We start from the raw sequence: 57,671 nt of genomic DNA on the forward strand, positions 1-57,671 counted from the left end.
ATTTCGGTATTATCTTGCTTTGTTTTCCTTATTTTATCCAGATTTCTAGGTCATATCGGAAGTTGAAACCGTTTACATTCCTAAAATTTCAATTAGAAATCGATTCGCTTTTGCTTTACCGCGCGAAAGCGATTGATATTTATTTAACATTTATTTGTCTCGAAAACTGCTCCATGGGGCTAATGGGTTGGGATAATGGCGCTGCTGAGAGCAATGTCGAAAGTTGTTGAATGGAAAAAGGGGTGTATTGGGAGAAAGGTTGCGTAAAGAGGAATGAGGCTTTCGGGGAAAAAAGTGAATTTTTTTTGCAAAGTTTACGCAGTTTCCAACGGCTGCGGCCTCTCGAATTGAACTTTCAGCAGCCAGCCCGGCCGCTTCTCATTCTCAGGCCCCGCAAACCCACTACTTTGCGTAAATAATGCGAAGTTTCGCAGAAATTTTCCCCGATCTGCTGCCTGGTCGGTTTAAAGCCCCCTACAAAAACCGCCTGCACCTGAGAGGAGTCAGCCGCCGCCTGCGCCTTGCCGCCTTACCTGCAATTGGCGCCGCAGGCAGGGCAGGCAAGTTGTCCGCCTTTTCCTCCTGCTTCGAGGCCCCAAGCCCGGAGCCTGCCGTTTTTCTACGGATAAAGCAAAGTGCAATCAAAATGCCGATACCGCACAAGCTGAGCAGAATCCCAGGGATCAACCCGTCGGGCAGGTAGGTCATACGAATTTGATGATGTCCCGCCTCCAGGGGAATGGCTAAGAACGCACCGCCCAAGGTTTCTGCGGATCGTTCTTCCCCATCCACTTCAATGGTCCAGCCCTTTTCATAGGGAATCGATGTGACAAAATAACCGTTTTCTTTCACATCAATGGTTCCTCCGATCGACGTGTCACTGTGCTCCGAAACATTAAGAATCTCATCATCCAACAGACTGTAAGCCTGTTCCCAAGACTTTGTATCCATTCCATAGACAAATGCGGTAATGGCGCCGCCTGTCTGGTCTTCTTCAAACTGAATGTCAATGTCGACTGTTTCTCCGGCTTGGCACATGCCCACACTTACTACTGCTCCGCAATCTTCCCGCAAATCGATTTGATTACCGCTCTCCCTTTTCGCAGTGATCGTTTCGGCTCCGTCCACTTCGATATAAACATACACCTGCTGTTCCTGAGGTGAGGTAAAGGTCAGCTTGGCGGACGGATTCGTTTCCCCGCTGCCAACCGTACAGCCGATCCGCCCGTTTTCATAGGAGCCCAGCGACACGCCGCTGCCTGTCATTTGGGGTTCGCCGACAGAATGGAAAATGCCGGCGTCCGTTCCTGTCGCGGTTTTTACAAAGTCATTGAGAACGTGGAACGGATTTTCCTGGTTAAAGTCCCAGCTGTAAGCAGCTGCCGAATTAACCATATATCCGACAGAAAGGTCGTACTTATTTTCATAAAGCGTAGTCGTTTCCTTTCCACCAGCCAGCGATAGAGAGCTTTCCCCTTCGATAGGAACACCTCTGCCGATCAAATACTTCACATTGAGCATGGCATTGGCTACCGGAGTCGTCATCACATAGTTATATCGATTCTTCACATCCTTTGCCTCAAGACCAATATGCTCCATCAAATAGGAAACATTCCCATTGACCGTGGAAGAAAACATAGATACCCCGGGATAGCTGTAAAGCATCGGAGAGTTTAGAATGATCGGATTGGCTACCTCCATGCGATAAAACCCATCATCCCTTTCTCTGGTTTCCCTTGTCAGCGTCCGTACGTCACCGCTTTCCGCAAAATATTCGGCCCGGTTGGTATAGCTGACCTTCTCCACTCCAATGGCTGTATGATTCATCAGTTCCCCACCGACGATCACCAGCAATATAAAGCACATCAAAGTATGATCAAACTTCCCCGTTCTGTAAACAGCCAAAAATCCCGCATATACAAAGAGCAGGAACAGGCACACATACACAAATTCCTGCGAAAAATCGTCTTTAAAAATTTTCTGTACCAGAATCACATATCCCAGAAATCCCGCAGTCACCCCCGCGATCTGAACCAGGGAAATCTCCCGAAAATGGATGAATGCCTCATAAGCCAGCGCGATCAGTAAAAAAGATACCACAAACGAGTAACGGAAAGGCAGCTGGTTAGGAAAATGGAATCCATGCCACATGAAATCCAGCTTATTCCAGTTCAGGCTCAAGATCAGAAAAGCCAGGAATAGGCAGTTAAGAAATTTTTTTCGAACAGGAATACCCTTTGCTAAAAGGAAAAAAACAAACATCATCACAGTGATCAGGCCGCAATAGATATTGGGAAGCCCCTCCCGCACCGTAAGCTGGGTATTGGGAAGAAGATTGGTGATCACATCCATCAAGGGGCTGTAAAAGGTGGAATCGGTCGGCATCTGGGAATCGATATAATAGGTGTTCTGCATATTGAGAAAAGTCGGCAGCAGCGTGATCCCGGAGATCATGATACCGACGGCAGAACAAAGAACCGCCTTGCCCGTGATCCGTGCGCAGCCTGCGATCCCCCGCTTCTTGGTCCTGGAAAAATAAAGGATCGGGTAATAAAACAGGATGAAAATACAAACCATGCCGCCTATATAATAATTGGTCAGCATCATAGCCGCCAGCGAAATGGTATACAGCTTGAATTCCCCCCGGTCAATGAGGCGGTTCAGTCCCAGAATGCACAACGGCAGCAGAGCCACCACATCCAGCCACATGAGGCACCAGTAGTACCCTATAACATAGGCGCACAGCGCATACAGCGCCGCAAAGGCTGCAGTGGAAAAATCGCTTCTCTGGTGCATGCCTCTCAGGTAAATTGCCATAAAGGCCCCTGCCAGCCCGACCTTAATGAGAATGATCAGCGTCACCGCTTCCATCATATAGGCGTCAGGAACAAAGACAGTGAGGAAATAAAGAGGGCTTGCAGCATAGTAGGAAAGCAGGGTCAGAAAGTTGGTGCCCAGTCCCCCGTTCCAGCTGTAAAGCAAGCTGCCGCCGCTCTGCAGCTTTTCGTGCAGTTCATAGATAAAGGGAAAATACTGATGATACATGTCGATCACCGCCGACTGGTTCTCTCCGAAAGGAAAAAAATCCATCCCTATGAAGGCCAGCAGCATCAGCAGAAAAGGCACGAAAAATGCCAGGAAAATATAACGGTTTCTGTAGAAAAACCCTTTTATTGTTTGAAACTTGACCATTCTTCCTCCTTATTTTTCAGGCATGACTTTCATACCATTTATCTCCGTCACCTTGTCATTCTTATCGATAAATGCGGCCTGAATTCCATCCATGCCCGCCAGCAATTCCCTGCTTTTTTCCATTCCCAGCATGAGACAGACGGTGCCCAAAATATCGCAGTCCACCGACTGGCCCTTGCCGGCTTTTATGGTCACCGCATCCAGATTGTTTTCAATGGGATAGCCGGTTTTGGGATTGAGCACGTGATGGTACAGCTTGCCCCCGGCCTCAAAATACCGTTCATAGACGCCGGAGGTGACGATCGTTGCATCCACCATTTCTACGGCTCCCAGGATTTCGCTCCGGTCCGAATAAGGCCGCTCGATCCCGATCTTCCACGGCTTGCCTTCTCCCTTTGATCCGATGGTAACGATGTTTCCCCCAAGATCGATGATCGCCTTTTTTACTCCGGCTTTTTCTAAAACCTCCGTAACCCGATCAGCAATATAACCCTTGGCGATACCGCCCAAGTCCAGACGGGCGTCCTTATCTGTCAAGGCTGCCGTATCTCCCTCAACCTTTACCTTTCGATAATCCACCGTTTTCACAGCCTTTTTCAGCTGCTCTTCATCCGGCACCCGCGGGTTGTTTCCTGTAAAGTCCCAAAGGTCGGAAACCGCGCCGATGGTGATATCGAACATGCCTTGGGAAAGCTGTCCGTACTCGATCCCTTTTTGGATTACCTCCATAGTCTCCCCATGGACCGCCACCGGCTTTCCCCCTGCATGGTTAATTTTATATACATCACTGCCCTCTACCGTCTTGCTGAGCATGTTCTCATAATCCTTTATGCAGGCAAAGGCTTTATCCAGCGCATCCTGCGCCTGGGATTTTTTCAGATCGTAAATGGTGATCGTACAAATGGTATCCAGGCGGAACTGATTTTCAGAAACAGGTTCTTCGCTTCCGCAGCCGGTTTGTGTTATAATGATACACATGCAAACAACGAGCAGCAAACTTTTTTTGATAAACTTCATATAGATCAATACCTCCAAGGAGTTAACATGATTCGAAAAGCAGACGTTATCCTGGCCCTCCTTTTGATTGTGTTCGGTCTGGGCTGTTCTTATGCGCTCACCACCGGAGAAGAAACCGGACAAATGGTCCGCATCTCAGTAAACGGCGATGAATATGCCAATTACAGCCTGTCTGAGAACCGAACGATCACCATTGACCAGAATGACCATATTAATAAGATTACCATAAAAGACGGTGCGGTTTCAATGACCTTTTCCGATTGTAAGGGGCAGGACTGCGTCCATCAGGGAAAAATCACCAAAACATCACAAAGCATCGTATGCCTGCCCAACAAAATCGTCATTGAGATAGAAGGCGACAACCAGGAATACGACGCAATTTCACGATAGACAGGAAGATTCATATTATGGCCAAGAAAAACAGACAGACAACTGCATACAAAGTCGCCCTGTCCTCAATGATGGCGGCGCTGGCGCTGATCTTTTCCTACATTGAAGCCCTCATCCCCTTCAGCGTGGGCATTCCAGGCATCAAACTGGGCATCGCCAATCTGGTGATCCTGGTCTCCCTCTATCTGCTGGGAACCGGCTATACGCTGATAATCAATGTGCTGCGCATTCTCATGGCGGGCCTCTTGTTCAACGGGCTTTTCGGTGCCCTCTACTCCCTGGCCGGGGGACTCTTGAGCCTGGCGGTGATGGTCCTTCTAAAAAAGACCGGCCTCTTTTCCACCATCGGTATCAGCATGGCCGGGGGCGTTGCCCACAACTTAGGCCAGCTCTTAACTGCAGCTTTTCTCGTTTCCACGATTAAGCTCTTTGTTTATTTTCCGGTGCTGCTTTTTTCCGGGATGGCCAGCGGCGTGTTGATCGGAATCCTCACCCATTTGATTTTAAAAAAGCTTTCCCATTCCGGCCTTCCCATCAAAAATCTTCATTGACGGCGAACCCGCCATTTGGTAAAATGGTTATGTTGATGGATGCAGCGGTCCAACCCGCCGGCACCACATTTACGGGGGCGTAGCTCAGCTGGTTAGAGCGCCTGCTCGACAAGCAGGAGGTCACTGATTCGAGTTCAGTCGTCCCCACCATAAAGCAAAAGCAAACGACGCCCAGCCGCTCTCGATCCGGCACGTCGTTTTTCTTTGCCCACAATCCCGTCAGACCTCTAAATCAGGCTGCAGGGTATGAAACAGTTTTTATCGTCTATGGGTATGACCTCCTGGCACATGCAGATAATGCCGCCGCATCCCCTCTCCAGGCTGGTCTTATCCACCAGCGCATACTTTTTCACTTCCCGCCGGTCCGGATTTGCCGACTTCTTGATCTCAAGGGGATGAATCAAATTGTTTTCCTCAACAAATACATCGATCTCTTTGGCGTTGGAATCCCGGTAGTAGTTCAGATTTGCCTTGGATTTGGCATAGGCATAGTGTTTGACCAGTTCCATCACCACATAATTTTCAAAGTAGTGTCCGCTGACTGCGCCGGTCATTAAAGTATCCCGCGTGAGCCACATGGATAGCCAGGCGCAAAGACCGGTATCACAGAAATACAGCTTAGGCGCTTTGGTGAGCCGCTTCAGCTGGTTATTGGAAAAAGGCTGTAAAAGATAAATGACACCCAGTCCATGGAGCACCCGCACCCATTCCCTTGCCGTGGGCTGGGATATTTCGGCGGCTTCAGCCAGCGTCTTGTAGTTAATCTGCTCAGCAGTCAGTGCGGCGCAGGCGGTCAAAAACTTGCCAAAACGCACAGTATCAGTGATACCGCCCGCCTCTGCGACATCCCGCATCAGGTAGGTATCCACATAAGAATTATAGTATTCCTGCCTCTGCTCCGCGTCCGCATCAACCACTTGCGGCATGCCGCCGCGCCAAATATGCTCAAACACGTCGACGATATCGTTTTTCTTAACCTGCTTTTGCCTCTCCAGCAGGCAAGGCAGCGAGAAGTCCAAATCGTCCGAAAACTTAATCCCCTCGATCTCGTTCTTGGACAGACCATAAAGCTCCAGAATGCCGATTCTCCCGGCCAACGTTTCCCTGACATTTCTCATCATGTTAAACTGCTGGGAACCGGTCAGCCAAAAGAGACCCTTCTCCTCGCTCTCATCGCATATGATTTTGATTTGCTCAAAGAGCTGAGGCGCCTTCTGTACCTCGTCGATGATAATGGGCGGCTTGTAAGTTTGGAAAAACAGCACCGGATCCGTTTGGGCCAGGGTCCGGGCCATTGCGTTATCCATTGAAACATAAGTTCTGCTCTGCCCTTCAGCCAGATGCTTTAACATCGTCGTCTTGCCGACCTGCCGGGCGCCCGTCACCAGCACGGCCTTGAAAAAGGAACTCATGTGCAAAAATTTTCTTTCCAATGTGCGTTCAATATAGTTCATCGCGCGCCCTCCTTTTAGGATAAAATAAAGTATATCTTATTTTATCCTAATTTACTCATTTTATCAACCTTCATGAAAAAAGGGGCTGCTCGCATCGAATCCTCATCCAATGCGGCGCCCCTTCTTCTTCAAGTCTATTTACTTTCTCGTGAACCTCGCCTGGCGGCAAAAGTCCTGATTGTTAAAAACGGTCTTCTACAGATCAGCTGTTGGCTGCTTCTGCTTTTTCTTCCGCCTTCTTCGGCGCAGCCTTTTTCTTGGGTCTTAAATTAATAATGGCGCCGGTCGGACATTCTTTCTCGCAAAGTCCGCAGTTCTTACATTTATCAAAGTCTACCCTTGCCAGGTTGTTTTCCACGTATATGGCGTCGAACTTACATGCCTTCTGGCACTTCATACAGCCGATACATCCAACCATGCAGCGTTTTCTGGTCTGTGCTCCCGGACTGTTGGAATGACAGGCCACATACACCAGATTCTTTTTGTTGCGAATCTGGATAATATGCTTTGGACACACCTTTTCGCACTTTCCGCAGCCGACACATTTATTTCGATCAACATGAGCGAGTCCATCGACTACATGAATGGCGTCAAAGTCGCAGACAACGGAACAGTCTCCCAGGCCCAGGCACCCGGAGGTACAGGCCCACTGTCCGCCGTAAAGCTGATTTGCACCCTTGCAGGTATAAATATTTTCCTGCTTCATGATGGTCTTGGCGACTTCCGCGTTTCCGCCGCACATAACGACAGCCACCTGCGGTTCAGCAGTTCCTGCTTCTACACCCAGTACCGATGCCAGTTTTTGAGCCAAATCCGAACCGCCTACCGGACAGGCCGATGTACTTATCGTTTCGCCTTTGTCCTCTGCCAGCGCAGCCGCATAGTCATCACATCCGTTGAATCCGCAGGCACCGCAGTTAGCGCCCGGCAGCTGATCACGGACCTGGATAACCAATTGATCTACTGGTACATACATGACCTTTGATGCAATGGTAAGAATGATACCGGCGATAAGTCCAATGACTACTACGATACCTACAGGTATTAATATACTCATCTCTCACCCCTCCTTACGCAAACAGGCCTTCTACTACGCCCGAAAATCCCATAAAGGACAGGGACAGGATGGACGCAGTAATCAGCGTGATCGGAATTCCCTGAAATGAAACAGGGACCAATTTGCAATCTTCCAGTTTTCCCCGCAGACCAGCGAACAGAACCATTGCCAGCAGGAAGCCGATTCCGGCACCCGCTGCGTTGAACAGGGACTGTACATAAGTAAGCTCATCATCGATATTCATGATGGTAACGCCCAGCACTGCGCAGTTGGTGGTGATCAGGGGAAGAAATACGCCCAGCGACTTGTAAAGAGGCGGCATATATTTCTTCAGCGTCATTTCTACCAGCTGTACCAGCGAGGCAATGACCAGAATGAATACGACTGTCTGCAGGTATCCGATATTATAAGTGTCCAAAAGGAATCTCTGGATCGGCCAAGTTGCGGCAGTAGCCAGCACCATTACAAAGGTAACGGCCAGGCCCATACCGGTAGCAGAGTCCATTTTCTTGGAGACTCCCAGGAAGGGGCAGATACCCAGGAACTGGGATAATACGAAGTTATCCACCAAGATAACCGTCATCATAATTACAATTATTTCTTTCATTATGCTCTAGCCTCCTTTTCGTCACAGCTGCCGCCGCACGAGTCAGACATCGGACAGCCGTCGCAGCCAATTTCCTTCTTCTTGATTGCTTTTCCGTTGGAAGCCCAGTTGATCACTGCGACCAGGATCGCAAATACGAAGAAGCCGCCAGGAGCCAGCATAAAAATTCCCATCGGGGTAATCAGATTCGCAGTCAGCGTAATACCAAAAGCCGTACCGCTTCCCAGGATCTCTCTGACAAGACCCATGACACCCAGAGCCAGGGTGAATCCAATACCCATGCCCAGCCCGTCCAGCGCCGAGTCCGCAATGGTATTCTTGCTTGCAAACATTTCTGCTCTTCCCAAGATGATGCAGTTAACTACGATCAGCGGGATGAACAGTCCCAGAGATTTGTCCAGGGCCGGCAGGTACGCCTTAAGCATCAGCTGAACGATGGTTACGAATCCAGCAATTACAACAATGTAACACGGGATACGCACCTTCCCCGGAATAACTTTCTTCAATATGGAAATTACGATATTGGAGCATATCAGTACCGCCATGGCCGAAACGCCCATGCCCAGGCCATTGATAGCGCTGGTGGTAACAGCCAGTGTGGGGCAGAGGCCCAGCAGCTGTACCAGTACCGGATTTTCTTTGAGAATGCCCTTTGTCAATACACCTAATTTATTCATTATTTCACACCTCCGCATTCTTTAAACTGCTGCAGAGCTTCACTAACGCACTGGTAAACTGCGTTGGAAGAAATCGTAGCGCCTACGATCTGGTCTACACCTTTGTCGTTTTTAATATTGTCCTGGCCAGCCGTATCGAGTCCGCTGTACTGTTCTTTCAGATAATCGGCCTCCATCGCTTTTGTACCCAGACCCGGTGTATCTGCGTGTTCGGTAACGGTCACGCCGGTGACTTTTCCGTCCTTGTCAATGCCTACCATTGAAGTTAATGTTCCGCCAAAACTTTTGTAGGTCGCTGTAACCGCCATACCGGATTTATTATCCGCCATATAGCACTCTGTCACGCCACCAACCAGCTTTCCTTCATATTCGGTAAAGCTGTCACCGTCCGGCAATACCTTGGCGCGAGCCTCGTCGGCAGTCTTCTGTGCATTGGCCTCAATGAGCGGATTGGCAACGCTGTATGTCCCTGCAAGAGCTGCTGTTACCACAAGACAGATAATAATCAGTACCAAAGCAGGGGCTATATTTTCTTTAAAAGTGTTATTTTTCATCTTTTTTGCCGCCTCCTTTTCCGTACGCTCTCTTAGTGCAGAAATTGTCAATATGCGGAGTGAGGATATTCATCAGCAGGATGGCAAAGGAAACGCCCTCCGGATAGGAGCCGTATACACGGATCAAGATGGTGAACACACCGCAGCCGATACCAAAGATCACTTTTCCCATGGGCAGGATCGGCGAAGTAACGTAGTCTGTAGCGCAGAAAAATGCACCCAGCATCAGTCCGCCCGCACACAGATGGAAAATCGGATCCTGTCCCGGGATGATCAGCGCCAGTACAAATACTGTGCCTAAGAAGCATACCGGAATGATCGGGGAAATGACCTTGGTCCAGATAAGGAAAATTCCGCCGATGAGCAGCGCCAGCGCGCTCACCTCACCGATACATCCCCCCACATTGCCCAGGAACAAATCCAGGTTGGACGGCATTTGTCCGCCGCCTTCGGAAAGGATCCCCAAAGGAGTGGGTCCCGTAGTTCCATCAAGGCCGCCTGCACCTCTTGGTATGGGCCAGGTAGTCATTTCTGTGGCAAAGGAAATAAAGAGAACGATTCTGGCCGTAACCGCCGGGTTCACCAGATTCTGTCCGATTCCTCCAAAGAGCTGTTTTACAATCACAACTGCAACAAAGCATCCGATGACAGCCATCCAGTAAGGAAGGGTGGATGGTACATTAAATGCGATCAGCACGCCGGTCAAGGCTGCACTGAGATCGGTTACAGTCTGTCTTCTTTTTAAAATTTTGTTAAACAGCCATTCAAATACAACACAGGCGATGATGCAAACTACTGTCATCACTGCTGCTCTATACCCAAACTGATAAATCCCCACAACAAACGCCGGCGCCAGGGCAATCAGCACCGTTCCCATGATCTTGGTGGTGTCCACCGGTGATACCATATGAGGCGCCGAGGATACGATGAGATTATCATGATATTGTTTTTCCATTATTTGCTCGCCTCCTCTTTTACTAGTGCCTTACCCAGCTTATTGATGAATCCCAGCGGTCTCTTGGCAGGGCATACGTAAGCGCAGCTTCCGCATTCCATACACTGATTGACTTTAAGCGCATCAAGTTTTTCTGCGTCTCTGTTTTCATAGGCCGCTGCAAATGCGGTAGGCAGCAGTTTGAACGGACATGCTTTATGGCACTTGCCGCAGTTGATACAGCCCGTTTCCTCAGGCACCAGAGACTGGGATCCTGCAAACGCCAAAATGGCATTGTTGTTTTTTACAAGAGGTACACGGTCGGAATAGATGGCTCTTCCCATCATCGGTCCGCCCATGAGGATCTTCTTCGGTTCGTCCTTATATCCGCCGCAGAATTCAATGACATCAGCAATCCTTGTGCCAATGGGCGCAAGGATATTCTTCGGCTCGGCCACAGCAGAACCGTCCACTGTAATCCGCTTGGAAATCAGGGGCATACCGGTCCTGAAGTATTGTCCAATAAAAGCGATGGTGGTTATGTTTGAAAGTATCACGCCCAGCTGTGCCGGCAGAACGCCCGCATCCATGGTTTTACCCGTGATTTCATATACCAGCACGCGCTCCGCGCCCTGCGGATAGCGGGCTCTCAGGGTTACAGTTTTAATCTCAGGATGATTCTGCTCCGCCAGCATCTTGTCCAGCAGCGCAATGGCATCCGGTTTATTCTCTTCAATGCCTATGTATCCCTTCGACAGGCCCAGCTGTTCCATGACCAGCACTGCGCCGTCGATGATATCCTGGCTGTTTTCCAGCATCAGTCTATGGTCAGATGTGATAAAAGGCTCGCACTCCGCACCATTGATGATCAGTGTATCCACTTCATCCAAATTCTGTGGATTATACTTAATATGCGTGGGGAAAGCGGCTCCTCCTAATCCGACTGCTCCGCTGGCTCTTACGGCTTTAACAAAGTCCTCTCTGTTTTCAACCGAAGGGGGCTTTATCTCCTCCCAAGCCTCCTGTTTTTTGTCTGTCTCGATTACGATTGCTTGATCCTCTCCACCGGCTACGGAACGAATCGTTTCGACTCCCGTAACGGTTCCCGAAACGCTCGAGTGGATAGGAGCACTTACAAAGGCATCTGTGTCGCCGATTGGCTGCCCGACTTTTACATAGTCGCCTTTTTTCACTAAAGGCTTGCACGGGGCTCCAATATGCTGAGACATGGAAATGCACACAGTATCGGGGATGGGCATTATCTGAGTTTCACACTCTGCAGTATGTTTCTCATGACTCACCTTGATACTTTGCAAATGCTTTTTCTGTTGACTCATTTCTGAAACCTTCCTTTCCAAAGTTTTTTCAGTCGCATACACGACTTATATTACCACAAAACAAATCAAGTTGCCATGCTTTTGTGCGCATTTTGTCGCATTATACGAGATTTTGTATACAGGATACATTTCCCTACATATTATATGGAGCACGTATCAAAATTTTCCTCCTACCTGCATGATACGCGGCGTCCGCACCCGTTATGATATCTTTCCGTTATTTGCCTTTAATCGCCTCTTTCATAGAGTGAATATACTCATAGATTGGCTCAGCGGCATCCTCTCCATACTGCTGGCACAGCTTTACAATCGCGCTGCCTACGATGATCCCGTCCGCCAGCTTGGCGATCTGGCGCGCCTGGTCGGGGGTATTGATGCCAAAGCCCACAGCCGCAGGAACGGCGCTGTACTGGCGCACAGTCTTCATCATGGATTCCAGATCGGTTTTTATCTCGCTGCGCATTCCGGTCACGCCCATGGAGGATACCACGTAAAGAAACCCTTTCGCATCTTCTGCGATCCTCCGGATCCGGTCTTCCGATGTGGGGGCGATCAAAGATATGATGTCAACATCGTATGCTCCCGCATGCTCCGCCACATCATCCTTTTCCTCATAGGGCAGATCAGGGATGATCAGCCCGTCCACTCCGCACTGGCGGCAGCGTTCAAAAAACCGTTGATAACCATACTTGAAAACGGGATTGAGATAGGTGAGAAAGACGATGGGAACCTGGGTCTTTTTCCGCAGAGAAGCGGTCAGCTCAAAGAGGCGGTCCGTCGTGGTGCCGGCTGCCAGCGCTCTCAGGTTTGCCGCCTGGATGACCGGGCCTTCCGCGATGGGATCGGAAAAAGGCACGCCGATTTCAATCAAATCAGCTCCCGCTTCCACCATTTTTAAAATAAACTCTTCCGATTTTTCAATGGAAGGATCGCCTCCTGTCACAAATCCGATAAAGGCTTTTTCCTTCTCAAATGCCGTATGTATTCTACTCATGAAGATCCACCCCCCTGTATCTGGCGATCGCCGCCACGTCTTTATCTCCTCTGCCCGAAAGACAGATCATGATGCTTTCATCCGGGCTCATCCCCGGCGCCAGTTTGCGCACATGGGCCACCGCATGGGCGCTCTCCACCGCGCAGATGATGCCTTCCGTCCTCGCCAGGTATTCAAAGGCATCCACAGCTTCATCGTCGGTAACCGGCACGTACTGCGCCCGGCCGATATCGTGAAGATGGGCGTGCTCCGGCCCGATTCCCGGATAGTCCAGTCCCGCGGAAATGGAATAAACGGGTGCGATCTGGCCGTATTCATCCTGACAGAAATAAGATTTCATACCGTGGAAAACACCCGGCGCTCCATTGGCGATGGTGGCCGCGTTCATGTCGGTATCCACCCCGTGTCCGGCAGCCTCACATCCGATCAGCCGTACCCCTTCGTCTTGGATGAAATTATAAAACATGCCCATGGCATTGCTGCCGCCGCCCACGCAGGCCACCACAGCTGCCGGCAGTTTTCCTTCCACTTTCAGAATCTGCTCCTTTGCTTCCCTGCTGATAACGCTTTGAAAATCACGGACAATCATGGGAAACGGGTGGGGTCCCATAACCGATCCCAGAACGTACAACGTATCATGAACCCGGCCGGCCCATTCCCGCATAGTTTCGTTGACTGCGTCTTTCAACGTCTGGGTGCCGCTGGTAACCGCATGGACCTTTGCTCCCAGAAGTTCCATTCGATAGACGTTCAAAGCCTGCCGGTCCGTATCCTCTTTGCCCATGAAAATTTCGCATTCCATATCCAAAAGGGCTGCCGCAGTGGCGGTCGCTACTCCGTGCTGGCCTGCCCCAGTCTCTGCAATGACCCGGGTCTTTCCCATTTTCTTTGCCAAAAGCACCTGCCCCAGCACATTGTTGATCTTGTGAGAGCCGGTATGGTTCAAATCTTCCCGTTTAAGATAAATCTTCGCCCCGCCCAGATCCTTTGTCATTTTTTCCGCATAATACAAAAGAGACGGCCTTCCTGCATAATTATTCAGCAGGTCTTCCAGCTCCCGGTTAAACTCAGGGTCCTTTTTATAGTATTCATAACTCTTTTCCAGATTGATAATCTCGTTCATCAGGGTTTCCGGTATGTACTGTCCCCCGTGAACGCCGTATCTTCCTTTACTCATTTCTTACGCTCCTAACTGCTTGTAATAGCTTTTCCCTGTCCTTTCTGCCGCCGGTTTCCACACCGCTGGAAAGGTCGACGGCAAAGGGTTTTACCGCTCTGATGGCCTGGCTTAGATTGTCCGGGTTCAGCCCTCCTGCTAGGAAAAAGGGCTTGCCTGTCCTGGGAATCCGCTTCCAGTCAAAGGTCTTGCCGCTGCCGCCGCTGCCCTGATCAAAGAGCAGATAGTCCACATCCAACCTTTCCAGCTGCTTTGGATCAAAAGGCTTGCTCATGCTGACTGCCTTGATCAGGGGCAGATGAGTATGCTGCCGCAGCGCTTTAATATAGGCCGGGTCTTCGCTTCCGTGGAGCTGTACATAATCGATAATGCTCCTTTCACCAAGTTCCAGGATCTGCGAAATGGGAGCATCCACAAAGACACCTGCTGCCTCAATGCCAGGGTCCAGATGCTGCCGCAGAGCCAGGGCTTGTTTCTCGTCCACTCGCCGCTTGCTTGGGGCAAAGACAAAACCGATGTAGTCCGGCTTGGCTTCGTTGACAAAATCAATATCCTCCGGTCTGGTCAGCCCGCATATTTTAATCCGCGTCATGCCTGCTCACCTCTCAGCTCCGCCAGCGCCGCTTTCTTGTCCGGGCTTCGCATCAACGTTTCTCCGATGAGAACAGCGTTGACTCCGTCTTTTTTCAACTGCTTTATATCTTCCCCGCTCCGGATCCCGCTCTCGGATACGAAAAACAGGTTATCCGGCACCAGTTTCCGCAATCTGGCGCTGGTGGAAATATCCACCTCAAAGGTCGCCAGATCCCGATTGTTGACGCCGATGATCTCTGTGCCTGACGCAAGGGCCATAGCGATTTCCGCTTCCGTGTGGGCCTCCACGAGGGGAGATAATCCCAGCCGCTGGGCAATGGAGACGAACATTTTCAGTTTCTTCTCGTCCAGCAGGGAGCAGATCAGCAGCACTGCCGATGCTCCGATGATCCTCGCCTGATAAATCTGATAAGGTTCCAGCACAAAATCCTTGCGCAGTACAGGTATATCAACGTGCTCCGCGATCTCGGCCAGATAGGCATCCTTGCCCTGGAAGAAATAGGGTTCCGTGAGAACCGAAATGGCTGCGGCTCCCGCTTCTTCGTATTCCTTTGCGATCTGAAGATATGGAAAGTCCTCTGCGATCACTCCTTTTGACGGCGAAGCTTTTTTGACTTCGCAGATAAAGGAAAGTTCCCTCTCTGCAAAAGCCCGTTCCAGTGGCCTGCCTTTTCCCGTATCCATGCCCAGGGCCATCTGCCTCATCTGCACTGCCGAGATGCGCTCCTTTTCCGCTTCAATCCTTCTGCGGGTCTTTTCTGCGATTTTATCCAGAATCATGCTGTCACCTCACGAGAAAGTACAACAAATTGATCCAACTGAGCCAGCGCTTTGCCGCTGCTGATGATGCCCCTTGCTTTTTCCACTGCCTGCGTCATATTGAGAGTTGGATCGGCCACATAGAGGGCTGCCGCCGAATTGAGTATCACAGCGTCCGCCTTGGGGCCGGCGGCGCCGGAGAGGATTTCTCTGGTTATGCGGGCGTTTTCTTCCGGTGTTCCTCCGGTCAAATCCGCTTTCTTACACCGTTTCAATCCAAAGTCCTCGGGGCTGATCACATATGACTGGTAGCTGCCGCTGCGCACTTCGCAAACCGTGGTGGGCGCGCTCATGGATATTTCATCCAATCCATCCTGCCCGTAAACGACCATGGCGTTTTTGACCCCCAGGTTGGCCAGGACATTTGCCATGGGTTCCACCAGTTCCTCTTCATAAACGCCAAGCAGCTGCATATTGGCTCCTGCCGGATTGGTGAGGGGCCCGAGGATGTTGAAGATGGTCCGAATCCCCAGTTCTTTTCTCACCGGAGCCACGTATTTCATGGAAAGGTGGTAGTTCTGGGCGAAAAGAAAGCAGATGCCGATGCTCTCCAGAATCTCTCTGCTGCGTTCAGGGGAAACGGTGATGTCCACCCCCAGGGCTTCCAGAACATCAGCGGCTCCGCACTTGCTGGAAGCCGCTCGGTTTCCGTGCTTTGCCACCGGTACGCCTGCCGCGGATACGACCAGTGCCGATGTGGTGGAAATGTTAAAGGTATTGGACCGGTCCCCTCCGGTTCCCACAATTTCCAGCACGTCCATATCGTGGAGCAGGCGGATACAGTGCTTTCTCATGCCCGCCGCAGAAGCTGTAATTTCATCGATGGTTTCACCTTTCATGGACATGGCCGTAAGGAATGCCGCCATCTGGATCTGGGAGGCCCGGCCGCCCATAATCTGATCCATCACCGCTTCCGCAGTCTCATAAGACAGGTCCTTTCCTGCTGCCACATCTACGATTGCATCTCTAATCATTTATCATTTACCTCCTAAAAAATTCTGTAAAATCGTCTTTCCATCCGGCGTAAGGATGGATTCCGGGTGGAACTGCAAGCCATATACCGGATATTTGGTGTGCTGAACAGCCATTATTTCACCGTCCGCGGTGACTGCTGTCACGGAAAGCTCCTCTGGAATTGTCGCTGCATCCGCGGCCAGGGAGTGGTATCTGGCGCCCCGGATCATAGCTGGAAGCCCTTGGAACAAAAGGGATTTTTGATTGACTTTGATTTCGTCCTCTTTGCCGTGCATCAGTTCTTTTGCGTAAGTGACCTCAGCGCCGTAAGCCTTGCAGATGGCCTGGTGGCCCAGGCAGACGCCCAGAATGGGAGTGTCTCCGGCAAAGGCGGATGCCGCTTCGATGCAAACGCCTGCATCCTCCGGCCTTCCCGGTCCCGGCGAGAGGATGATCCGCTCCGGCCTTAGCTGCCGGATCTGGTCTATGGTCATTTCATCGTTTCGAATTACTTTGATATCCGGGTTGATGGACCCTGCCAGCTGGTACAGGTTATAGGAAAAGCTGTCATAGTTGTCGATCAGTAAAATCATTCGTCCAGACCTCCTTCTGATAGTTCCAATGCCTTGACGACTGCCTTGGCTTTATTGATGCATTCCTGGTATTCGGTTTCCGGCACGCTGTCTGCTACGATTCCCGCGCCGGAGCGGACGAATACTTTTCCGTTTTTCTTAAAGGCGATGCGAATGGCGATGCAGGTGTCCAAGTTTCCGGTAAAATCCAGATAGCCGATGGCGCCTCCATAGATGCCCCTCTTGTTATCCTCCAGCTCATTGATGATTTCGCAGGCCCGAAGCTTGGGCGCTCCCGACAAAGTGCCCGCGGGAAGGACTGCAGTAGCGGCATCGATGGCCGTGCAGCCGGGCCGAATGTTCCCTCTGACTGTGGAGCCAATATGCATCACATGGGAAAACCGTTCAGTGGACAAGTAGTTTTCCACTTCCACTGTGCCGAATCGGCTGATCTTGCCCAGGTCGTTTCTCCCCAGATCCACCAGCATATTGTGTTCAGCCAGCTCCTTGGGGTCGGACAGCATTTCCCTTTCCAGGCGAAGGTCCTCTTCCAGGGTCCTGCCTCTTGGCCTGGTTCCTGCCAGGGGAAAGGTGTGGAGCAGATCGCCCTCCAGCTTAACCAGGGTTTCTGGTGAGGCCCCTGCGATTTCAATATCATCACTGCTGAAGTAAAACATATAAGGGGATGGGTTCATGGTCCGCAGCATCCGGTATGTATCCAGCAGGCTGCCCTCTGCTTCCGCCTCCAGCCGGTTGGAAAGGACGACTTGGAAAATGTCTCCTTCATAGATATAGCTCCTAGCCTTTTCTACCATCTGGCAGTACGCTTCCCTGCTGAAGAGGGGATTGAACTGGCTCTTTAGTCTCAGCGGCGGAATGTCAGCCGGGCGGCCGTTTTTGATCAGATTGACCATATTGTCCAGCTCGATTTCTGCTTTGCGGTAATGTTCCTCCAGGCCATCGGTGCGGACGTTGACGATGAGAATAATTTCCTGTTTGAGATGATCAAAGGCGATCACCTTATCAAAAAGCATCAGATCCACATCCTTGAAATTTTCCTCATCTCTGGCATCCAGGTTTAAGGCCGGCTCGCTGTATTTGATGTAGTCGTAGGAAAAGTAGCCCACCAGCCCGCCGGTGAAGGTGGGCAGTCCTTCCAAACGGGGACTCTTGTTTTCTTCAAGGATCCTGCGAATGTATGCGTCCGGGCTGCTGTTCTCTACGGTTATATCTGTTCCCGATTTGATGTGGAGGGTGCCGTTCTCACAGGTCAGCTCCAGCTTGGGATCATATCCCAGAAAGGTGTAGCGGCCCCATTTATCCGTGTCCTCCAGGCTCTCCAGCATGTAGCAGTGGCGGCTGACCGACTTTAAGATACGCAGCACCTGGATAGGTGTGGCAATGTCGGAAAGGATGCGGCGGCTCACTGGAACGCACCGGTAATCATCCGCAAGTTTTTTCGCTTCTTCTAGGGTTGGTTTGTACATGGCTCTACTCCTTCTTTCTAGTCTTTCGTCTGCATCTGCCTAGCCGGTTTGTAATGTAATACAAAAAATCCGTCCAAGACATAATCTGCCAAGGACGGATACATTCCTGTTCCGCGGTGCCACCTTGCTTCGGGAAATCTCCCGCTCTCGACGAAATACCAACATATTTCCGGCAACTGACGTATGCCTTCACGTCGCAGAATACTCAGCCGGCTCTTTGTAATGCCTGCCTTTGACTGCGCCCTCAGTGGTCCATTTAACAAGCTGCGTTCTGCCGGGTTCTCACCGCCGCCGGCTCTCTGTGAGTGCACGATTTGTTTTTATCTCCACTTCATCGGTTTACATGTGCTATTAAATTGTGTTTGATTATATCGCTTTGGCAGCCTTGTGTCAAGGGGATTTGTTGATTTTTTGGTGAATTTCCATAAATTTTCATGTTCGTTCTTGTTAATTGAAACAAACATTCTAGCTTTTGGGCGGATTGCGGCTGCAAGGCATGTCGGGATTGGCGTGGATTTTAAATTCAAGGCTTGGAAATCGAGCTTGTGCCGGAATCATCGCTCATTGATCACTCAACTCTGATCTACGATGGTTTTTTATCGCTATCTGCTGTAAAAGTGTTCACGGGGGATAATTTCCCTCTGAATATGGGCTGATCTGCTGTGAAATGGAGCTGAAATTATCGCGATCAAGGTTTTTTCAGGGCTCCAGCGATGAAATGCGGCGGACCGGGTTGAATCGGGATGGGGCGGGCGACCTTCGATTTTCCAATAAAAGAGACTGTCGCTATATGCACCAGCCTCTTTACTTACCTATTCCCAAATTCCCTTACAAGCCACACACCTAATTTAAAACAATACACATCTTATTGATCCCCTGTTTTGTCCTTCTATAATATAAGATGCAATTCATGTGCGGAATGTTACAACTTTTTTAAAATTTTTTAAAAAAGTTTTTTAGTAAGCTCTTTTGGGAAAATATAGCGTACTTGCCCTTTGCTATTTTTGCCGTATTCGATAGCCTGGCTGGGACAGCGGCAGATGCAGGCCATGCAATGGGTACAGTGATCTTCCCACACCGGCTTCCCCTGTTCCATATGGATGTTTTTCAGAGGACAGAGGGTTTCGCATTCACCGCAGGATATACAGGCATCGGTCGCATAAAACTTTTTCGCATGTACGATGACCGGGTAATAAAGATCGTTGACGATCCCGCTGGATAACCGGTCCATGAGTGTGACTGAGGGCCGGCAATAGGGCTGTTTGGTTTTGATCAATTGTGCAGCCTCCGTGATTGCCGTCTCTGCCCGGCGGATAATTTCCATCGCCTCCTCCTTTCCTGGGGTATGAAAGAGGGCGATATAATTCTCCGGCATGACAATGGGGATGCAGCCCAAATCATTCATGCCTTTGGTGCGGCACAGTTTTTTCGTATAAGCTCCTGCGTTTCCAATGTTCCCACCGCAGGTGAGGACAAAATAAATGTCCTTGTTTCCTGTCAGCGGGGTATTTTCCAGCCATTCCTGCAGAATGCGCGGGATCCGCCAGCAATAGGTGGGCGCGACGATCACCCACGGTTTTTCTGATCCCATTTGAGAAAAATCACGGTCCCTGAGTTTTTCAAAGAGATTGAGGGTCTGGTCCTGCAGCTCCTTGCCGATTCGCTTTGCGGCATATTCGCTGTTTCCGGTTCCGGAAAAATATAAAATCATTTACGCTTCCTCCTTATCATGGTTGTGCCCGATGCTTTTGTAAACGAGATTGATTAATGAGACGATCTCCTTCCATTGGGTTTCGTCCAGGTTGATATAATAATAATTTCTCGTCCCTTCTTTTCTCATCGCTACAATTCCCGCTTCTTTGAGTATTTGCAGATGATGGGAAACCGATGGCCTTGTCAAATGGGTCTTTTCTGCGATCTCGCCGACGCGGATACCGGACAGGTCGCTTTCCAACAGTACCATTAAAATCAGCTGCCTTGTTTCGTCTCCAAGGGCAGTAAAGGCAGCTCTGCATCCTTGAAAGCCACGGGTGATTTTTTGCAGTCGTTCTTCACATTCTCTTTCCATCTTAACATCCTTTACATATATTTAACATCCAGTTTTTCACGCTGGGCGGATCGGAAAAATTTCACGTCCGGATAGCCCAGTACCAGCGTAGCTGCCGCTTTCTTGCCCTTTTCAATCTTGAGGGTATTTTTAATCTTGCGGGAAGCATTGGCGCAGGATGTGAAAAAACCGCTCAGCAGTACGCCCAGCCCATTGGCTTCTGCCACAAATTCCATATTTTGTGCCGCAAGAAGTCCATTGGTTCTATCTTTTGCCATAACCACAATCACCAGCGGCGCCCGGAAAAAGAAAAAGTGATTGTCAATCTGGTTATTTCTAGCCATGGGACTGATCAGGTCTGCAAAAGGTTTTAGCCTGCGGAACAGGCGGACAGCCATCTGTTCGACCGTATCTTTTTCCCGATCCAGGACAACAAAGGATACGTCCTGCATGTTTTTCGCTGTATGGGTCAGCCGCCCCGCTTCCAAAATCTGTTCTACCACATGGTTTGGAATTTCTTTCTGCTGAAACTGCCGGATGGTTCTTCGAAAGCGGATAACGTCCAACACTTCTTTTGGATCCAAGCGATTCTCTTCTGTTCGCGTAATGGGTTTTGAATCATAACCGCTGATATGGATCGCTTCTTTCGGGCAGACCGCGCAGCACTGGCCGCACTTGATGCAGCTGTCCAATTTTATTTGGGCCTTGCCCTCTTTCATGGCAATATTATGGGCAGCGCACGTCTTGGCACACAAGCCGCAGCCGATGCATTTATCCTGATTGATTTCGATTACATGTTGTTTCATCGCTCATCACCTTTCGTTAAAGTTCATTAACCATTATAGCAAAGGTGCCTGATATTGCAACATTGGTAAAGAAACACGTTACCATTGAATTTTGTGGGTGTGGGAAATGTGGAGCATTGAGGCTGAGCCCCGGGGAGGGGCCCTGGGTGTGTGCCAGGCCTTGCCCAGAGGTCCCGGGGAGGGTTGGGGGACCCTGGGGATGCTGCAGTATCTTGGGAATATCAGACCTTCCGAGGGGCCCTGGGGATGCTGAGCCTTATCAAAAGCATCAGGGTCTGCCGAATTTTATTTATTTTTCGGATTTCTATTCCAAATGGGCGAAATTGAGGTACATGTGAATATAAATATAAATTGGAGATTTTTTTAATTTTAGGCAGCAGGCAGCGCTCCTCAAAAGGCGGCAACATAAAAAATCCCCCTAAGGGCGCCAGGAAGAATGAAAAAAAGCTCAACAACTGGCCTCGCAAGGGCAATTGTTGAGCAAACTTTCACATTCGACAACTTTCGACGCGGCTGCCGCGCCGCGCAATAATTATTCCGCTGTGTATTCCTTGCAGATTTCCCCGCCGATAATATGGCGGCGAATCACCTCTGCGGCTTTATCTGCGGTCATCTTAATATAAGTCGTTTTCATTCCATCTTCATCGTAGACCTCTACGATAGGCTCCAACTTGCACATGCCAATGCAGCCCATGGTTGTCAAATCAACGTTTTTCAGCCCTCTGGTACGAATCTCATTGGCAAAGGAATTCATGACCGGCCTGGCTCCCGCCGCGATGCCGCAAGTGGCCATCCCTATGGAAATGGTCATTTTCCCTGTTTTCTTTTCTTCCTCTTCACCTTTGCTGATCTTTTCCAGTTCTTCTAATGTCTTCATTTTTCTACCTCCCACGCGTGCGGTTAAGAATGATGCACGCTCTCTCCGTAATTAAACCGCGTACAATGTCTTCTGCAAAAGCCTTGCAGGTCGGAGCCCCACAGACGCCGCAGTCCACACCGGGCAGCGTACTGACGATCCTTCCCATTTCTTCCATTTTCTTCAGAGACACGCTTAAATCCTGATCCAGCTGCAGCACCGGCCTGTACAGCAGCTCCCGGTTCCGCTTCAGTTCTTCTTCGCTTCCCGGATAATTGAGAATCCGATCTCCGTATTTCGCTTTGGCTTCATCCAGGATCACCTTCATATTGGCCTTGGCCGAATAGCTGTTTTCCACTGTCAGAGAGCCGCCGAAGCACCCGCCGATGCAGGCTTCCGCCTCAATAAAATCTACGCCCTCCAGCTTTTCATCCTCCACCTTTTCAAAGATATCCATCACTTCATCAATTCCATCTACGGCTATGAATTTATCCGTATTAAGGGCCAGACTCTCGCCCCCCGGATTGGTCCACCGAAGCCCCATGACCCCGGACCGCGCCAAATCCTCTACTTCTGAGTCCTTCAGAACCTTAAGCTTTGCCCGCACCTGTTTATAGACCTCAGAGATGGCTACCATCACATCCACATCAGTCTCGATCACCTCGTCGCTTTCCTTGATAAACGAAATCTTTGCCGTACAGGGAGCGATGAAAAAAATGCCGATCTTCTTATGCGGATACTTTTTCTCAGCTTCCCGCCGCGCCATGCTGGCAACCACCTCCACAGGGGGACGATAATCCACCACATGGTCCAGCAAATTGGGATAACCGATCTGGATCATCTTCAGCACGGACGGGCATCCCGACGAAATCAAAGGCAGCTCCTTCTCTCCCGATTGGAGCAGTTTTCTGGTGGCATAACTAATCATTTCTGCGCCAATGGCTTCCTCATACACATCATCAAAGCCGATCTGTTTTAAGGCGGTCAGAACATGATTCCTGCTTTTGATCCCTTTGAACTGCCCAAAGAAAGACGTGGCCGGTATGGCGATCTTGTAATCGTATTCATTCATCGCCTCCAAGGTATCAACCACAGGTCTGGTAGCATGTCTGGGGCATACCTTGACGCACATGCCGCATTCTATGCACCGCTCCGGGCTGATGGTCGCCTTCCAGCTCCTGACGCGGATCGCCTCAGTAGGACAGTTTCTTACACAATGAATGCAGCCGATGCACCGCTCCTTATCCAGCTGTATGGAGGTTACCTGGCTCAACTCTGTTGCCACCGGTCCTTCCCGCATACCTATGTTGTGCAGCTTTCCGCATACGGTAAAGGTTGTATAGTGGGTTTCCACCAGAGCGATGTTCCTGGTCTTGGCCAGTTCCATCATGGTATCGGTAACCGTCTTGCCGCAGGTGAGGATAATGCAAGTAATGTTCATCATCTCTGAGGCACGGATTACCTGGGGATTAACCAGGCTGGTGATCAGCAGACTGTCGTCGGCCGTATCCAGCATCACATTGCTCATCAGGTCGGACGCTACCGCATAAGCGTATTCCCGATCGAGAATTTCCTCCGTCTCATAGAGCAGCCTGCCTTTTATCAGTCTTACAACTTCCTTCAATTCCATGGAGGCCACCTCCCATCTCCGGCAGAATATCCCGGAAGATCAGTTCCGCCTGTTCGTTGATAAATGTTTCGGCGCTGAACGCCGCATCCATATAACTGTTGCCGCAGCGTTCCTGGGCGACGGCAAATTTTCTGCTGTCAAAGTAAAAGGTTCCTCTGCTGCTGGACAGCACCAGGGAAAGTTCCAAGTCCTGATGGGAAAGCATGGTGAGGAAAAAAACGTTTCCCAAATTTCCCATGGGCTGTCGATCGATGGATTCATTGACAAACACGGCTGTCAGCACGGTTCCTCTGCCCTGTTCCGATTCCAGGATAAAATCGCCTCCGGTAAGAAGGGCCGCTGCCTTAAACATGGGCAGCCCCAGCCCCACAAGCCGAGTCGTCCTGGAAGTATGGAAAGGGTCAGTCGCTCGTTTAAGTGTCTCTTCGTCCATACCATAGCCGTTATCCTCTACCGTAATCGTCAGCAGCCTGTCATTGTCACAGGTCTTAACGCTGACTGCGATTTTGGTGCTTTCCGCGGTTATGGAATTCTGCATAACATCCATGATATGCAGAGACAGTTCTTTCATTGTATTCACCTCATGTCTTTTATCCAGTTGATTACTTCTTGCGTTGTCATTTGCGGCAAATCGATCTTATTTTTACGCTTGCTCATCTCCGACAGCCGGTGGCAATCGGAAGAATAAAGAAAGCGTTTGTCCGCCAGATCCTTTCTCCCCTTAGCAAACTGCCTGCCCGCTTGTGAATCGGACACCTCCACCACTGAGGTTTGGATATCCGCAGGCATTGTTCCCAGGGCAGACAGAACGCTGTAAGAATCCCGGTCCACATGGGAAAAATACGCGCACCCTGAAAGGGAAAGGGCTGTCTGGAAAACCCGCTCAGCTGTCAGATCGGTAGAAACCAGCAGCAACCGCTCCTCCTCCCCTGTGATCCGGTCATGGGCGTCGAATATGTACTGAGGACCAAAGATTTCTGCCTTATTGTTGATGGGCGGAAGATGGGCTCCTACAAAGCGGCCCATTTCTTCGGCAGCTTCCAGTTGTGGGAACAGACAACTGATATGGACTTCTTCTATGGATTCCACCTCAATTCCAGGCACCAGCAAAAGCCCCTTGTCCGCGGCACATTGCCAGATCGCCGGCAGGTTTCGGGCAGAATTGTGATCCGTAACCGCGATCATGTCCAGCCCATTGACCAGCCCCATGTTCACGATATTGTTAGGCGTCATTTCTTCTTCCGCACAGGGCGATAACGCCGAATGGATGTGAAAGTCATAATAGCAATTCATAATTGTCCTGCTGCCCTAGGACAGCAGCTGATGGATCTTCCAGCAAAGCTCATAAGTGGTCATCTCGCTGGACAAAATGGCCATACCCTGTTCCTCCGCCTTCTCTGCAGTCCCCGCTTCAACGGTAATGCCTTCCGGTACGATGATACAGGCCGCCTCATCCAATTCGGCCACCGCCAGCACGTTCAGGTGGGTCTGAACGGTAATCCACGCATTTCCTTGTTCACATCCGCTCATCACACGGCTGAGAAGATCGCAGGCATAAACCCCTGTCACTTCCCGCTGCGCGCCTCCGGATGTCAAAAGCTGCGCGCCCAAAGCCTGAGCCAGTTCTTTTACGTTCATAGGCACCTCCCTACTCAAAATTGATAATCATTTTCACTTTTGTACCTTGTCCAGGTGCTGTTTCAATTTCCAGCACATCGGTATTCTTCTTAATGTTGGGAAGGCCCATCCCGGCGCCGAATCCCATCTTGCGCACCTGCTCGCTGGCCGTCGACCAGCCTTCCTGCATGGCCAAGTCCAGATCGGGGATACCTGCCCCCGAGTCCTGAATGATGATCTCAATTCGGCTGCTGTCGATATCCACCTGGGCGCTGCCTCCCCCTCCATGGATAAAAGCATTGATTTCAGCTTCATACATGGAGATTGCAACCCTCTTTATAACAGGCGGAGACACACCCAGCTGCGCCAAGGTTTTCTTGACGCTGCTCGATGCCTCTCCGGCCATGTCAAAATTATTTCCGTCGATTATAAAGTCCAGTTTCATATCACTCTTCCAATGCCTGCCGCTGCTGGGCAATCATCATATCCTTAATCTTCATCAATCTCGCCAGATTACTTCTTTCATTTTCATCTAACTTCATTGTAATACTTTTGATGGTTTCCTGCAACGTCGGAATCTGGACATATTCCAAAGCATTTACTCTTCTTCTAGTTTTTTCAATTTCTTCCGCCAAAAGCTGAGTGGTTTTTTCCACCTGCGCCAGCTTGAGCATTAAAGGCAGAACCTCCTGCAATGCATCCACAGAAGCATCCAGCTCGCCGGATGTAAAGGCGAATCCATAAGGGTAGATATCTCTTCCCTCATCGCCGGTATCGGTGAACTGAAAGTCGGGAACGTTTACGCTCATGACGTTCTTTGTTTTCACGCTGGCATACACCTGTCTCTGGGGCAGCATGAGGGCTTCCTGCAGGGAAGCATCCTCCATGGCGGCTCCGGCCACCACAAAACCCGCGTAGACCTGGGCCATCTTTTCTTCCAGCTGCACCCGCAAATCCATGTTCTCGCGAATCAGCTCCAGGAATTTTTTCATCAGGTCGTCCCGCTTATCCTTGAGGAGCTTATGGCCCCTGGTGGATGTGGCCAGGCGTTTTTTCAGCTTGGAAAGCTCCATTCGGGTCGGGTTTACTTGTAAAACTGCCATATCCCCGCCTCCTTACTTTTCTTTTTTAACGCCATATTTTTCAATCATTTCCGGCTTGATTCTCTTGAGCTCGCTTTCCGGCAGAATAGAGAGCAGCTCCCAGCCGATATCCAGGGTCTCTGTGATTTCACGGTTGGTGGTAAAGCCCTGGGAAACGTATTTCTGCTCGAATTCTTCCGCGAATTTGGCGTACAGAAGGTCGGTTTCCGACAGCGCCGCTTCACCGAGGATGGTCATCAGTTCCTTGGCGTCCTTACCTCTTGCGTAAGCCGCAAAGAGCTGATTCATGGTGCCGGAATGGTCCTCTCTGGTCTTATCCGGTCCGATACCCTTGTCCTTGAGACGGGACAGGGATGGCAGAATGTCGATAGGCGGCATTACGTTCTTTCTGTAAAGCTCCCTGGACAAAATGATCTGTCCTTCTGTGATATACCCGGTCAGGTCGGGGATGGGATGGGTCTTGTCGTCCTCCGGCATGGTCAGGATAGGAATCATGGTGATGGAACCGTCACTGTCCTCTTTTCTTCCGGCTCTCTCATAAAGGGTAGCCAGGTCGGTGTAGAGATAACCAGGATAGCCCCGGCGTCCCGGAACTTCTTTTCTCGCAGAGGATACCTCACGGAGAGCCTCGGCGTAGTTGGTGATATCCGTCAGGATAACCAGCACGTGCATATTCTTTTCAAAGGCCAGGTATTCGGCAGCCGTCAGAGCCATACGCGGGGTGGCGATACGCTCGATGGCCGGGTCGTTGGCCAGGTTGATGAACATAACGGTACGGTCGATGGCCCCGGTGTCTTTGAAGTCGGAAATGAAGTAATCCGATTCTTCGAAGGTGATACCGATGGCGCAGAATACAACGGCGAAGTTGGATTCACCCTTGAGCACCTTGGCCTGTCTTGCGATCTGGGCCGCCAGCTTGGCGTGGGGCAGACCGGAGCCGGAGAAAATAGGAAGCTTCTGTCCTCTTACCAGGGTGTTCAGTCCGTCGATGGCGGAAACGCCGGTCTGGATAAATTCATCGGGATAAACACGGGCCGACGGGTTCATCGGCAGTCCGTTGATGTCTACGTTCTTTTCCGGAATCAGCTCCGGGCCGCCGTCAATGGGCTGGCCCATGCCGGAGAATACTCTTCCCAGCATGTCTTCGGACACGGATAATTCCAGGGAATGCCCGAGAAAGCTCACTTTACTGTCCTGCAGGTTGATTCCCGCGGAGCTTTCAAAGAGCTGTACCAGCACGTCGTCTCCGTTTACTTCCAGTACCCGGCAGCGTCTTCTTTCACCGCTTTGCAGCTGTATCTCGCCCAGTTCGTCGTAGGCCACGCCTTCAACGCCTTTGACCAGCATCAGAGGGCCTGCTACTTCCGATATGGTTTTATATTCTTTTAACATTAGCCTGCCACCTCCTCTTTCATCAGCCGATCCAGTGTTTTGGTCAGTTCAGCCGCCGTATCCTCCATGTAGGTTTCGATTTCATCTTCCGCCACATATTTGGCTCTGGCGATCTTTTCGCGGACGTTCATATCGAGAATACGATTGATATCCACGCCCTTTTCCAGGGCTACGACCGATTCATTGTAGAAGGTCAGAACCATCTTGAGAATCTTATACTGTTTTTTCAGGGAAGTGTAAGCGTCCGTATCATCAAAGGCATTCTGCTGCAGATAGTCCTCGCGAATGGATCTGGAAGCTTCCAGGATCAGACGGTCCGAAGGGGACAGCGAATCGTATCCAACCAGCTTTACGATTTCTTCCAGCTCCGATTCCACCTGGAGCAGTTTGTTGGTTTCTGTCACGCATTTAGTCCAGTCGTCGGCAACATTCTTATTGAGCCAGTTGCCGATGGTCTCGCTGTACAGGGAATAGGAAGTCAGCCAGTTGATGGACGGGAAATGCCGCTTGTAAGCCAGGCCCGAATCCAGTCCCCAGAATACCTTTACGATACGCAGGGTGGACTGTACGACCGGGTCGGAGTTGTCGCCGCCGGCCGGAGATACGGCTCCGATGGCGGTCAGGGTGCCGGTTCTTTCTTCGCTTCCCAGACATGCCACTTCACCGGCCCGTTCATAGAACTGGGCCAAACGGGATGTCAGATAAGCCGGGTATCCCTCTTCACCAGGCATTTCTTCCAGACGTCCGGACATTTCACGAAGGGCCTCGGCCCATCTGGATGTGGAGTCGGCCATGATGGCGACCGAATAGCCCATATCGCGGAAATACTCGGCAATGGTGATACCTGTATAGATGGATGCTTCACGGGCAGCTACCGGCATATCGGACGTGTTAGCGATGAGCACCGTACGGTTCATCAGAGATTCGCCCGATCTGGGGTCCTTCAGTTCCGGGAACTCCATCAGTACCTCGGTCATTTCGTTTCCACGCTCGCCGCAGCCTACATAAACAACCAGGTCTACGTCCGACCATTTTGCCAGCTGATGCTGAACGACGGTCTTTCCCGATCCGAATGGTCCCGGAACGGCTGCCGCTCCGCCCCTTACGATGGGGAACAGGGTGTCGATAACCCGCTGACCGGTGATCATGGGAACTTCCGGAGATAATTTATTTTTAAAGGGCCGCTGTTTTCTTACCGGCCATTTCTGCATCATCATGACTTCCTCAACGGTTCCGTCTTCTGTCTTGATCTTGGCAACCGTATCGGTAATCTTATGCATGCCGCCGTTTATTTCTTCAACCGTTCCGCTGATTCCCACCGGAACCATGATTTTGTGAACGATAAGTTTGGTTTCATCCACCGTACCGATCACATCGCCGGGGATCACGGCGTCGCCCGCCTTGACAGTCGGTTTGAAATCCCATTCTTTATCATGGTCAAGGGAAGTGACCTCAACACCTCTTGCGATGTTGCTTCCGGTCTTTCCTTTAATCACTTCCAGAGGTCTTTGGATTCCGTCAAAGATCATTTCCAGGATTCCAGGCCCCAGTTCGGCGGAAAGCGGTTCTCCCGTGGTCACGACTTTGTCGCCGGTCTTGAGGCCGGCGGTTTCCTCGTATACCTGGATGGAAGCTTTGTCGCCCCGCATTTCTATAATTTCACCGATCAGCCCCAGGTCACCTACGCGGACAACGTCGAACATGTTGGCGCTCTTCATGTTTTCCGCAACGACCAGCGGACCGGATATTTTTACGATTTGTCCATGGTCCATAATTTTTTCACCTACTTTTTTCTCAGTTATTAAAGATGTCCGCACCTACGGCTCTCTCTACATTCTTGTGTATGTTTTCCATGCCGATCCCAAGGCTTCCGTTTCTGCTGGGAATAGGAAGGATGGCAGGAAGCATATCGTCCTTATATTTTTCAACCACGTCCAGGTTGGCTGCGATAAGTTCTTCGGTGACGAAGATGATGCCGTATTCCTGTTTCGCCAGGTCCGCTACCAGACCGGCGATGGAAGGCTCTCCCGCCACTTCATAGACATCGAAGCCGATGGCCTTGAAGCCCAGTACGCTGCCGCGGTCACCAATCACAGCGATTTTAGTCTGCATAGATGTACCTCAACCTTTCTACGATCAATTCTTTTGGAAGACCGAACACTTTTGATACCAGCACCAGTCTGACAGCCCGAATCTCACGGTCTTTCAGATAGAGGAACGCGATCACCGGCTCCAAACCGAAGGGAATGACTTTGGCCTTATCAAACAGGTCCTTAAAACATCCGTCTAGATTCTGTTCATAGACATTCAGCGGCTCCCCATGCCGTAAAGCCGGTACGCTTTTTTCCATTCTGCGCTTTTTTCCTGCTTTGTCCAGGAGACGGCTGATGCCTTCATAGCCTGCCGAATAGCCTTCGTCGATGTCCGCTGGATCGATGGTTCCGCCTTCTGCGAAAATTCGTCTTACCTCATAAGCATCCTTTTTCATGCGGATGAGCCGGACCGCGGTCTCAATGTTGATCAGGTCGATCTTGGCTTCCACGTACTCGATGAGCAGCGGATTATCCAGCGCTACTGCCTTTTCTTTCATCAGCGCCAGCACCGCCTTGTCGATAATGATATCCACGATCTGGGAGTCTTTAGTCTTTGCCAGACGTTCCATAGCCTCAAGAGCCGCTTCCCCTAGGATCTGGGGAACCTTTTCAAAACGTTTCGCTGAGAGCTCCGCTTCCATCTGCTCCGGGCTAAAGGTACCGGTCTGTTTATATAGATGGTCAAACTCGCCTTGGGCAAGCCTTGCTTTTGCATACACCTTCAGATTGTGACCGTCTGCCGGATAGCGGAAAACATAGGTCACTTCCGATTGCTCAGTAATGTTTTCAAGGAGCTGATACGTTCTCACCAGGTCCGCCTCAAAAGCAGCCTCGTAGTCTCCATGGGAGACGTCCCGGAACATTTCTTTTCCGGCCAGGGATTTGAAAGCATCTTCCGCATCGGATGCTTCGATGGCCTTCAATAAATCCTGCTGAGAGATCAGCTGATTTTCCAGAGAATGGACTCGTGCCGCAGCATGCAGGTACTTTGTATCATCTTTTTCCATAAATACATACCTTCCTTTCCTTTATGCGAAAAGCATTGCCGCAACTTCTGATTCCGTCTCTTTCTTTCGATCGTTTATGAGCACTTCAAAGGTACAGTTGGTTTCGACTTCGCCTTCCTGAATGATCAGGCCGCCCAGAAAATCGCCGGTCTGCTGTGATAGCTTTACGTCCAGATTGTGGGCCTTTCCGGCCGCCTCCGCCAGTTTTTTTCCGAAGGCTTTGCAGTCGGCGTCGTTGAGCACGATCGTAACCTCTTTACTGCCGCTGTATCTTCCAATCAGCCTTTCGTATATGTTCAGCTTTTCTGCTTCCGGCAGCCGGGCCAGCTTGCCCGCCGCCAGTTCAAAGGTCTTTTCCAGCGCCGCGCGTCTTGCCGTCAGCTTGGTGTTGCGGCTTTCAATACCGGCCTGGGAAACCCCTCTTTGCGTGATTTCTTCTGCTTCCTTGAGGGCTCTTTTCAGGATAGCGCCTTCTTCGATGCCGGCTTCTTCGCTGTAGAGCTTTTGAATTTCCTCTACATTCTTCTGTCCGGCAGCGGTAATTTTATCCGCCTCTTCCTGACCTTCCGCCCGGATAGCATCCAGTATTTTTGAAATATTATCCATAACGAATTCCCTTTCCGATTACATTTCGATGTTGAAGATCAAAAGCATAGAAATCAGGAATGCCAGGATGGCGTAGGTTTCTACCAGCGCTGCGGATACCATGGCTTTGGACAGCTGATCCGGTTTTTTCGCGATGATGTTGATGCCCGCAGCGGCAACCTTGCCCTGAGCGATTCCGGAAAGGAGACCAACCAGTGCGATGGGCAGTGAAGCAGCCAGGATATATGCGCCTGTGCCTACGGAAAGCTGTACGTCGCCGCTCATCATTCCGCTGTTGAGCATAATGATAAATCCGATCAGGAATCCGTAGATACCCTGCGTACCAGGAAGAGCCTGCAGTACCAGACACTGACCGAACCGTTCTGGGTCTTCGCTGAGTACGCCTGATGACGCCTGACCTACCAGGCCTACGCCTTTGGCGGAACCGATGCCGCAGAGGCCTACAGCCAGGGCAACGCCTAAATATGCATAAAAGTTACCATTTGTAAATAAAGTTCCAAAAGTTTCCATTTTATTTTTCCTCCGTTACGTTTACATATTTCGTTCTTGCTTTCAGCGGCTCAAATTTTCTGCCGCCGCTTTCATAGTATTTTCCAAAGAATTCAACGTACTGCAGTCTGGCCGAATGCACGTATGCGCCCAAGGCGTTGATTGCCATATTGAGGGCGTGGCCGAATACAAAGATTACGATGAATAAAATTGCTCCAACAATTCCGCCGCCTGTCAGTGTACCGATGGTATTGACAACGCTGGCGATAACTCCTGTTGCCAGTCCCAGAGCCAGGATTCTGGAGTAGGACAGCACATCGGAGAAATATCCGGTCACATCATAAAGGCTCATAACGCCCGATGAGATTTTTCCGAAAATAGTGGGCTTTGATCTTCCCTGTGTGCAGACCAGTCCCAGCGCTCCAACGATGGACATGACGATGCCGATCATTTTCAGCCGGCCCGGCAGAATCAGCAGCGGCAGTCCGATGAGGAAGATGTACCAGAATCCCACATCGAAGAGCGCGCCCCATTTGTCGCCCCGTTTGATCATCAGATAAGCTTTAAAGCCCATACCCAGGAACAGATGGATGACACCCAGGCCGCAGGACAGTCCCAAGACGACCATCGGCTGAGTCAGCGGGTCGATCAGCTGGGGAATCTCAACGGTTTTGCCAAAGAACACTTTTGCTACCGACGGAATCACGTCGCCGAAAAAGCTTCCGTAAATCAAGCCAAAGATGATGGTGGAGATGCCGCTGATTCCCAGCATGGTCAGAAGCCGTTTCATGCCTTCTCCAACATCGAGAAGTTTGGCAGCTCCCAGTCCTCCAACGGTCAGCAGCAGGCCGTAACCCGCATCGGACAGCATCATTCCGAAGAACAGGAAGAAGAAAAATCCGATGGCCCAGTTGGTATCCATGCTGTTTGCATTTGGCAGCGAGTACATCTCTGTCAGCGCTCCGAAAGGCGCTACCAGCTTGCTGTTTTTCATCAGTACCGGGAAGTCCTCGTCTTTTTCCGGTTCTGTGTATTCATAGCAGCAGGTGTATTTTTCCAGTTCCCGGCTGACTTTATCTTTTTTGTCAGCCACGACCCAACCGGTGATGATGTCCACCTTGTCGGTATGAAGCAGGTTGTCTTTGCTAGCCAGACAGTCCATCCGGACTTTTATGGCATCGTAAGCCATTTCCAGTTCTGTTCTTTTTTCCGCCAGTGCTTTCAGCTTTTCGTTTTCCCCTGCTACTTGTTTTGTCAGAACCGCGATTTTCTGGTCGCAGCTTTCGATGTTTTCTTTAAAGGTTCCGCGAATGCCTTCCAGGGTGAACTCTTTGGCTCCGAACATGCTGATGGTCTCTCTTACTGCTTTTTCATCTTTTTGATGAAAGAGAGCGACCATGTATCGGTTTTCGTCGTCTTCTGAAATCTTTTTCAGATAAACGTCCAATTCTTTTTCCCCGGCTGCCGCCTCTACTTCTTCAAGATCGCGGGGAGCCGGCAGGACATAACACAGCAGTTTGGTGCGCTGTGTCCGAAAATCCCCGATTTCCGCATCCAGGGATTCCCATGAAACGAAGGAAGCTCTTTCGAATTCTGCTTTTGTCAGTTCTTTTTGGTAACGATTTCGTTCTTTTACAATTCCTTCAATGTGATCACAGGTTTTCATCGTATCGAAAAGAACCTGATCATTGGTCAATTCCTTGTAGGTCACTAGAGGCCGCTTGTAAAAGAGGCTTCTCTTTTCACCGAATTCTTTCAGGGCTGCGATACATTCGTCCAGTTTGTCCACCAGATCTTCTTCTCTGGATAAGTCGATGCTTTCACTTCTTTCCAGTATCTTTACTGCATCTTCTTCCAGCATGGACTGGGTCGCAGTCGGTTCTACGACGCCGCATCGCTGTATGTCCTCCATTATGTCTGTGGATTGCCCTCTGAGACTGTAGATGTAGACTTTTTCCATTTTTTCAATCATAAACTATCCACAATCCCTTCCACAATCACAAGTGCCGCCTGGTCCATTCTGCTTTCTGCGATCTTCAGAATCTTATCCGCTTCTTTCTGAGCGGCAGCGATTTTTTCTGCTGCTGATGCCGCAGCTCTTTCCTCAGCCTGCTTGGTGATTTTGGCAGCTTCTCGGTTGGCTTTGGCGATGGTGTCTTCGATGTGCTTTTTCCCATCGACTTTTGCCTGGGCCGCCGCGTCGTCTGCAAGTTTCCTGGCCGCAGCTTTCAAATCCTCCGCTTCTTTTTCAGCGGATTTAATTCTGTCAATAACATCCTGCATATGCACTCCCTCCTTTCGTCACCTTTTTTATAAAAAATAATAATTCCTACCTATATATATTAACAGACTGCATATTAATTAAAAAGCGTTATGAAAAAGTAGTTGTTTTCACGCAATTCTGACTAATCACAATCTTGTCTACGCCACAAATTTCAACCGTTTCACGCCTCATCGGAAATAAATTTCCTATGGTTCCAATAGATTTACAGATTGTTTCACAGCATTTTTTGTGTATTTTTATTCATATACAGAAATTTCGACCATTTTTTCACAAAAAATGGTACTAATTTGCTAAAAAAGTTTACATATTTATACTTTATTTTAGACCGATTAGTAGGAAGATATACATGCTGCTGCGGAGGTTGTGGGAAGCCGGTGCCAATAGGGCTGGCTGGGACGGTGCTGCGAAGGAGGCCGGGGATGGGCGGGAGAAATATGGGGAGCAGGATAGGAAGTGGAATGATTGGCGGCATGGGGCCGCCAATTATCGTCAGCGCTTCCTTACGGCTGGAATTACGATGATTTTTTATCGCTGCTAATAGAAATTTTGGTCATTTACGATGATTTCTCTCTTTTTCCCGGCCGATTTGTCCCAAAACACCCAAAAATCATCGTGGAGAGACAGATTTTGATGCATCCACGATGATTTGCCAAAGGGGTGTTGAAGTGCACCGTCAAAAACGCTCCCAAACAAATCTCTATTTCCATCCCTCCGCCGTTGTTCCACTATGTAACACTGACAAACGAAGGACTGCACTCTTTTTTAACATCCTCCCGCCAAGGCTCCAAATTTTAAGCCGCCTTTTTCTCACTATTCAAAAAAGTTAAAATCCGCTCGTCGCTTACAAATACAACGCTTTCTTTCCGCCTGACATCAGCCGCCTGCCTTTCCATTATAATTTGGTACGCTTTTTGCGTTTTTATTTGGCAACAAATTATTATTTCTTTAGTTAAGGAGGAACTAGAAAATGAGCGAAAAAATTCCTGGCTATCAATTTATCGCCAATACGCTGAAAGGCTACGGCCTGACGCATATCTTCTACGTGGAGGCCATGCTGCGGATGGTGAACCGCCAGTTCGGAGAAATGGACGTGAAACGGATCATGGCTCATTCGGAAAACGCCGCCGCCTACATGGCCGATGGGTATGCCCGCATGTCTGGAAAACCTGGCATATGCATGTCTCAATCCATCGGATCGGCTAACCTGGCTGGTGGGATTCACGAAGCTTGGCTGGCAAACTCGCCGGTCATTGCCTTTACTGGGAAAAAACCGCCCACCTACCAGTATCGAGGCTGTTATCAGGAAGCGGACCATCGCCTGCTTTATGAAGGGATCACCAAGTTTAACGCGGACGTTTCCGAATCTGAACAGCTCTCAACGGTGCTCCGGCAATGTTACCGGGCGGCTGTCACGGGAAAACCCAGACCCGTACATGCGGACATGAGCAATCACACCGGGCGGGTTATTGAAGTGGGCAGCGTTTCCCAGCCGGTTATGGTTGAAGAAAAATACACCCAGTATCCGGCTTTTCGTCCGGCCGCGGAGCAGAGCGACATCGATCTGGCCGCCGATAAAATCAACCGCGCCCAAAAGCCCGTGCTGGTCCTAGGAAGAGGCGCAGCCATCTCAGGCGCCGGACAAGAAGCGTGCGGCTTGGCTAAAAAAGCCGATATCCCGGTTGTCACCTCGCCCGACGGCAAGGCGCTGATGGATGAAACCGATGAATTATGGAGCGGAATCGTGGGCGAATACGGCATGGATTGCGCCAATCGAACCGTTATGGATGCCGATCTGGTCATCTTTGTCGGAACACAGACCGGCGATCAGACCACCCTGGCTTGGAAGGTTCCGGCTCTTTCCACAGAGGTGGTTCAAATCGATATCGATCCCACGGAGCTGGGAAAAAATTATCCCAACTGCACCGGTCTTTTGGGCGATGCCAAAGTGGTTTTATCTCAGCTGATTGAAAAGGTAGACAAAGCAGATCATCTGCCGTGGAAAGAAATAGTCCAGGGATATGTCCGCGAAACGTTAGACGAGTATGAAGAAAAGCAAAACAGGGACACGCTTCCCATCCGCCCCGAACGCCTGTGCATGGAAATCAGCAAAGCGCTCCCGGGCGACGCAGTACTGGTAGCGGACACCGGTTATTCCGCCGTATGGTCTTCCACCATGCTCCGTATGAAGCCTTCCCAGAAATACATCCGCGCAGCCGGTTCTCTGGGCTGGAGCTATCCGGCTTCCCTGGGCGTCAAATGCGCTGCCCCTGATCGTCCGGTTATTTGTTTCACCGGAGACGGCGCTTTCTACTATCACTTAAACGAGATGGAAACCGCTGTCCGCAATGGAATCAACACCGTGACCATTATCAATAACAACATGGCTCTGGTTCAGTGCCGCCCGGACCTGTCCCTGGTCTATAAAGATCAGATGGATTTGATTCATGAACGATATGAATATCCGGACGTAGACTTCTGCAGGATCGCAGAAACCTATGGCTGCTGGACCCGGCAGGTGGACAAGCCGGAAGAGATCGGCCCGGCCATCCGCGACGCGCTGGCCTGCGGACGGCCCGCGGTAATCGATATCCGTACAGAGCGGGCCGCCGAAATTCCTATGGCCCTGATTCCCAGATAAATTACAATCATAACAAAATCGGCTTCGCTGATTCTTAAAAGAAGTAGACTTTGTTGATACGCAGGAAATATCGTTGACGATACTTCCTGCGTAATAAAATCCAAGAACTGGCGAACACTTCGTCAGTTCTTTGGTATATAATTAGACCAAACGAATTTTCTTTCATTGCAACAGGAGGATATCATTATGACGATTTATAATTGGAACGGAGATGTATTGACGGAATGGAAACTGCTCCAGGAGAACATGTCAGCAAAGGAACAGGCATGGAAAACGTTCATGAGTACCGGACGCGTAGCCTCGTCCATTGATATTTCTCCGGAAGTACTCAGTTCATGGCAGCGTTGTAAAGACCGGGGAATGGACCCTTATGATGAACATGTGGTCACGGTCCCCTTACATATATTATCGGAAAAGCTGAAGAAAAATAATTGGATCATCGAGCTGGTTCGCCCGATCCTTCAGGAAACCGCGGACAACATCCGCGATTCCGGCTATCGCATCGACTTGTACGATCAGGAACTATGCCTGCTGATGCGTTTCGGCAAAAAAATTGCCGGACAGGATTCCGAACGGCGGGAACTCATCATTGGTGAAAGCCACACGGAAGCCGATGCGGGAACGACATCCACCAACCTGGCCGCCCTCCTGCAGCGTCCGGTCCAGCTTATGGCTTATGAGCATTACAAAACCATGTGCCACGGTCTCACCTGCGCCTCCGTTCCCATTATGGACTCTTCGGGAAACCTTTTGCTGGTGCTGACTGTTGAGGGAAACTGCTGGCCCATGCATAAACATACGCTGGGCATGCTGGTCACTTTGAAATACTATATTGAATATTTGATTTCCAAAGACATCCGTTCCTACTCGGGAATCAACGAAAAAACTATCACATCGGTGATTGAAATGATCGAAGATCCTGCGATTATTGTGGACAATACAGGGAAAATACTTTTCTCCAACTCACCTGCGCAAAATACACTGGGCGAGGGCTGGAACAGCCTGATCGGTTTCAACTGTGAAACTATCTGGGGGAAAAATCCGTTCCGCGAAGTCCTCAATTCGCCCCACTCCATTGCCAATCGTAAAGTGGTACTAAACATCGGTTCCACCCAGGAAACTTTTTTCGCTACCATAAAGCCTGTGGTCAATGACAACGAAAAATTGGTTATGGCCATTGGGATTTTTAAAAAGGCGCTGATTAACAAGTGCGCCGGCGCCGGTTCCCAAAAATTCAAAGCCACCTATGTCTTTGACAATATCATCGGCGAAAGTCCTGAAATTCAGCAAACCATCAAGCTGGCCCGGGAAACCGCTAAGCTGGACAATAACATCCTGATCTTGGGAGAAAGCGGCACGGGCAAAGAGCTGTTCGCCCAGTCCATCCACAATGAAAGCAACTATTCCAGCGGGCCTTTTGTTGCCATCAACTGTTCGGCAATTCCCCATTCCTTACTGGAAAGTGAGCTATTCGGCTATGTGGGCGGCTCCTTTACCGGCTCCAAAAGGGAAGGACAGATCGGTAAATTTGAAGCAGCCAACGGCGGCACCCTCTTTTTGGACGAGATCAATTCCATGTCTATGGAAATGCAGTCCAAGCTGCTGCGGACATTGCAAAGCAAGACCATCGTGCGGGTCGGCGGGACAGAAGAGATTTCCATCGATATCCGCATTATCGCGGCCTCCAATCAGGACCTATGGCAGCTGGTAAAGGAAGGCCATTTCCGCGATGATCTCTATTATCGAATTAACGTGATATCTATATCAATTCCCCCCCTGCGGGAGCGAATCGGGGATGTGGACCGCTTGATCGATAACTTTATCGATAGTTTTTCCAAGCAGTTCAAACGGGATATCAAGCTCAACGAGGATGCCCGCCGCCTGCTGCAGAGCTATTCCTGGCCGGGAAACGTCCGCGAGCTGGAAAACGTACTGGAGCGATGCCTGGTTTTATCCAGAGTCAATGACAATAACATCATCTCCATCTCCGATATCTGCACGTATAACGGAATCTTCGAGTTCTACCAAAAGCAGGATAACCAGCTGATTTTAGCGGATCCCGCCCAGGAAGAAGCCTCCGACGAAGGAAGCGTTCTCACGGATTATGAGAAGCTGCTGATTATCGATGCCTTAAAAAAATACAACCATAACATACAGGCTACAGCTCAGCATTTGGGGATTGCCCGCAACACACTTTACCGGAAAATTAAAAAATATGGGATAAAACAGGAGTAGCCTGCTCTGTCAATGCTTTCTTTTGTTTCGACGCTTTTCTTTTCTGATCCCTTTCCGAATCTCCTTTAAAAGCAGCTGACCCTGCCGCCTTTCATACCCGCACTTCTGCGGCGATCCGGAATAATAAAAGCAGTCGATTTGATCGGCCAGCGCGGCCAGCTGCTCTTTGACGGCTTCATCGAAAAGCCCCGCACCCAGCAGATGATCCATGAACTGCCTTGGCGAATGATATTCTTGCAAGCGCAGTTTGGATTTGCGGCAAAGAAAGGCGGCCTTATGCAAAAAGATACGGGGATTTCCTGCCGGTATCAACCAAAATCTCCATACGCCCATTTTACGAAAAGATTGCTTTTTCTGTACTTTGTTAACCGGCTTGCTATATCCCGGGCGGCGGCGCGTTTCCTTTCCCTTCTTTGTGCTGCCGCCCTTCCCGCGGTGTTTTATAAAGCCGATTAATAGAACAGCACACAAAAGGAAAACAAGAACAATCACTCCAATCAATAATCCGGGATGACCGCTTTCTTCCATATATTCCCCGTTTGTATGTTCACTGACCAGACTGCTGGTTTTGCCTGTCAAATGGGCCGCCACGTAGCTGAAAAATCCGGTCACAAGGGAGCCTAACGCTTTTCCCGTCTGTTTTATTCCCTCAACAGCAAACGACATCCCTGCGAGAATCCAGCTTTTCTCTTTTACAAGAATTACAGTACAGCCTAACACGGCCATATATAGGCCGATCACCCCGATTCGCAGTGGGTCACCATTCTTTTTATAAACGCTGATCCTGCTTACCTCTGCCAAACTGATTAAAACCGCGGCTGCCATGGGAATTATACTCCCGTTTAAATTTGGTTTCAGTTCCAACGTAACCATCAGCAGCAGTAAAAGAATCGTCGTCAGCTCGAACCTGGTAATAACCGATATTTTTTCCAGTGGCTTATCATTGAGCATTTTTCCACAGTAGGATAAACACACACAGACTGCAGCCAGCTCTATGCTGGCTTCTTTTGTCAGCGAAAAGCAGATGAAACATCCGGCTGCGAAAAAAAAGCTCAGCAGGACATAGCAAAACAGACTCGTCCTTCCGCGGGTCAGATAGTCGAAAGTGTAAAGGAGCAGTGCTCCGCAAAAAACATAAATGAAATGCGATATGTAGAAAGCGTCCATTCGTTTGCCAATAAAAAAGATATACGCCGTATAGTAAGCAAGTATGGAAACGGAATAAAGGCAGATGCAGCCCGAAAGGAAATCGCTTCTATTATTCTTCATCGTTTTATCCCCTCTCCAATCTCAGAAATATGGATCGCGCGGCCCCTGCGCGCCGGATCATCCCCGCCGTATCTTTTATAAGAAACAATGGTTACTTTCTCATGGGCAAGGGCGACAAGCATTTTATTGTCCAAAAATCGCGCTCCGTCATAAGTAAAGTAAAAATATTCACCGATATTACCGTTCTTCTCCAGGAGGTCCTTCACTCGAAACAAGGAGCGGCTCTTTGGGATAGCCCTTGCTTTTTCCTTTTCTTCCCTGGCTCTTATGATTGCCGACGACAGGCTGGATCGTTCCTGCAGAATTGTGTGTTTTTCCTCCGTCTTGTCCTCCAGATCCAGGATCTGATATTTTGCCAGATATTCTGCGATCACGGACAAAGCCTGGGGATCTCGAAACATGAGATTGCGCGGCGCACAAGCTCTTGACTTGGGCAGTGAAATTCCGCACCCCATCCCTTTCTCGTAAAGCCTGAAGATCACGGAAAAGAGAATACGCAGAGTGTTTTCCAGCGCAGCCTTTGGGATCTCTTTCCGGTTGTAGCTCTCCCCATCGAAAATAAGATGTACCTGCTTGGTACAGACAGGATCATAAAGGTTGACCACCCATTTGTCCTGACTGGCCAAAAGCTTCCAATTGATGGACTTCACCGGGTCAAATAACTGGTATGGGCGGTTGCCTTTTATAAGCGTTACATCTTCGTGAATGCTTTTGGCCCCTTGGCTGCTGAACTTGAGGTTATGTAAAAAAGGCTCGACTCTTACAGGGACAATTTGGGCGCAGACCAATATCCGGCAATTCTGCCGGCTGTTTTTTGATGTATGAATGAGGCCGAAAGGATCTCCGCAGTAAAGGAATCGGTCTTCCAAAACCGTCTCTCCTCGTTTGACAGCCCTCAGCCGGGGCTCCCAGTTCAGGCTCTCGCCGCCCCTGATATAGGGAACTCTTTTTTCAAGAACAAAGCCCATCTGCTCGCTGTACATTCTGGCTTTACTGATTTCCGCATCACTCAGGCTGCGGTAATCTGCCTCATCTGCTGGTGCAACCGGGCCATACCTGCTGATCGGAATGCGTATCATAAAATTCAAAATCGGCAGCTTGCCTGTATTTCTGATCCTGCAGCAAAGACGCATACGTTCTCCTGGGAAAACGACTCTTTGTTCACACTCTACGCTGACCTCAATGGACCTCAAGGTCAGATGGCTGTATATCTGGGCAACCAGGCCGATCAAAATCAGAAACAGCAGAACAGCCGCCACCTCATCCAGGGACCAGTACAGGGCTGCAATACAGCAGAAAGTCATAGCGATGATCACAGGAATGCTCATGAAAAAGCTTGTTTCATCGATTAATATTTCTCTTTTCATGTCAGTCTTTCTCTATCTCTATTTCTTCTAAAAGATCCTTTACCATATCCGTCTTCTGTCCGTCGGTCAAATCAGTCATGGCGCTCACCACCAGCCGATGGGACAACACCGGCGGAGCCACTTTCTGTACATCATCCGGGATTACGAAGTTTCTGCCCTGCATGGCCGCCCACGTTTTCGATGCCTGGAACAGATTCTTTGTCGCCCTTGGACTTGCCCCGACAGCAATGTCGTCCCGGCTCCTGGTTTTGTTCACAAGGTCAATGATATAATCCAAAACCTTCTCCTCAATATGGACCGCTCCAATCGTATCAGCCAGCTTGAGGAATTCCGCCCCATCGATCACTTTGTTGACCAGGGATAAATCAATGCCATGGGCCGAACTCATGAGCATCTTTTTTTCATCCTCCCTGCTCGGATATCCCAGCGACAGCTTGATGAAGAAACGGTCCAGCTGGGCGATGGGCAGATTGAACGTGCTTTCATATTCAACAGGATTTTCCGTAGCAACAACGAGAAAGGGTTTTGGCAGCATATACGCCTCGCCGTCGATGGTCACTTGTTTTTCTTCCATTGCCTCCAGCAGCGCCGACTGGGTTCTCGGCATGGCCCGGTTTATTTCATCCGCAAGCAGAATATTGGTAAACACCGGACCTTTCCGAAGCTGGAAGTCGTGCTGTTTTTGATTATAAATATTCATGCCAATGATGTCGCTGGGCATGGAATCAGAAACAAACTGGATCCTTCTGGCTTCACAGCCCAAAGTCTTTGCCATGATCTTGACCAATGTGGTTTTTCCTGTTCCCGGTACGTCGTCGATCAAGACATGGCCGCCTGCCAGCATGGACATGATCAATAGCTTTATTTCATCCCGCTTCCCTTTGATGATTTTTTCGGCTTCGTCCAATATCAATTCAGTAATTGTTTTAATGTCTCTCATGGATTTGAGCTTCCTTTCTTTCCCATCATGCACGAATAGCCGCTACATATTTTTCATACATAGCGGCTCTGTTCGTTCATTGTTGAGCGTTGACGGTCCTATTTTGTTTTTTCTTTAACATACGCTTCATAAGATTCTTTCGATTGATCGTAGCCAAGTTCTTTTACGCTCTTATCGAAGGTCTTCATAAATAAGTCGTATGCTTCTTTGCCTGAGTACTCCGGAATCATTTTATTGGCCGGCTGTACGGCATCCTGCATCTGCTTCATCGTTTCATAAGGCAGATAGATCGGTTCGCAGCCTTTGTCCTTGAAGATTTTCAGATACTTATCGGTGTGTTCCAAGCTGTAATCGGTCATTGTCTGACAGGCTTTATCGATGGAAGCCTGCAGTGTTTTCTGTGCTTCTTCTGAATAGCTGTTCCAGGAATCTTCACTGACGGTCCAGAGAACGACATGGAAAACATGATCCGCATTTGTAATATAATCCTGAGGCTCATACAATTTGCTGGAATAAGTCGGTTCCGGCGGATTACTCTGTCCGTCGATCAGGCCCTGCTGCAATGCTGCGTATACTTCGGTGAAGGACAGCGGCGTTGCGGTTGCTTTCCAAGAGTTGATGGCTTCCATGTGGATCGGGTTCTCGATGGTTCTCAGCTTCATACCCTTCCAATCGGAGAAGTCCTGGACTTTTTTATCCGTCGTAAAGGTTCTGTATCCCAGCGTAGAGAACCCGACCACCTTCAGTCCCGTACCTTCGGATGCTTTTTTGATGTAATCGCTGAACTCTTTGTCTTTGTAGATAGATTGCAGTACTTCAATCCCTTCGTCAGCATTGCCGATCCATGGCATCTGGTGGTCAAATACATAGATGGCAGGGATAAAGGATGAGTATGTACCAGCAATGGTCATATAGAGCTGAATCTCGCCCATCTGAGTTGCCTGGATGCTTTCCGGTTCACTGCCCAGAGCGCTGGCGCCGTAAACTTCCACATCGAATAGGCCGCTGTCCTCCAGGTCCGCTTCCAGCTCCTTCATGGTATAGCCGAACGACGTATCTTCAGCCATGGAATGAGAGATGACGAATTTATACTTTTCCCCATCTCCGCCGCTGCTGGCAGTTTTGTCATCTCCTCCGCCGCATCCGGCGAACCCGAGTGCCACCGTAAGGATTACAGTAATCATAACAATTATTTTTTTCATTTTTCTTCCTCCGTATTACAAATCCATTACTTAATAAGCAATAACGAATATTTTCTCCGCCCCTCTATAAAAGCGCGGTAGAGAACCAAGGGATAAAGGCAATCGCAATGACAGCCAGCATAAAGACGGCTATCATCGGGTACGCTTTTTTGGCCAGAGGCATGATGCCTACTCCGCTCATTCCGCTGGCGACGTATAAATTGAGTCCTACCGGCGGCGTTACAAATCCTGTTGCTAACGCCACAACCATGATTACGCCGAAATGAACCGGATCCACCCCTGCTCCGGTGGCGATAGGCACAAAGATGGGGGCCAAAATCAGCAGCGCGCTTACCACTTCCATGACCATCCCCAGAATTACCATAATGACAACCATGATCAGCAGGATCGCTGTCCTTGAGTGGAATATGCTGGTAACAAGATCATTGGCCATTTCCGGAACACCCATCAGCGCCATTACCCGGCCGAAAGCCATGGCAACCGCTACAATGTACATAACCGAGCTGAGCGTCTTCAATGTTTCTCTGAAAATCGCCGGATAATCTTTGAAAGTCAGGGTGCGATAGATGCACTGGCTGACAAGGATCGAATAAATAACGGAAATACAGGCAGCCTCTGTCGGTGTTACAACGCCGCTGTAGATTCCGCCCAGGATGATGACAGGCATCAATATCGCGAAGAAGCTGTCTTTGAAGGTTTTCCAAAGGCCTTTCTTCCTGAGCACGTCTACGCTGGCACGAATCCGTTCTTTGTCTTCCCCTCTGATCTTCCAGTAGATGTAGCTGTAAACGATTAAAATCAAACCGACCAAACATCCCGGAAGGATACCGGCAATAAAGAGGTCGCTGATGGATTGTCCGGCTGTAAGACCGTACCAGATAAAGGGAATACTGGGCGGAATCATAACGCCCAGGGTACCTGCTACCGAAATCAGCGCAGTGACCCAAACCCGGTCGTATCCCAGCTCTACCAGCAGAGGCAGCGTCATAGCTCCAACTGCGGCTACCGTTGCTGGAGAGGACCCGGAAATGGCACCATAGAACAAACAGGTAACCACAACCGCTGCCAAAAGCCCAGAGGTAAAATTACCGATAAAGTAAGAAAAAAAGTCGAATAAGCGTTTACTGATTCCGCCTCTGCCCATGATAACACCGCAAAAGATAAACAGCGGTACAGCAAGAACAATATAGGAATCCAGACAGCTGGCTATGTTTCGATATACATATTCCCCCGTTACTCCGTGGGTATCTGTAAATAGTGCAATTGCGATCATGGACCACCCAACACTTACGCCGATGGGGACTCCGATGATCAAAAGTCCGAAAAATACAATGAATAATATGGCGAGCGCATTCATACCTGGTCCCTCCCTTCCGTTTCATCTTCCATCAACTGCTCTTGCTTTTTCTGTCTGTGTTTCAAAATAAAATCTTCATATATAACTTGAATCAGACGTATTACGGATAAGCAGCAGCCTACGAGAAATGCGGCATAAACGATCCACATCGGTAATGCGATTGCTGCGCTTGTTTGATTATGGTCATAGATTTTGGCAACGGATATGATTCCCTGCCAGATCATCACTCCACAGAAACCTAGGAAAACAATATTGGCGATCAAATTCAAGATTGGTTTTATCTTGGGCACCAGAGTTTCCAAAATATCAATTTGCAGGGAATTTCTGCAGCGAACGGAATAGCTGATTCCTAAAAATGACATCCATATGAACATGTAGCGACAAACTTCCTCCGGGAAGGATAGCGCATGACCGACAACATAGCGCAGGAAAATCTGCACGAACATCACCAGAACAATCGCAGTCAGCAGGACAGCCATCAGAATCTCTTCGAAGTACTTATCCAGCCATTTTATTACTTTCATTCTTTTCCTCCTTTGCGTTTCTTAGAAAAATGATTGTCTAAAGACCGGTTTGCCCTCCCGCAGGGTCATAAGCGGAACAAATACGCGTTCACTTTCCTTGCGATTGCCGAACCGATCAAAAAATTCTTGCTTGCATGGAAAAATATCAAAAATTGCCACATCTGCCCTTGTTCCATTCTCCAACGTACCGATTTCATCAGCCATATCCAGCGCTCTGGCCGGTGCATAGGTGACCGCTTTCATAATTGAAAGCTCATCCATGCCGCACAGCAGCGAAGTATTCATTGCATGGAGCAGACCGAAGGATGGTTTTTTCCAAATAAATTGCAGCACTGCATCGGAACTGATAATATCCGGGAAAAAGCCGTCTTTATACGCATCCGTTAAATTGGGAATTGACCAATGAATGCTGCCGTTTCCGGTTTCAAAGAGGATTCCCCGTTTTCTGGCATCCCTAAGCTCTTTTCTTACTTTTCTATCCGAATCAAAGATCGTCTCTCCTAAGTTTTGGTATAGATGGGTATAGGAATCTCCCGGTTTTAATAATTGGAGAATTCCGGATATGGGCGCATCCTCAGGCAGATTGGCGCAATGAACCGCCAAAACGCAGGGATACCCTTCCCATCTGATCTTTTCAGCGATCTGAACTGCTTTTTCAAGGGGCTCAAGCCCAAAACCTTTTGTGGTTTCTTCTGCAATGCGCAGCTTCAATCCTTTGATGGCGTGGGGGTATTTTTTAAAAAATGCAAGTATTTGATCACAATCCATATCGTCGGGATCGCAGCATTCTCCTCGTTTATAACCTGCCTTTACGCCTTCCGGGATCAGATTGATATAGGCTTTTATTTCTGTCATGGAGTCGAGCATCCCATTGCGATAGAAAGCGTCAAAGTTCATGGTCCCCGTTGATCCGGCGTCGATACTGGTGGTAATTCCCTGTGACGGACATAGGATATCAGCGTTGATCCCCAGATTGTTTCCGCCGTAAAAGTAATGGGCGTGCATATCGATTAGCCCAGGAAGAACGTATTTCCCCTCCGCATCAATGATTTCCGCCCCATCGGCAGAAGGATCTCCTTCTACAATCCGCCCTTTTACCAAATAAAGATCCTTTTTGTAGAATTGGTTTCGCTGGAAGTCAATGACTATCCCGTTTCTGATTATATAATCATATACCATGCTGTTATTTGCTCCTTTCTTACATATCCTCGCCGCTCAAAACTGCATCAATCCCCTTTGCTACCGCCATTGACATGCGTTTTTTCGAGTCCTCACTAAATGTCCCGCAGTGCGGGGACAACAGCACATTACTAAGGTGAAGCAATGGCAGTGTTTCCTCAGGAGGTTCTGTTTCAAATGCGTCGAGGGCGGCTCCCGCCAGCTTCTTTGCTTTGAGCACCTGATAAAGATCCGCTTCGTTTATAATTCCGCCCCGGGCAAAATTGGCGATAAAAGCCGTAGGCTTCATCAGCGCCAGCCTGCGCCCGTCGATCAAATTCCTTGTACTTTCTAAGAGAGGCACATGCACCGTCAAGAAATCCGATTTGCTGCAGAGCTCATCCAGATCTTGCTCATAGACAAATCCTCTTTCTTCGATTTCCTCCCGTTTCATAATTGGATCATAAATATGTACCTTCGCTTCAAATCCGTATTTTGCTATCTCTGCCACTTTGGAACCGATCCGCCCAAATCCAATCACACCGACTGTTTTACCCGCAAAGTCCACGCTTCCTTTTTCATCGCGTGTCTGCCACTTGCTATGACGCATCGCCTGGTCCAGATAGACGATTCTTTTGCTCAGGGCTCCCAATGCGAAAATGGTATGTTCCGCAACGGATCTGGAATTGGCATCCCCGGTTGTCACAATTTTGATTCCCTGCTGTTCTGCTGTTTTTACATCGATGTTATCTGTGCCCACGCCGTGCTTGGCAATAACCTGCAAATGCTCTGCCGATTGGATCAATTCCCGATCAATCACGGTCAGCCTGGTTACAACCGCATGGTAATCGCCAATGATGGATTTTAAGTATTGCTGATCTTCATTATTTGCTGTGAACACATGATATTTCTTTTTTAAAAACTCCATTCCGCTCGGGTGGAGCGGCTGAATATATAAAATTTTTTTCATAACAGCTTCCTCATTTTCAATTCGAGGCTGCGATAGCCTGATAGGCCGCTTCGATTTCTTCGAATTTCTTTCTTATGTTTTCTTCCTCTTCCCTTAGAATTGTATCCTGCGGGAAAATGACGCGTTTATCGTTAAACCCCCGTAGTGAAATCGCAAATTTGGCCGCCGCTGTGGCATTGGCTGTCATTCCCAGAATCTTGGATGATTCCATGATCAGACGGTTGTACTGTTTTGTCAGTTCTACGTTTTTATCTCTGGCCGCCTCATAGGCTGAAACGAACATCTTTGGAAAAGCAGGAGCCAGCGCAGGAACGAATCCATCCGCTCCCATCAGGACTGCCGAAAGGGCCTGCGGTGTCACGCCCTGCATGACAGAAAAAGGCGTATCTTCATATTTGCTGAGGACTTTCATAAAGTCCCCATAGGCGCCGGAACTATCTTTATAAGCTACCACTCTGTCATCCAGTACTGCGATTTTCATAACCGTTTCTGCTGTCAATCTGATACCGGTAAAAGAGGGAATATTGTAGATCACTAAATCCACATCCGTCTCTGTTAATATCTTCTCGAAATGGCGGATCGTCTCGTCTTGAGAGGTATGGCGATCGTAGAAAATCGATGTCACGGCAGCGCATGTTCCGCCCAGCGATTCCAGTTCTTTTATATTTTCGATCACCCGCCTGGTACTTGTATCCATCACCCCCGCTATGACCGGAACTCTTCCCTTTACTTGTTTTAAGGTCAGGTCAATGATGTGTTCCCGCTGTTTTTGCGTCAGTGCCATGGTTTCGCCATTGGTGCCTGCAACAAAGATTCCATGAAGCCCGTTCTCAATACAATATTCCAGCAGCGCGCTGTATCCTTCATCATCGATATTTTCCTTCTCATCGATGGGGGATATGATGGGAGGAATAATTCCCTGGTATGTTTTCTTCATAACTCTGTTTCCTCGATTTTAATAATCACTGGCATGCATGATAACCTTCAAAGCTTCCTTCTTTTCCAACAGCGAAAAGCCTTCGCGGAAGTCTTCCAGCGGAATGCGATGGGTAATCAGCGGTTCCAGATTGATTTTTTTTGCTCCCATCAGCTCAAGGGCCTGCTTCCATGCCTCGAAAGTTGCGCCGAAGGAATAGCTGATGGTGCAGGATTTAAACACCGCGGCTGTCCATGGGAAGGTAAGCTCCGGCCTTGCCGTTTCGCCGATCGCGACGATCTGTCCGGTTTTCTTGATCAAATCGACCATCTGGTAAATCGCCGGATCCGCGCCGGATGCTTCGATGACCACATCAACGCCTGCTCCATTGGTGATTTCCATAATCCGGCTCTTTAAATCTTCTTTTTCTACATTGATCACTTCATCCAGTCCCAACTGCCTTGCAATAGGCAGGCGTACCGGCTCATCGACCTCTGTTCCGGTGAGGATCACATGTTTGGCGCCGATGGCTTTTGCAACCATGGCGTTGATCATGCCGATGGTTCCGCATCCCTGCACCAGGACCACATCTCCGATATTGACCGTTTTGCGGACGATCTGCGCCTGGGTGGCGACGCTGACCGGTTCTGTCATTGCCGCTTCATCGAAGGTTACGTTATCCGGGATCTTTATCAGCAGATGTTCCGGCGTGCAGAAGTAGCTGGTCCAGCCTCCATTAACCTTATAACCTACCGGCTTTCTCTCCGGGCACAGAATCGGCTGTCCGGTTCTGCAGAAATCACAGACGCCGCAAACGCTTTTATTGTTTTCGCTCACGACCCGGTCGCCCACTTTCCATTTGGTCACATCTTTTCCTACGCGGACGATCTCACCGCAAAATTCATGGCCTACGACCACCGGCGGCGTATAGGTATGGTTGTCATGATACAGGTGCAGCTCACTGCCGCAAATTCCTGCTGCCATTACCTTGATCTCGACCTCGTTATCCGCGGGATTTGGACGTTCCAGATCCCTGATTTCCCATCCATCTTTTCCATCTTTAAATTTTACAACTGCTTTCATTTCTCACACCTCACAATCACCCTGTATAACCGCCTAAAATCTCCACGCAGGAACCTGTAATATACGAGCCTCCCTCAGAAGCAAGGAAGGTAATTACGTTGGCCACTTCTTCCACTGTACCCAGCCTCCTGATTGGGATTCGCGCCAGCACTTCATCCAGCTGTTCTTTTGACAGCATCCTCGTCATGGCGGTGTCGATCCGCCCCGGTGCTACACAGTTAACGGTGATATTGTATTTGCCCACCTGCTTGGCCAGCGTTTTGGTCAATCCTATGATGCCGGCTTTCGTTGCTGAATAGTGGGCCGCAGAATTAATTCCCCCGTGAAGTCCCGCAAGTGAAGACAGGCTCACGATCCGGCCCCATCCGTTGTCTTTCATATATGCGAAAGCTTCCTTTGAACACAGGAAATTGCTTTTTAGATTAATGTTCAGCACCTGGTCAAACTGTTCTTCCGTGATTTCGTAAAAGGGCAGTTTGGGCGAAATTCCCGCATTGTTGATTAAAATATCGATTCTTCCGAAATGGTCATGGGTTTTGCGAAACAGATCTTTCACGTCCCCTTCCTGTGAAACGTCGCAGTGGATGAATAGGGACTCCACTCCCAGCTGTACCACCTCCGCACTTGTTTTTTGTCCGGCTTCGTCATCGATATCGCTGATAACCACCGCCGCCTTTTCTCTGGCAAGCTGCAGTGCGCAGGCTCTCCCAATCCCCTTGCCGGCTCCGGTCACGATGGCAATTTTTCCATTGATTCCAAGATCCATCGATCTCCTCCTTTCTCTTTCCGTTTGTAGATTTACTTATATATCACGCAACAACTGTGCCAATTTACTGAATTTTTAAAACGTTGAATGCGACCATTGAAAAATCAAGCTTTGCAAGAATCATGTCATTTTTGATCGAAAAAAGTAGCTCTTTTTCATTGCTCCATTTTGTAACAGACAGCCTATATTCCATTTTATTTTTTTCATTTTGTAACACTTTTTATATGCGGGCCGGTGTCGATCAAACGGACGTTATGCAGGCCGGTGTTTTGCAAGTTGGCGTCACGCAGTCCGGCCCCCGAAAGGGCATAGTGTAGTTTTTGGCTTTCTGGCAGGTAGATCGGCGCCCGCCGGGAAACTATCAAAACGAACTCGAAAATCTTTCTAATCTGATACGTTCTCCTTCATCGCAGGCGGTACCATCAGGAAACGTATCGGTAAGGAGACGTTTCTTCTCGTATACCGACAATTCCCCTTAAACCAAGGCGGCGCAGCAGCAGAAAACGCTCCCGAAATATCAGCATCCACAAAAAACGCCCAGTTCCGATACTCGGCCCAGTACTTTCCACACACCATAGGCCCGCATCTTTAGAATATCAGAGTTGCACCCAAAAAAAGTTTCCAATTTTTGGGCATTGACAATAGATCGCATGCTCCCGGGATGCCGCAAGAGTTCCAGCCTGCCAGCCAGCTTTTTTCCATACAAAAAGAAAATCGCCTGAACTCACGATTTCAGGCGATTTTCCTTTAAAAGCTTTATTTATTTAAGAGTTTGCACTTACCTTTTTTAATTGCAATTATCCCCACAGCTCTTCATCGGAAGGAACATGATTATTGGGCATGTAACGGGCGATTCTGGATACGTTCATCAGATGTTTGTAATCCAGATTTTCGGAGATACTATTATGGCCCCAGCTTCCGCATCCCAGCGTGTTGGTCGGAGCCAGGCCATTATAGAAGCTTCCGCCTGCGCTGCTGGCACAAACCTGGTTAATTACAAATCTGGATACGCATAGTTCTTCGCCTACGTGTCTGATATGGTCTTCCGAATCGGAGTGGAAGGATACGCTATGCCCCTTACCTTCTTTCTCCAAATTCTCTCTGGCAATATTGATCCCTTCATCCAGGGTTTTATATTTATATGCGGCAATAACCGGAGCCATTTTTTCTCCGCCCAGCGCATCTGTCAAAGCCGTTCCATCCGCCTGAGCAACAATGATCTTGGTGCCTTCCGGCAGCTCGATCCCCGCCAGCTCGGCGATCTTTTCCGGCGACTGGCCCACTGAATGCCGGTTGGGTTTTCCATCCTGGAAGAGAGCCTCCCGGACACCTTCCAGCTCTTTCGGATCTTTTACCACATAGGCGCCGCCCGCTTCAAATTCAGCCATGATTGCATCGTAGTCTTTTTCCGGGCAGATAACGGACTGCTCTCCGGAGCAAATGATTCCATAGTCAAAGGTTCTGCCGGCGATGATCTTGGGCACCGCTTCTTTATAGTCATATCCTTCATCGATGATGCACTGAACATTGCCAGCGCCAACGCCCAGAGCCGGACGGCCGGAGCTATAGGCTGCATTGACCATTCCCGCGCCGCCGGTAGCGATTACGATATCCGCGGACGAAATCAAGTTTCTGGTGTTTTCTCTGGAATGCTGATCCAGGATTTGAATGAGATGTTCCGGATATCCCAGCTTGGACAGCTGGGCATTAATCATTTCTACAGTCTTAGTACTGCATTTCTGTGCTTTGTGGTGAGGCGTGATAATGATTGCATTGCCGCACTTTAAGGCAAACATCGCATTGCTCATCGGCGTAACAATCGGGTTGGTGCAAGGTGTAATGGCTGCCGCCACACCGATGGGTTTAGCAATTCTGGTAATGCCTGTGTTTTCATCTGTATCGAGAATTCCTCTGGATTTTTTTCCTTTCAAGTTGTTCCAGACAATTTTTGATTTCTGCTTATTTTTGGCGATTTTATCGGGGACATTGCCCATGCCGGTTTCTTCCACCGCGATTTCCGCCAGATACTCCGCATTGTCGTATACGACTTTTCCCACTGTCTTGACGGCCAGATCAACTTGATCCTGGGTCATTTTTTCAAATTCAGCCTGAGCTTTTCTTGCCCGTTCGATAAATCCGCCTATATACTCCTGACTCATTGCTTTTTCATCCATTCTTTTTTCCTCCATCTTTGTTTTTATGTATTAACGTTTTTTTATCACTCTTCCAGCATGCTCCCCGTGTCCAGATATCTGGAATGCCATGACAGCGCTTCTGTAAGAATATGCGGCGTATGCAGCGCCGAGGAATCGCAGGCCCGTTTAAAATAAGACATCAGCTCTTCCTTAAAATCCGGGTGGGCGCAGTTTTCAATGATTTTCACGGCCCGTTCCTTTGGGCTCAGTCCCCTCAGGTCCGCGTAACCCTGTTCGGTAACCAGCACCATCACTTCGTGCTCCGTATGATCCACATGGGAAACCATCGGTACAATGGAAGAGATTTTACCGCCCTTAGCTGTAGACGGTGTGCTGAAAATGGTAATGGCGCCGTTTCTGGAGAAGTCCCCGGAACCTCCGATCCCGTTCATCATCTTCGATCCCATAATGTGGGTGGAATTTACGTTTCCATAGATATCCGCTTCAATGGCGGTATTCATGGCAATCACACCCAGGCGACGCACGACTTCCGGATTGTTGCTGATCTCCTGCGGTCTCAAAATGATCTTATCCCGGAAAAAATCAACTTCATCTAAAAACTCTTCCAGCGCAGCAGGGGAAGGGCTGAGCGCTGTGGTAGAAGCCATATTGGCTTTCCCCGACCGGAGCAGATCCAGCATGGAATCCTGTACCACTTCTGTGTAGCAGGTCAGGTTTTCATACTCGGAATCGCACAGGCCGTAGAGAACCGCGTTGGCAACACTTCCTACTCCCGATTGTAACGGAAGCAGAGAATTTGTCAATCTTCCAGAGGCAACTTCTCTATCAAAAAATTTTATGATGTTATTGGAAATCTCTTTGGAAGCATCGTCCACTTCGCCCAGAGGCCTGGTTTTATCCTGCATATCGGTAATGACAACGGCAGCAATTTTATCGAACCCGCACTCCATATAGGGCATGCCGATTCGGTCGGCCGGATTGCAGATACCGATGGGTTTGCGGTTGGGCGGATTATCCAGCAGGACAATATCGGCCATTCCTTCCAGGCTCATGGGCTTTTTTAGATTGATCTCCACGATGACTTGATCTGCGTTTTTGATAAATGCGGGAGCATTGCCCACTGCGGTGGTCGGTATGATATGGCCCTCTTCCGTGATGGCCAGCCCTTCAACTATGGCCACATCGATTTTGTTTAGCATACCATAATTGACATATTGGGTGCTCTGGGATAAATGCATATCTATGTACTCGACTTCGCCTTCGTTAATCTTGCCGCGGATGGTGGCATTGGTGTGATAAGGGAGCCGCTTTTTGATCACGCCCGCCTCAGTAAGAGCCGCATCGATCTCCGGTCCTACCGATGCTCCCGAATAGAGATCGATCTTTATTTTCTCTCCGCCTTTCGCCCGTTCTGCCAGAGCAAGAGGCACAGCCTTGGGATAACCGGATGGCGTAAAACCGCTGACGCCCACTGTCATCCCGTCTTTAATTATCTCTGCTGCTTCCTCCGCTGATCGTACTAATGCTAACGCTTTTTCATCTCTCAGCCTGGCCGCAAGGCCCATCTTTTTTTCGCTCATGTTCGAATACCTCCATTACACAATTGGCAACTGGTTTAATATAATTGTAAATATGATCATACATAATAACGCGAATGGGTAAGTAGCTCCATACCCGGCCGCCGGATCATCGCTTTCCAGAGCGTCTACCGCTGCACCAAGTCCAGGTGTGGATGTCATCCCGCCGCAGATCGCACCCGAAAGCACAACCCAGTTCAGCTTGAACACATAGCGGCCGACAACGAATCCCACCAGCATGGCCGTTATTCCCACCACCAGGGCGGAAACAGCCAGAAGTACGCCGGATCCGGTCAAGGCGTTGATGGCCACATATCCGTACTTTAACCCGACGATGCACAGGAAGAATACCAGTGCGATATCGCGGATAATGCCCATTACTTTGTTGTCCATTCGGAAGGAAAGAGGGCCGACCTTGCCGATGGAACCCAGCAAAAGGGACATGATCAGGATTCCTCCGGTAGCGCCCAAGCTGAAATATCCCAAAGGGCCGAGATAAATTTCGATGCTCCCAACCAGATAGCCCACAACGCAGGTCACCGCGAAGGCGATCATATTGAATGGGCTGACCGGAATATTTCTTTCCTTGACCATCCCCCTGGCCTCATTCATTTCCAGTTTGTAGCGTTCTTTTTCTTTGTTCAGATCCATTCTGAAAATAATGGCAAAGAAGCTGACGGCAAAGATGACAATGATAACGCCGAAGGGATAAGCGATGGCATATCCGGTGGCTACGCCTCCTGTGGCGTTGGTCACATATGCGTCTTGCTGCTGGGGCGTGAGAGCCGGTGTATTGTCCACAGTCAGGGAGTCATCTCCAATCACCTGCAAAACATGTTCTTTTTCTTCCTGGGATGCCTGCTGATAATCGGCTGCCACAGATTTTGCATGATCCTCAGCTGTTTCCAATGCCGCTCCAAGGCCCGGCGAGCTGGTCAGAGCACCCACGTAAACCCCCGAAAATTCATAGGCGCCGGCCTCCTTTACCAGCTTCATGCCGCCAAAGCTTCCCAGTGCACCGACAAAGGTGATAATGACAGCCAGGGCGACAAATTTAGGACCGTATTTCCGTATAACAACGCCCATATCCTTGGCCGCCAGCAGCCCGATCGCCGCTACGAAAAAGATCAAAGACATCTCTAAAAAATTTCCATCGATGATTCCATTGTCCATCATTGTTTTGGCGGCTTCATATCCGGCAGCGCTTTCGCCCTGCGCCACAATATGTCCGCCGTACTGATACATAGCCCAGCCGATCACCAGTCCGGTAAACAAGGCTCCTGAAGATCCGAAGCTGAATTTCCCAAATTTAATCTTTCCGAAAATCAAGCCGGTGCCGATGGCGAAAAACATCAGCATGAAGGGATTCATCAGCAAATTGATAAATTCAAACCTCATAAAGGCCTCCTCTAATTTTTATTTCTCAAGCAGTTTTAAAGCTACAGCGCTGTTTTACTTTGTTAACGATATCACAATCCATAACACAGGAAAAATTGATTATTCTGATAATACCCTCAGTTTTTTCTAGGATTACAGTTCTATATATTTAGTTGTTTTCCAGCAGAATCATCTGTTATACTGTTGACAGAAAAAATAGGGTTAAAGGGAATCTGATATGAATTTTCTCAATATTTCGAATTTAGGGGGTACCATTATGAATATTAATCATTTGCGGTATTTTGAAGAAGTCTGCAGACAAGGGAGCATAACCAAAGCTTCGGAAGCTTGTCATATCTCACAGCCGTCGATCACAGCAGCCATTAACGGGCTGGAAACGGAGCTGGGCTACAAGCTTTTTTCCCGCGTCAACAATCGGCTTCGCCTAACCCATGAAGGGGAAGCCTTTCAGACGCTCACAAACCAGTTTTTAAAGGAGTTTGCAAGCTATTACGAAAAAGCCTGTGATCTATCTAAGGGCAGAAAGGCGGTCCTCCGTTTGGGAGTGCCTTCTGTTATGGGAACCTTTTTCTTTCGCAAGATCATCCCTGATTTCAATGAAAAACATCCAAATATTGAGCTGGAAATCTTTGAGATCGCAACCATCGACGGCATTCGAATGCTGGGCAACGCGGAGCTGGATCTGCTCCTTGGCATCAAGAATGAAACTTGCTACAACAATTGTGATTCCAAGGAAATCTTTGCCACTGAGCTGCAGCTGGCGGTCAACAAAGACCACCCTTTGGCCAGCCAAAAGAAGATTGCGGCCCAAATGCTGTCTGGCCTTCCTCTGGTGATTATTTCTAAAGGGTCTTATCATTACAAATCGATCCGTTCCACTTTCTCGGACATTGATTTGAATATCATCATGAATTCCAGCCAGCTTTCCACCATTCGCTACATGATCCGCGATAATAATTCGGCCACGATTATTTATAAAGATATCTTTGCCGACGATCCGGATATTTGCTGCGTCCCGCTGGAACGGCCCATGCCGGCCCATGTCCATGTGTTCTGGCAGAAGAATACATATTTATCCGCTGCTATGAAATCCTTTATTTCCTATATTACTCAGCTGGATTTTTAGGTTCCGGCCGCGGACTTTTTTGGGTGCGATGCGTGCTGCGAACCGCCAAGTTTTGGGTTGCTGCGGCAGATGAAATTGTTTTTTCTTTGGCTCGGAAAATTTTTTTGGAAATTTGGCTTTTTTACGCAAAATTGTGGGGTTGTAGTGGCTGGTTCCGCGGGATATGGGCAAAACCCGGTCAATCCCCAATCTGACGAGGCGCAGTCGTTGAAAACGGCGTAAATTTTGAACAACGATTTTACTTTTTTCCCCTGAGGGAGGGGTTGTCGCAATAACCGTGATCGTCGTGGTCCCCCAATCCTTGAGCGTTACGTTCCGAAGGGGGCCACACGCCCGCAACCAGGGGGCCTGCGGCCAAACTTGATACTTTGCTGCCCCCTCCGCTCACCCACCCAAGCGCGCCAGCAATTTTTTATGAAAAAGCCTTGACAAAACAATTCGGAAAAGTTATAGTATAGACAACGATTAAACATTCATTTAATCGTTTGCAGACTAAGTCGCCGTTGCTGATTCTTAAAAAGGAGCAGCCTTGGCCAATAGACTGGAAATATCGATGATCGTATTTCCTACGTTATAACAAAGTCGGCTTCGCCAATACTTGAAAGAAGTAGACTTTGTTGAAATACAGGAAATGCTATGCAATTGATATTTCCTGTATTATAAGAAAGGAGGAATCTGATATGGCAAAACCC

54 protein-coding genes and 1 tRNA gene (1 of these 55 running past the window's edge) are annotated in these 57,671 nt (G+C 49.3%); 7 read left to right on the forward strand and 48 right to left on the reverse strand.

Going from position 1 to position 57,671, the window contains the following annotated elements; all coding sequences use genetic code 11:
- Positions 1 to 474: 474 nt before the first annotated feature.
- Together NIA71_RS11790 and NIA71_RS11795 are read right to left on the reverse strand one after the other, a co-directional pair.
- Positions 475 to 3,192 (reverse strand): YfhO family protein, encoded by a 2,718-nt coding sequence (locus NIA71_RS11790; protein ID WP_253020488.1) that lies wholly within the window; start codon positions 3,190 to 3,192, stop codon positions 475 to 477.
- A gap of 9 nt (positions 3,193 to 3,201) precedes the next feature.
- Positions 3,202 to 4,209: an FAD:protein FMN transferase gene (locus NIA71_RS11795; protein ID WP_253020489.1), complete on the reverse strand. Its 1,008-nt coding sequence runs from the start codon at positions 4,207 to 4,209 to the stop codon at positions 3,202 to 3,204.
- A 27-nt stretch (positions 4,210 to 4,236) separates the two neighbouring features.
- Here NIA71_RS11795 and NIA71_RS11800 point away from each other — a divergent pair, with 27 nt between their 5' ends.
- The 3 genes from NIA71_RS11800 (at position 4,237) to NIA71_RS11810 (ending at position 5,300) form a co-directional block, all read left to right on the forward strand.
- Complete coding sequence (locus NIA71_RS11800; protein ID WP_148395995.1) at positions 4,237 to 4,599, forward strand: NusG domain II-containing protein; 363 nt, start codon at positions 4,237 to 4,239, stop codon at positions 4,597 to 4,599.
- Between the two features lie 17 nt (positions 4,600 to 4,616).
- Positions 4,617 to 5,150 carry a Gx transporter family protein gene (locus tag NIA71_RS11805; protein WP_148395994.1) on the forward strand — a complete coding sequence of 178 codons (534 nt, stop codon included), beginning with the start codon at positions 4,617 to 4,619 and terminating at the stop codon, positions 5,148 to 5,150.
- Between the two features lie 73 nt (positions 5,151 to 5,223).
- Positions 5,224 to 5,300: transfer RNA gene (locus NIA71_RS11810), tRNA-Val, on the forward strand.
- Positions 5,301 to 5,377: 77 nt separating this feature from the next.
- On the opposite strand, the gene NIA71_RS11815 is transcribed toward NIA71_RS11810, so the two are convergent.
- The 32 genes from NIA71_RS11815 to NIA71_RS11970 form a co-directional block, all read right to left on the reverse strand.
- Complete coding sequence (locus tag NIA71_RS11815) at positions 5,378 to 6,604, reverse strand: ATP-binding protein (protein WP_253020490.1); 1,227 nt, start codon at positions 6,602 to 6,604, stop codon at positions 5,378 to 5,380.
- Positions 6,605 to 6,806: 202 nt separating this feature from the next.
- Complete coding sequence (locus NIA71_RS11820; protein WP_253020491.1) at positions 6,807 to 7,661, reverse strand: RnfABCDGE type electron transport complex subunit B; 855 nt, start codon at positions 7,659 to 7,661, stop codon at positions 6,807 to 6,809.
- A gap of 13 nt (positions 7,662 to 7,674) precedes the next feature.
- Positions 7,675 to 8,268, reverse strand: coding sequence for an electron transport complex protein RnfA (locus tag NIA71_RS11825; RefSeq protein WP_148395991.1), 594 nt, complete (start codon positions 8,266 to 8,268; stop codon positions 7,675 to 7,677).
- Positions 8,268 to 8,945, reverse strand: coding sequence for an electron transport complex subunit RsxE (gene rsxE / locus NIA71_RS11830; protein WP_253020492.1), 678 nt, complete (start codon positions 8,943 to 8,945; stop codon positions 8,268 to 8,270). Before rsxE ends, NIA71_RS11825 begins: the two co-directional genes overlap by 1 nt.
- Positions 8,945 to 9,499 carry an FMN-binding protein gene (locus NIA71_RS11835; protein WP_148395989.1) on the reverse strand — a complete coding sequence of 185 codons (555 nt, stop codon included), beginning with the start codon at positions 9,497 to 9,499 and terminating at the stop codon, positions 8,945 to 8,947. The genes rsxE and NIA71_RS11835 overlap by 1 nt, the downstream gene beginning before the upstream one ends.
- On the reverse strand, positions 9,489 to 10,454 hold the full coding sequence (locus NIA71_RS11840) for an RnfABCDGE type electron transport complex subunit D (RefSeq protein WP_148395988.1): 966 nt from the start codon (positions 10,452 to 10,454) through the stop codon (positions 9,489 to 9,491). The genes NIA71_RS11835 and NIA71_RS11840 overlap by 11 nt, the downstream gene beginning before the upstream one ends.
- Entirely contained in the window at positions 10,454 to 11,770 is a 1,317-nt protein-coding gene (rsxC, locus tag NIA71_RS11845; protein ID WP_148395987.1) for an electron transport complex subunit RsxC, read from the reverse strand. Before rsxC ends, NIA71_RS11840 begins: the two co-directional genes overlap by 1 nt.
- A gap of 217 nt (positions 11,771 to 11,987) precedes the next feature.
- Entirely contained in the window at positions 11,988 to 12,764 is a 777-nt protein-coding gene (trpA, locus tag NIA71_RS11850) for a tryptophan synthase subunit alpha (RefSeq protein ID WP_148395986.1), read from the reverse strand.
- Positions 12,757 to 13,941, reverse strand: coding sequence for a tryptophan synthase subunit beta (gene trpB / locus NIA71_RS11855; RefSeq protein ID WP_148395985.1), 1,185 nt, complete (start codon positions 13,939 to 13,941; stop codon positions 12,757 to 12,759). Before trpB ends, trpA begins: the two co-directional genes overlap by 8 nt.
- Complete coding sequence (locus NIA71_RS11860; RefSeq protein ID WP_253020493.1) at positions 13,934 to 14,533, reverse strand: phosphoribosylanthranilate isomerase; 600 nt, start codon at positions 14,531 to 14,533, stop codon at positions 13,934 to 13,936. Before NIA71_RS11860 ends, trpB begins: the two co-directional genes overlap by 8 nt.
- The gene (gene trpC / locus NIA71_RS11865) at positions 14,530 to 15,315 is read right to left on the reverse strand and encodes an indole-3-glycerol phosphate synthase TrpC (protein ID WP_253020494.1); all 786 of its coding nucleotides are present in this window, start codon (positions 15,313 to 15,315) and stop codon (positions 14,530 to 14,532) included. The genes NIA71_RS11860 and trpC overlap by 4 nt, the downstream gene beginning before the upstream one ends.
- Positions 15,312 to 16,328 (reverse strand): anthranilate phosphoribosyltransferase, encoded by a 1,017-nt coding sequence (gene trpD, locus NIA71_RS11870; protein WP_253020495.1) that lies wholly within the window; start codon positions 16,326 to 16,328, stop codon positions 15,312 to 15,314. Before trpD ends, trpC begins: the two co-directional genes overlap by 4 nt.
- Before the next feature lie 3 nt (positions 16,329 to 16,331).
- Complete coding sequence (locus NIA71_RS11875; protein WP_148395981.1) at positions 16,332 to 16,901, reverse strand: anthranilate synthase component II; 570 nt, start codon at positions 16,899 to 16,901, stop codon at positions 16,332 to 16,334.
- Positions 16,898 to 18,367 carry an anthranilate synthase component I gene (gene trpE / locus NIA71_RS11880; RefSeq protein WP_253020496.1) on the reverse strand — a complete coding sequence of 490 codons (1,470 nt, stop codon included), beginning with the start codon at positions 18,365 to 18,367 and terminating at the stop codon, positions 16,898 to 16,900. Before trpE ends, NIA71_RS11875 begins: the two co-directional genes overlap by 4 nt.
- Positions 18,368 to 19,310: 943 nt before the next feature.
- The gene (locus NIA71_RS11885) at positions 19,311 to 20,078 is read right to left on the reverse strand and encodes an EFR1 family ferrodoxin (protein ID WP_148398556.1); all 768 of its coding nucleotides are present in this window, start codon (positions 20,076 to 20,078) and stop codon (positions 19,311 to 19,313) included.
- The gene (locus NIA71_RS11890) at positions 20,079 to 20,435 is read right to left on the reverse strand and encodes an ArsR/SmtB family transcription factor (protein WP_253020497.1); all 357 of its coding nucleotides are present in this window, start codon (positions 20,433 to 20,435) and stop codon (positions 20,079 to 20,081) included.
- Between the two features lie 11 nt (positions 20,436 to 20,446).
- Positions 20,447 to 21,220 (reverse strand): nitroreductase family protein, encoded by a 774-nt coding sequence (locus NIA71_RS11895; protein ID WP_253020498.1) that lies wholly within the window; start codon positions 21,218 to 21,220, stop codon positions 20,447 to 20,449.
- Positions 21,221 to 21,752: 532 nt separating this feature from the next.
- Positions 21,753 to 22,097, reverse strand: a complete 345-nt coding sequence (locus NIA71_RS11900) for a (2Fe-2S) ferredoxin domain-containing protein (protein WP_148398550.1) — start codon at positions 22,095 to 22,097, stop codon at positions 21,753 to 21,755.
- Between the two features lie 4 nt (positions 22,098 to 22,101).
- Positions 22,102 to 23,706 carry a [Fe-Fe] hydrogenase large subunit C-terminal domain-containing protein gene (locus tag NIA71_RS11905; protein ID WP_148398548.1) on the reverse strand — a complete coding sequence of 535 codons (1,605 nt, stop codon included), beginning with the start codon at positions 23,704 to 23,706 and terminating at the stop codon, positions 22,102 to 22,104.
- Positions 23,657 to 24,277, reverse strand: a complete 621-nt coding sequence (locus NIA71_RS11910; protein ID WP_148398546.1) for an ATP-binding protein — start codon at positions 24,275 to 24,277, stop codon at positions 23,657 to 23,659. Before NIA71_RS11910 ends, NIA71_RS11905 begins: the two co-directional genes overlap by 50 nt.
- 5 nt (positions 24,278 to 24,282) lie before the next feature.
- The gene (locus tag NIA71_RS11915; RefSeq protein WP_148398544.1) at positions 24,283 to 24,999 is read right to left on the reverse strand and encodes a PHP domain-containing protein; all 717 of its coding nucleotides are present in this window, start codon (positions 24,997 to 24,999) and stop codon (positions 24,283 to 24,285) included.
- A 15-nt stretch (positions 25,000 to 25,014) separates the two neighbouring features.
- Positions 25,015 to 25,344, reverse strand: a complete 330-nt coding sequence (locus NIA71_RS11920) for a DRTGG domain-containing protein (RefSeq protein ID WP_148398542.1) — start codon at positions 25,342 to 25,344, stop codon at positions 25,015 to 25,017.
- 10 nt (positions 25,345 to 25,354) lie between these two features.
- Entirely contained in the window at positions 25,355 to 25,768 is a 414-nt protein-coding gene (locus tag NIA71_RS11925) for an ATP-binding protein (RefSeq protein WP_148398540.1), read from the reverse strand.
- Between the two features lies 1 nt (position 25,769).
- A complete protein-coding gene (locus NIA71_RS11930) occupies positions 25,770 to 26,426 on the reverse strand; it encodes a V-type ATP synthase subunit D (RefSeq protein ID WP_148398538.1) in 657 nt (218 codons plus the stop codon).
- Between the two features lie 12 nt (positions 26,427 to 26,438).
- A complete protein-coding gene (locus tag NIA71_RS11935; protein ID WP_148398536.1) occupies positions 26,439 to 27,818 on the reverse strand; it encodes a V-type ATP synthase subunit B in 1,380 nt (459 codons plus the stop codon).
- A complete protein-coding gene (locus NIA71_RS11940; protein WP_253020499.1) occupies positions 27,818 to 29,590 on the reverse strand; it encodes a V-type ATP synthase subunit A in 1,773 nt (590 codons plus the stop codon). The genes NIA71_RS11935 and NIA71_RS11940 overlap by 1 nt, the downstream gene beginning before the upstream one ends.
- A gap of 22 nt (positions 29,591 to 29,612) precedes the next feature.
- The gene (locus NIA71_RS11945; protein WP_148398532.1) at positions 29,613 to 29,930 is read right to left on the reverse strand and encodes a V-type ATP synthase subunit F; all 318 of its coding nucleotides are present in this window, start codon (positions 29,928 to 29,930) and stop codon (positions 29,613 to 29,615) included.
- Entirely contained in the window at positions 29,920 to 30,918 is a 999-nt protein-coding gene (locus NIA71_RS11950; RefSeq protein WP_148398530.1) for a V-type ATPase subunit, read from the reverse strand. Before NIA71_RS11950 ends, NIA71_RS11945 begins: the two co-directional genes overlap by 11 nt.
- A 21-nt stretch (positions 30,919 to 30,939) precedes the next feature.
- Positions 30,940 to 31,524 carry a V-type ATP synthase subunit E gene (locus NIA71_RS11955; protein ID WP_148398528.1) on the reverse strand — a complete coding sequence of 195 codons (585 nt, stop codon included), beginning with the start codon at positions 31,522 to 31,524 and terminating at the stop codon, positions 30,940 to 30,942.
- Between the two features lie 18 nt (positions 31,525 to 31,542).
- Positions 31,543 to 32,034 carry a V-type ATP synthase subunit K gene (locus NIA71_RS11960; protein ID WP_148398526.1) on the reverse strand — a complete coding sequence of 164 codons (492 nt, stop codon included), beginning with the start codon at positions 32,032 to 32,034 and terminating at the stop codon, positions 31,543 to 31,545.
- A 1-nt stretch (position 32,035) separates the two neighbouring features.
- Positions 32,036 to 33,985 (reverse strand): V-type ATP synthase subunit I, encoded by a 1,950-nt coding sequence (locus NIA71_RS11965; protein ID WP_148398524.1) that lies wholly within the window; start codon positions 33,983 to 33,985, stop codon positions 32,036 to 32,038.
- Positions 33,982 to 34,296: a hypothetical protein gene (locus NIA71_RS11970; RefSeq protein ID WP_148398522.1), complete on the reverse strand. Its 315-nt coding sequence runs from the start codon at positions 34,294 to 34,296 to the stop codon at positions 33,982 to 33,984. The genes NIA71_RS11965 and NIA71_RS11970 overlap by 4 nt, the downstream gene beginning before the upstream one ends.
- Positions 34,297 to 35,264: 968 nt before the next feature.
- On the opposite strand from NIA71_RS11970, the gene NIA71_RS11975 reads away from it, so the two are divergent.
- Both NIA71_RS11975 and NIA71_RS11980 read left to right on the forward strand, forming a co-directional pair.
- Positions 35,265 to 36,935 (forward strand): thiamine pyrophosphate-binding protein, encoded by a 1,671-nt coding sequence (locus NIA71_RS11975; RefSeq protein ID WP_253020500.1) that lies wholly within the window; start codon positions 35,265 to 35,267, stop codon positions 36,933 to 36,935.
- Between the two features lie 186 nt (positions 36,936 to 37,121).
- Positions 37,122 to 39,170 carry a sigma-54 interaction domain-containing protein gene (locus tag NIA71_RS11980; RefSeq protein ID WP_253020501.1) on the forward strand — a complete coding sequence of 683 codons (2,049 nt, stop codon included), beginning with the start codon at positions 37,122 to 37,124 and terminating at the stop codon, positions 39,168 to 39,170.
- Between the two features lie 9 nt (positions 39,171 to 39,179).
- Here NIA71_RS11980 and NIA71_RS11985 read toward each other — a convergent pair whose 3' ends face one another.
- The 14 genes from NIA71_RS11985 to NIA71_RS12050 form a co-directional block, all read right to left on the reverse strand.
- Positions 39,180 to 40,439, reverse strand: a complete 1,260-nt coding sequence (locus NIA71_RS11985) for a hypothetical protein (RefSeq protein WP_253020502.1) — start codon at positions 40,437 to 40,439, stop codon at positions 39,180 to 39,182.
- Positions 40,436 to 41,806 (reverse strand): DUF58 domain-containing protein, encoded by a 1,371-nt coding sequence (locus NIA71_RS11990; RefSeq protein ID WP_253020503.1) that lies wholly within the window; start codon positions 41,804 to 41,806, stop codon positions 40,436 to 40,438. Before NIA71_RS11990 ends, NIA71_RS11985 begins: the two co-directional genes overlap by 4 nt.
- Position 41,807: 1 nt before the next feature.
- The gene (locus NIA71_RS11995; RefSeq protein WP_253020504.1) at positions 41,808 to 42,746 is read right to left on the reverse strand and encodes an AAA family ATPase; all 939 of its coding nucleotides are present in this window, start codon (positions 42,744 to 42,746) and stop codon (positions 41,808 to 41,810) included.
- A 98-nt stretch (positions 42,747 to 42,844) separates the two neighbouring features.
- On the reverse strand, positions 42,845 to 43,948 hold the full coding sequence (locus tag NIA71_RS12000; RefSeq protein WP_253020505.1) for a TRAP transporter substrate-binding protein: 1,104 nt from the start codon (positions 43,946 to 43,948) through the stop codon (positions 42,845 to 42,847).
- Between the two features lie 64 nt (positions 43,949 to 44,012).
- Positions 44,013 to 45,305, reverse strand: a complete 1,293-nt coding sequence (locus tag NIA71_RS12005) for a TRAP transporter large permease (RefSeq protein ID WP_253020506.1) — start codon at positions 45,303 to 45,305, stop codon at positions 44,013 to 44,015.
- Complete coding sequence (locus tag NIA71_RS12010) at positions 45,302 to 45,829, reverse strand: TRAP transporter small permease (RefSeq protein ID WP_253020507.1); 528 nt, start codon at positions 45,827 to 45,829, stop codon at positions 45,302 to 45,304. The genes NIA71_RS12005 and NIA71_RS12010 overlap by 4 nt, the downstream gene beginning before the upstream one ends.
- 21 nt (positions 45,830 to 45,850) lie before the next feature.
- Positions 45,851 to 47,008 carry an amidohydrolase family protein gene (locus NIA71_RS12015; RefSeq protein ID WP_253020508.1) on the reverse strand — a complete coding sequence of 386 codons (1,158 nt, stop codon included), beginning with the start codon at positions 47,006 to 47,008 and terminating at the stop codon, positions 45,851 to 45,853.
- Between the two features lie 19 nt (positions 47,009 to 47,027).
- Positions 47,028 to 47,957, reverse strand: a complete 930-nt coding sequence (locus NIA71_RS12020) for a hydroxyacid dehydrogenase (protein ID WP_253020509.1) — start codon at positions 47,955 to 47,957, stop codon at positions 47,028 to 47,030.
- 16 nt (positions 47,958 to 47,973) lie between these two features.
- Positions 47,974 to 48,894: a dihydrodipicolinate synthase family protein gene (locus NIA71_RS12025; RefSeq protein WP_253020510.1), complete on the reverse strand. Its 921-nt coding sequence runs from the start codon at positions 48,892 to 48,894 to the stop codon at positions 47,974 to 47,976.
- 18 nt (positions 48,895 to 48,912) lie between these two features.
- Complete coding sequence (locus tag NIA71_RS12030; RefSeq protein ID WP_253020511.1) at positions 48,913 to 49,956, reverse strand: zinc-dependent alcohol dehydrogenase; 1,044 nt, start codon at positions 49,954 to 49,956, stop codon at positions 48,913 to 48,915.
- Between the two features lie 16 nt (positions 49,957 to 49,972).
- Positions 49,973 to 50,722, reverse strand: a complete 750-nt coding sequence (locus NIA71_RS12035) for an SDR family NAD(P)-dependent oxidoreductase (protein ID WP_253020512.1) — start codon at positions 50,720 to 50,722, stop codon at positions 49,973 to 49,975.
- Positions 50,723 to 51,519: 797 nt separating this feature from the next.
- Positions 51,520 to 52,881 (reverse strand): aldehyde dehydrogenase family protein, encoded by a 1,362-nt coding sequence (locus NIA71_RS12040; RefSeq protein WP_332108558.1) that lies wholly within the window; start codon positions 52,879 to 52,881, stop codon positions 51,520 to 51,522.
- Between the two features lie 59 nt (positions 52,882 to 52,940).
- Positions 52,941 to 54,458, reverse strand: a complete 1,518-nt coding sequence (locus NIA71_RS12045; protein WP_148398502.1) for an acetyl-CoA hydrolase/transferase family protein — start codon at positions 54,456 to 54,458, stop codon at positions 52,941 to 52,943.
- A 15-nt stretch (positions 54,459 to 54,473) separates the two neighbouring features.
- A complete protein-coding gene (locus tag NIA71_RS12050; RefSeq protein WP_148398500.1) occupies positions 54,474 to 55,853 on the reverse strand; it encodes a hypothetical protein in 1,380 nt (459 codons plus the stop codon).
- 256 nt (positions 55,854 to 56,109) lie between these two features.
- On the opposite strand from NIA71_RS12050, the gene NIA71_RS12055 reads away from it, so the two are divergent.
- Positions 56,110 to 56,979 carry a LysR family transcriptional regulator gene (locus NIA71_RS12055; protein WP_148398498.1) on the forward strand — a complete coding sequence of 290 codons (870 nt, stop codon included), beginning with the start codon at positions 56,110 to 56,112 and terminating at the stop codon, positions 56,977 to 56,979.
- Positions 56,980 to 57,659: 680 nt separating this feature from the next.
- Positions 57,660 to 57,671, forward strand: partial view of an ArsR/SmtB family transcription factor gene (locus tag NIA71_RS12060; RefSeq protein WP_148398496.1) — the 5' end (the start) only. It continues 348 nt past the right edge of the window; the window shows 12 of its 360 coding nt (coding positions 1-12); it begins with the start codon at positions 57,660 to 57,662; its stop codon lies off the right edge, out of view.

The organism is Ihubacter massiliensis, from assembly GCF_024125305.1.
Lineage (GTDB): Bacteria > Bacillota > Clostridia > Peptostreptococcales > Anaerovoracaceae > Hominibacterium > Hominibacterium faecale.

Bases quoted from the DNA above. Each gene is read 5' to 3' on its own strand.
- NIA71_RS11790 (WP_253020488.1), bottom strand. From the start codon at position 3,192: ATGGTCAAGTTTCAAACAATAAAAGGGTTTTTCTACAGAAACCGTTAT.
- NIA71_RS11795 (WP_253020489.1), bottom strand. From the start codon at position 4,209: ATGAAGTTTATCAAAAAAAGTTTGCTGCTCGTTGTTTGCATGTGTATC.
- NIA71_RS11800 (WP_148395995.1), top strand. From the start codon at position 4,237: ATGATTCGAAAAGCAGACGTTATCCTGGCCCTCCTTTTGATTGTGTTC.
- NIA71_RS11805 (WP_148395994.1), top strand. From the start codon at position 4,617: ATGGCCAAGAAAAACAGACAGACAACTGCATACAAAGTCGCCCTGTCC.
- NIA71_RS11815 (WP_253020490.1), bottom strand. From the start codon at position 6,604: ATGAACTATATTGAACGCACATTGGAAAGAAAATTTTTGCACATGAGT.
- NIA71_RS11820 (WP_253020491.1), bottom strand. From the start codon at position 7,661: ATGAGTATATTAATACCTGTAGGTATCGTAGTAGTCATTGGACTTATC.
- NIA71_RS11825 (WP_148395991.1), bottom strand. From the start codon at position 8,268: ATGAAAGAAATAATTGTAATTATGATGACGGTTATCTTGGTGGATAAC.
- rsxE (WP_253020492.1), bottom strand. From the start codon at position 8,945: ATGAATAAATTAGGTGTATTGACAAAGGGCATTCTCAAAGAAAATCCG.
- NIA71_RS11835 (WP_148395989.1), bottom strand. From the start codon at position 9,499: ATGAAAAATAACACTTTTAAAGAAAATATAGCCCCTGCTTTGGTACTG.
- NIA71_RS11840 (WP_148395988.1), bottom strand. From the start codon at position 10,454: ATGGAAAAACAATATCATGATAATCTCATCGTATCCTCGGCGCCTCAT.
- rsxC (WP_148395987.1), bottom strand. From the start codon at position 11,770: ATGAGTCAACAGAAAAAGCATTTGCAAAGTATCAAGGTGAGTCATGAG.
- trpA (WP_148395986.1), bottom strand. From the start codon at position 12,764: ATGAGTAGAATACATACGGCATTTGAGAAGGAAAAAGCCTTTATCGGA.
- trpB (WP_148395985.1), bottom strand. From the start codon at position 13,941: ATGAGTAAAGGAAGATACGGCGTTCACGGGGGACAGTACATACCGGAA.
- NIA71_RS11860 (WP_253020493.1), bottom strand. From the start codon at position 14,533: ATGACGCGGATTAAAATATGCGGGCTGACCAGACCGGAGGATATTGAT.
- trpC (WP_253020494.1), bottom strand. From the start codon at position 15,315: ATGATTCTGGATAAAATCGCAGAAAAGACCCGCAGAAGGATTGAAGCG.
- trpD (WP_253020495.1), bottom strand. From the start codon at position 16,328: ATGATTAGAGATGCAATCGTAGATGTGGCAGCAGGAAAGGACCTGTCT.
- NIA71_RS11875 (WP_148395981.1), bottom strand. From the start codon at position 16,901: ATGATTTTACTGATCGACAACTATGACAGCTTTTCCTATAACCTGTAC.
- trpE (WP_253020496.1), bottom strand. From the start codon at position 18,367: ATGTACAAACCAACCCTAGAAGAAGCGAAAAAACTTGCGGATGATTAC.
- NIA71_RS11885 (WP_148398556.1), bottom strand. From the start codon at position 20,078: ATGATTTTATATTTTTCCGGAACCGGAAACAGCGAATATGCCGCAAAG.
- NIA71_RS11890 (WP_253020497.1), bottom strand. From the start codon at position 20,435: ATGGAAAGAGAATGTGAAGAACGACTGCAAAAAATCACCCGTGGCTTT.
- NIA71_RS11895 (WP_253020498.1), bottom strand. From the start codon at position 21,220: ATGAAACAACATGTAATCGAAATCAATCAGGATAAATGCATCGGCTGC.
- NIA71_RS11900 (WP_148398550.1), bottom strand. From the start codon at position 22,097: ATGAAGACATTAGAAGAACTGGAAAAGATCAGCAAAGGTGAAGAGGAA.
- NIA71_RS11905 (WP_148398548.1), bottom strand. From the start codon at position 23,706: ATGGAATTGAAGGAAGTTGTAAGACTGATAAAAGGCAGGCTGCTCTAT.
- NIA71_RS11910 (WP_148398546.1), bottom strand. From the start codon at position 24,277: ATGAAAGAACTGTCTCTGCATATCATGGATGTTATGCAGAATTCCATA.
- NIA71_RS11915 (WP_148398544.1), bottom strand. From the start codon at position 24,999: ATGAATTGCTATTATGACTTTCACATCCATTCGGCGTTATCGCCCTGT.
- NIA71_RS11920 (WP_148398542.1), bottom strand. From the start codon at position 25,344: ATGAACGTAAAAGAACTGGCTCAGGCTTTGGGCGCGCAGCTTTTGACA.
- NIA71_RS11925 (WP_148398540.1), bottom strand. From the start codon at position 25,768: ATGAAACTGGACTTTATAATCGACGGAAATAATTTTGACATGGCCGGA.
- NIA71_RS11930 (WP_148398538.1), bottom strand. From the start codon at position 26,426: ATGGCAGTTTTACAAGTAAACCCGACCCGAATGGAGCTTTCCAAGCTG.
- NIA71_RS11935 (WP_148398536.1), bottom strand. From the start codon at position 27,818: ATGTTAAAAGAATATAAAACCATATCGGAAGTAGCAGGCCCTCTGATG.
- NIA71_RS11940 (WP_253020499.1), bottom strand. From the start codon at position 29,590: ATGGACCATGGACAAATCGTAAAAATATCCGGTCCGCTGGTCGTTGCG.
- NIA71_RS11945 (WP_148398532.1), bottom strand. From the start codon at position 29,930: ATGCAGACTAAAATCGCTGTGATTGGTGACCGCGGCAGCGTACTGGGC.
- NIA71_RS11950 (WP_148398530.1), bottom strand. From the start codon at position 30,918: ATGGAAAAAGATGATACAAAGTACCTGCATGCTGCGGCACGAGTCCAT.
- NIA71_RS11955 (WP_148398528.1), bottom strand. From the start codon at position 31,524: ATGGATAATATTTCAAAAATACTGGATGCTATCCGGGCGGAAGGTCAG.
- NIA71_RS11960 (WP_148398526.1), bottom strand. From the start codon at position 32,034: ATGGAAACTTTTGGAACTTTATTTACAAATGGTAACTTTTATGCATAT.
- NIA71_RS11965 (WP_148398524.1), bottom strand. From the start codon at position 33,985: ATGATTGAAAAAATGGAAAAAGTCTACATCTACAGTCTCAGAGGGCAA.
- NIA71_RS11970 (WP_148398522.1), bottom strand. From the start codon at position 34,296: ATGCAGGATGTTATTGACAGAATTAAATCCGCTGAAAAAGAAGCGGAG.
- NIA71_RS11975 (WP_253020500.1), top strand. From the start codon at position 35,265: ATGAGCGAAAAAATTCCTGGCTATCAATTTATCGCCAATACGCTGAAA.
- NIA71_RS11980 (WP_253020501.1), top strand. From the start codon at position 37,122: ATGACGATTTATAATTGGAACGGAGATGTATTGACGGAATGGAAACTG.
- NIA71_RS11985 (WP_253020502.1), bottom strand. From the start codon at position 40,439: ATGAAGAATAATAGAAGCGATTTCCTTTCGGGCTGCATCTGCCTTTAT.
- NIA71_RS11990 (WP_253020503.1), bottom strand. From the start codon at position 41,806: ATGAAAAGAGAAATATTAATCGATGAAACAAGCTTTTTCATGAGCATT.
- NIA71_RS11995 (WP_253020504.1), bottom strand. From the start codon at position 42,746: ATGAGAGACATTAAAACAATTACTGAATTGATATTGGACGAAGCCGAA.
- NIA71_RS12000 (WP_253020505.1), bottom strand. From the start codon at position 43,948: ATGAAAAAAATAATTGTTATGATTACTGTAATCCTTACGGTGGCACTC.
- NIA71_RS12005 (WP_253020506.1), bottom strand. From the start codon at position 45,305: ATGAATGCGCTCGCCATATTATTCATTGTATTTTTCGGACTTTTGATC.
- NIA71_RS12010 (WP_253020507.1), bottom strand. From the start codon at position 45,829: ATGAAAGTAATAAAATGGCTGGATAAGTACTTCGAAGAGATTCTGATG.
- NIA71_RS12015 (WP_253020508.1), bottom strand. From the start codon at position 47,008: ATGGTATATGATTATATAATCAGAAACGGGATAGTCATTGACTTCCAG.
- NIA71_RS12020 (WP_253020509.1), bottom strand. From the start codon at position 47,957: ATGAAAAAAATTTTATATATTCAGCCGCTCCACCCGAGCGGAATGGAG.
- NIA71_RS12025 (WP_253020510.1), bottom strand. From the start codon at position 48,894: ATGAAGAAAACATACCAGGGAATTATTCCTCCCATCATATCCCCCATC.
- NIA71_RS12030 (WP_253020511.1), bottom strand. From the start codon at position 49,956: ATGAAAGCAGTTGTAAAATTTAAAGATGGAAAAGATGGATGGGAAATC.
- NIA71_RS12035 (WP_253020512.1), bottom strand. From the start codon at position 50,722: ATGGATCTTGGAATCAATGGAAAAATTGCCATCGTGACCGGAGCCGGC.
- NIA71_RS12040 (WP_332108558.1), bottom strand. From the start codon at position 52,881: ATGAGTCAGGAGTATATAGGCGGATTTATCGAACGGGCAAGAAAAGCT.
- NIA71_RS12045 (WP_148398502.1), bottom strand. From the start codon at position 54,458: ATGAGCGAAAAAAAGATGGGCCTTGCGGCCAGGCTGAGAGATGAAAAA.
- NIA71_RS12050 (WP_148398500.1), bottom strand. From the start codon at position 55,853: ATGAGGTTTGAATTTATCAATTTGCTGATGAATCCCTTCATGCTGATG.
- NIA71_RS12055 (WP_148398498.1), top strand. From the start codon at position 56,110: ATGAATATTAATCATTTGCGGTATTTTGAAGAAGTCTGCAGACAAGGG.